Raw genomic sequence first — 57671 nt, 5'->3', positions numbered from 1 at the left:
CGCAGCGACAGGCCGAGCGCCGTCGCGAGCGCGACGGGCTCCACGCCGGGCACGCGGACCGTCGCCGCCTGCGCGCAGCGGGCGCGCACCTCGGCGTCGAGGTCGTCGGCCGCGGTGTCGACGTACTCGAGGATCTCGTGCACGAGCGTGCCGAACGCGGCGCCGCCCGGCTGCCCCTCGTACGGGGACGGCACGTCCGCGCCGGGGCGCGGGGTCGAGGCCGAGGGCGCGGCGGTGTCGTCGTCGGTGGTCTCCTCCGGCTCGTCCTGCACGCCCGGGTCCTCGGGCTCGCTCTCGATCCCGCCGACCGGGCCGTGGTGCGCGGCCGCGGTCAGGGCCGAGTACGAGGCCCGCCGCCAGTCGCGGTCCGGGAGGTGGGCGGCGGTCGCCAGCGCCAGGTCCGTGCTCGACCGGGTGCCGGGCGACCAGCGCTCGCCCTTCGGCCGCGCGTCGACCTGCTCGACGACGACCGTCCCGCCCGACCGCGCCGCGACGGCCTCGAACGCGGACCGGACGGCGTCGTCGCGCATCGCGTCGGGCCGCGCGTGGCGCCCGGGCTCGCCGCCGAGCATCCGGTCGGCGAGCAGCAGGCGGGTGAGCGGTCCCGATCCCGTGCTGCGCTTCGTGGGGGTCCAGTGCACGACGACCTGGTGCCGAGCCCGGGTGAGCGCCACGTACAGCAGGCGCAGGTCCTCGCCCAGCTCCTCGTCGCGCCAGCGCGCCTTGGCGTCCACGAACCCGGGGGAGCCGACCCCGCCGAGGTGCAGCACGCGCTGCCCGTGGTCGTCGTGGAACGCGAACAGCTCCTGGTCGTCGGGCTCGAACCGCTCCCACCCGAACGGGACGTAGACGACGCCGAACTCCAGACCCTTCGCGGCGTGCACGGTGACGACCTGCACGGCGGCGGCGTCGGTCTCGAGACGGCGGGTGCGCTCGTCGGTGAAGACCGTCCCGACCTCCGCGATCCGGGTCCGGAGCCAGGCCGTGAGCGCGGCCGTGCCGAGCCCCTCGGTCGTCGCGGCCTCGTGCAGCGCCTGCGTGACGTGGCGCAGGTCGGTGAGGTAGCGCTCGCCGTCGGCGCGCGCCATGACACGCGCCGTGGCCCCTCGCCGTGCGGCGACCTCCGCGACCGCGGCCACGCCCCGGTCGGCGAGCAGGTGCGCCCAGGCCCGGACCGTGTCGCCGAGCTCGTCGTGGTCCGCGTCGTCCGCCGTCGCGAGGCGCTGCGCGTCCCAGCCGACGAACGGGGTGAGGGCGAGCGCCGTCGCGCGCCGGTGGAGGCCCGGCTGCTCCAGCGCCGCGAGGAGCGTGAGCCAGTCCTGCGCCGCGGCCGAACCGAACACGCTCGACGGCCCCGAGACGACCGCGGGCACGCCCAGCGCGACGAGCGCCGAGCGCACCGCCTCGGCCTGCGCGTTCGTGCGCGTCAGCACGGCGACGTCGCGCGGCTCGAGCGGGCGCCAGCGCGCCGCGTCGCCCGCCGCCCCGCCGACGTCGCGCACGCGGTCGCCCCCGCCGGACGCGGTGCCGAGGCGGCTCGCGACGTCGGCCGCGACGTCCTTCGCGAGCAGGCCGCGCGCGTCCGGGGCCGACGGCGCCGACGAGGCGCCCAGCCGGTAGGCGCGACGCGTCACCTGCCGCAGCCGCACCGGCGCGCCGCCGGAGAACCGCGCCTCGGGGTGCGCCGCGTCGACCGGCCGCACGACGATGCGCGGGTCGCCGAGCGCCGTCTCGCCGAGCAGCGCGTGCAGGCCTGCGAGGAGCGGGCCGTCGCTGCGCCAGCTCGTGCTGAGCGTCGCGGTGTCCGTCGCGTCCTCGACGGCCTGCAGGTACGTCACGACGTCCGCGCCGCGGAACGCGTAGATCGCCTGCTTGGGGTCCCCGATGAGGACGAGCGCGCTGTTCTCGTCGGGCCGCCCGTGGAACGCGGTGCGCAGGATCGCCCACTGCTCGGGGTCCGTGTCCTGGAACTCGTCCACCATGACGACGCGGAACCTCGACCGGACGCGCTGCGTCGCCGTCGCACCGTGCTCCGGGTCGGTGAGGGCGCGTCGCAGCAGGACGAGGAGGTCGTCGTAGTCGAGCAGGTGCATCGCGCGCTTGCGCGCCTCCACCTCGCGGCGGGCGGCGACGGCGACCTCGTACCGCGCCGCGGCCACCGAGCCCTCGGCCGCGTCCGACGGCGCGACCACCGCCCCGTGGTCGCTCACCGCCGCGCGGGCGACCGCGCGCACGTCGCGCGGCGAGAGGATCGGCTCGCTCTGGTCGGCGAACCGCCGCACGTACAGGTCGTCCGTGACCTCCTCGACGAGGTCGGCCACGTCGGGCAGGAAGCTCGTCGCGAGGTCGACGTCGGCCGCCGTCCCGAGCGCGGTGAGCATCTGCTGGCAGAACCCGTGCGTCGTCGTGATGGTCGCGGCGTCGAGCTGGGACAGCGCGACGCGCAAGCGCTCGCGACGGCGGGCGAGCTCGTCGGCGTCGACCGCGGCGAGGAACCGGACGAACTCGTCGGTGCTGTGTGCCGGGTCGGGGCCGCGCAGCGTGCGCTCGGTCGCGACGAGGCGCTCGCGCACGCGGTCGCGCAGCTCCGACGTCGCGGCCCGGCCGAACGTCACGAGCATGATCTCGGGCAGCGCCGCCACGCCCTCGGCGACGTAGCGCGTCGTGAGGGTCGCGATGGTGTGCGTCTTGCCCGTGCCGGCGCTCGCCTCGAGCACGACCGTCCCGCGCGGCAGGTCGCCGAACGGGTCGAAGCGCCGCGGGCTCCCCGCGACGGGTCCGGGCACCGCGGGTCCGGACGCCGCGGCGGGCGTGGCGGGTGCGGACGTCGGGCCGCTCATCGCGCACCTCGCAGCTCGTGCTCCAGCAGGGGGTCCCACACGCGGCGCGCGAGCGCGCCGAGGCGGGTCGGGTCGTCGGGGAAGCGGCCCAGGTCGGCCGTCGTCGCGTGGCCCGCGAGGTCGGGGAGCGCCGGGTCCTGGCCCCACGCGAGCACGACGTACGGGTCCTTGCGCTCGAAGCCCTTGTTCCACGCCCACCCGGCGCGCATCAGGGCGTCGCGCGCGTCGGTGGTGCGCCGCTCCTCGGCGTAGCGGAGCGCGACCTCGGGGAGCAGCGGCAGGGGCTCGCGGGCGGCCTCGTCGCGCAGGGCCACGAGGTCGGCCAGCACGGCGGCCGCCGTGTCGCGGTCGGGCGGCGTGAGCGTCGACCACGCGACCCCCGGCCCGCGGGGGGACCGGCCGATCGCGACGGCGTCCCACGGGCGGTCCGGGGCGCTCACGCGCAGCGCGAGCGCCTGCACCCAGGCGCGCAGCCGGTGCTTCGGCCCGAGCCGCGAGTACTCCGTGCGCACCACGCGCGCGCCGTGCACGCCCGGCACGCTGCCGACGAGCGTGCCGCCGTCCGGGAGGGTCGCTCGCACGTCGACCGTCTCGGCAGAGCTCAGCACGTCCTGGCTCACGGGACGACCGGCCGCGACGTCGGCCTCGCGCGCGGCCTCGACGGCCGCGACCCGGAGCGGCCCCACAGCCCGGACGACCTCCTGGAGCGCCGACCGGCCGAGCTCGCGCGGCGGGACCTGGCCGCGGCGCCACTCGGCCTGCATCGCGCGGTTCGGGTCGACGCCCGCGAGCGCGGCCCGCAGCACGCGGTCGCCCACGCCCCAGCCCGCCAGCCCCGTGAGGGAGAGGGGCAGCCGGTCCTCGACGTCCTCCTCCTCCAGCACGAGACCCACGTCGAGCGTGTGCTGCGCGAACCAGCGGGGTGCGTTCTCGAGCAGGCGGACCAGGTCGTCGAGCTCGACGTCCGCGCGGCCCCCGGTCGCCATGGGCGACCCCGGTCCTTCTACGGAGCCGACGGCGGCACCGGTCGGCAGCGAGAGCGGTGCGCCGACGAGGGCCCCGACCGGCTCACGCTTCTGGCGCGCCTGGCGGGCCCCGGCGAACGCGGCGTCGTCGTGGCTGAACGGTCCGGGGACGCCGAGCGCGCCCGGCGTGAAGTTCCGCTCGTCGACCGTCTGGAGCGGGTGCTGCACGACGACGTGCTCGCGCGCGGGGCGCCCGTCGGCCGTGGTGGCCACCCGGTCCAGCGCGTCGAGCAGCTCCGCCACGGGGACCGCGGGCGGGCGCGGCGCCCCGGTGCGCTCGTCGGCCCCCGTGTGCACGACGACGAGGTGGTCGCCCGCCGCGGCGACGGCGTCGAGGAAGATCTGCCGGTCCTCGCTGCGCGCGTCGCGCTCGCCGATCTCGGGGTGCCGGGCGAGCAGGTCGTCGCCCGCGGGCGCGGCGGTGCGGGGGAACACGCCGTCGTCGAGCCCGAGGAGGCACACGACCCGGTGCGGCACCGAGCGCATCGGCTCGAGCGAGCACACGGTGAGCGCGCCCGTGCGGAACCCGGCGCGCGTCGGGCGCCCGGCCAGGCGGTCGTCGAGCAGCGCCCGCACGTCCGCGAGCCGCAGCGCGACGCCGCCGTGCGCGGCACCCGCCGCCCGCACGTCGCCCAGCACGCGGCGTGCGGAGCCGATCTGCCACGCCTCCGTCGGCGGCGCCTCCGCCAGGAGCGTGAGCGCGCGGTCGAGGGTGTCGAGCCAGTGCGCGAGCGGGTGCACGCCGTCGAGGCCGCGCAGGATCTCCGTGAGCCGCGCGACGAGCTCCGCGAGCCGGCCCGCGAGGTCCACGTCCGTCGAGCCGACGTCGTCCAGCGGGAGCGCGGGCCCGACGAACCGGGCGTCCTCGTCGGCCATCGCGGCCCCGAGCAGGATGCGGTCGAGCGCCGCGTCCCACGTGCCCTGCCGCACGTGTCCGTCGATCCCGAAGCGGGCACGCCGCTCGCCGTCCTCGCCCCAGTGCACCCCCGCCTCGACGGCCCACTGCCGCAGGCGGTCGACGTCGTCGTCGGAGAAGCGGAACCGGCGGCGGACCGGGCCGCTCGCCGCGAGGTCGAGCACCTCGGACGCCGTGACGCGGCCGTCGGCGAGGCGCAGCAGAGTGGCCAGCAGCGCGAGCACGGGGTTGGTGGTCCCGGCGCCGCGGTCCGCGAGGCTGACCCGCAGCCGCTGGCCCGGGTGCGCGTCGTCGCCGAGCTCGGGGACGGCGCCGAAGGTCGCGGTGACGAGCGGCGCGAACGTCTCGACGTCGGGGCACAGGACGATCACGTCGCGCGCCTGGAGCGTCGGGTCGGCGGAGAACAGACCGACGAGCGTCTCGCGCAGCACCTCGACCTGCCGGGCGCGCCCGTGGCACGCGAGCACCTGCACGGAGCGGTCCGCCGGGTCCAGTACGTGGGCGCCGTCCGGTGCGTCGGCCCGCAGCGCGGACTGCAGCGCGCCGAGCAGGGTCGGTGGCGGGGGCGCGGCCGCGTGGTGGGTCTCGCGCGCCTCGCCCGCGGCCAGCCGGAGCTGCAGCTCGACCGTGTCCCGGCCTGTGGACGCGAGGAACGGGTGGCGCGCGAACGTCGGCAGGTCCGCGCGACGCCGGACGGGCGCGCCCGCGTGGTCCGAGCCCGGCTCTGCGCCGCTCGTGGAGGGGTCGCCGGCGGACGCGGCGACCGTCGCCCACAGCGCCGGCGAGGGGTGCACGAGCCACAGGTGGACGTCGCGGTGCTCGGCGAGCGCGCGCAGGACCCGGAGCTCGTCCTCGGGGAGCCGCGTGGGCCCGAACACGGACAACCGCGGCGGCAGGTCGACGGCCGCCGGGTCCGCACGCAGCGCCGCGACCGCCTCGGTCACGCGCCGCGCCGGGTCCGTCGCCGGGACGCGCTCCACCAGGCGGCGCCACAGCTCGGGCTGCCACGCGAGGTCCTCCGGGGCGACCTCGGTCCGCGTGACCGGGGCCGACCACGCGAGCACGACCTCGGGCCGCTGCCGGGCGTAGTCGACCAGGAGGTCCGCGAGCCGCCGCGCGAGCGTGAGCCGCCGGCCCCGCCGCACCTCGTCGCCCGGGTCGCCGACGTAGCGCGCGAGCGGCGCCGCCCACGGTTCGGCGAGGTGCGCGTCGAGCACCTCGAGCACCGACCACGCGAGCCGCTCGGGCCGCCACAGGTCGTCGTCGGGGTCGAGGTCCGTGAGGTCGGCCACGACCTGCTCGACGAGCCGCCGCGGGCCCCGGAAGTCCACGTTCGCGCAGATCCCCGCCGTCTCGCCCGCGCCCAGGTGGTGCGAGAGCCGCTGCGCGAGCCACCGCTCCACCCCGCGCGTCGGGACCGCCACGACGTCCGGTGTGAACGGGTCCGCCGGGACCTCCGCGAGCACGGCGGCGAGCGGCGCCACGAGCGCCTCGGCACGCTCGGAGCGGTGCACGTGCAGCAAGAGGACCCCTGTCGGTGGTGGTGGCGTGATCATGTGCCCGGCCCGTGGCCGTGCGCTACGAGGAATCTACGAGGTGCGACCCACACCGTCGAACCGCCGTCCACAGGCGGCCCGGGGACTACGTTGTCCGCACCGCACGCGCGCGGAGGCCGCGGCGGAACCTGCACCCGAGGGAGGCCCGATGCGGCAGCCGAGGACGACGGCCGTGCTGTGCACGATCGCCGACGGCGCCGCGGCGGGCACCGTCGCGGCCGCGTGCCGCGGCGCGCTCCTGGCGCTGCGCGACCGGGTGGCACGGCTCCAGGTTGACGTGTACTCCGACGAGCCGTGGCCACCGGACGCGACGGACGCGGTGCACGCCTTGGACGAGCTGCGCCGCGCACGACGCGGACGCCTCGCCCGGCGCTTCGGGTGGGAGCCCCCGATCTCGCTCGAGCTCGACCCGCGCGACGACCGCGAGCTCGACCTCGCCCTCGCCGTCGCCCCCTTCACGATCTGCGGCTCGGGCTTCGACGAGGACGGGACGCTGCTCTGGGACGTGAACGACACCGGGACGTCGGTGAGCTTCCTCCTGCTGCCGCACGAGCTGGACGCGGTCCGGTCGCACACCGCACGGTCGGGCGGCCGCCCGGAGGACGTCGTCGTGCTGGGCGACCGTCGCGGTTGACGCGAGAGCGCTTCGCGCGGCTCAGCCGCGCCGTGCCACGAAGACCCACTCGCGACCCGTGCGGTCGGGTGCGTCCCGGACGTCCACGACCTCGAACCCGCACGCCACGAGCGACGTCTCGACCTCCTCGCACTCCCGGAAGCGCAGCGTCGAGTCGGAGTGGAGCGTGGTGCCGTCGGGCAGCACGGTCGTGTCGTGGAAGGACACGAAGGGGAGCGACACGTCGGTGAGGTCGGTCCAGGACTCGACCGGGCCGACGTCGGGCACCTCCACGCGCGTGACCGTCGCCTCGCGGACCCACCCCTCCCAGGCCCGACGGGCGGGGACACGGGTCTCGAGCACCAGCCACCCGCCCGGCACGAGCGCGTCGTGGACGCCCCGCAGCGTCGCGGCCCACGCGTCGTCGGTGAGGAACACCTGGGCGACGTTCGCCGTCATCGTCGCGAGGTCGACCTGGAGCGGGGGGAGGGTCGTCGCGTCGCCGTGCAGCCAGCGCACGCGCTCGGCGCCCGGCTTCGTGCGGGCGACGTCGAGCGACGCACCCGCCGGGTCGAGGCCCACCACCTCGACGCCGCGCTGCGCGAGCAGGCACGCGAACGTCCCGGTGCCGCACCCGACGTCGAGCACTCGGCGCGCGCCCAGCTCGTCGACGATCGCGACGTAGGCGTCGAGGTCGGACCGGTCCGGGGCGAGCGGGTCGTAGAGAGCGGCGAGGCGGGGGTCGTCGAAGACGGCGTCGGGCACCCGACGACCGTAGGCCGCACCCCGGGCGACGAGCCACGTCTTTCGATCAGGCGCGCCCGGCCGCCGAGCGCGCGGTGGCGGCCCGTTCCGGTCCCCGGACGACGCGAGTCCGCCTTCGCGGCGCGAGGGTTTCAGTCCGCGGCGGGCCAGGGCTGCCAGAGCCCGCCCGGCAGGGTGGCGAGGCGCCGTCTTGCCTGCTGCCCGACGCCGCGCGCCAGCCGGGTGCGGCCCTCGCCCGCGGAGTACCCGCCGTCGGGCTCGTCGAGGCGGTGCGCCACCCACCACTCGTGACGACCGGGGAGCGCCCGCCGCACAGCCTCCGAGAACCGGCCCGCCGCCACCCCCAGCACGAGGTCCTCGAGCGCCTCTGCTGCGCCCGCCGCCGTGTCGTCGCACGCGTCGCACCCGCACGACGGGAACGTGTCCTCGTGCAGCACCCCGGCGCGCACCACGACTCCCGGGTAGTCCGTCACGACGAGGGCCAGCGCCGCGGCGTCGTCGGACGCGGGCGTGACGCGCACCGCCCGCACGGCGTCCGGACCGACGTTCCGGACCCCCGCGAGCACGGGGTGCGCGGGCCCGACCGCGGTGTGCGACGCCAGGTCGACGCCGCGCAGGTCGACGTCCTCGACCGTGACGGCGTACGTCGCCGCGAGGTGCCGCACGAGCGCGTCGGCGACGCCGGCGAGCGGCGCGAACCGCTCCGGGTGGGAGTCCACGGAGTACGTGTCCTCGGGCGGCCCGTCGAGATGGTCCCAGCGCCTGCCGTACTCGAACGGCACCCCGTCGGCGTCGTGGAACACCTGGCGGAGGATCGGCGGGCGGACGTAGGCGGTCACCCGGGTCAGGCTAGAGCGACTTACCCGGGTCGACCACGCCCCTTCTGCCCGCCGAGCAGGCGGTCGTGGTTCGTCCCGGCGCCGGGACGAACCGATACCGCCTGCTCGGCGGGAGGCGGGGGTCAGGAGTTCAGCGCCTGGGCGACGTCCTCGATGATGTCTTGCGGGTCTTCCAGGCCCACCGACAGGCGCACGGTCGTCTCCGCGATCCCGACGGCGGCGCGGCCCTCGGGGCCGAGCTTGCGGTGGGTCGTGGTGGCCGGGTGCGTGACGAGGGACTTCGCGTCGCCGAGGTTGTTCGAGATGTCGACGACCTGGAGCGCGTCGAGGAATGTGAACGCACGCTTCTTCGCCGTCTCGGGGTCGGTGCCCTCGGGCACGGCGAGGTCGAACGTCACGACGGTCCCGCCGCCGCTCTGCTGCGACCGCGCGAGCTCGCGCTGCGGGTGCGACGCGAGGAACGGGTAGCGCACGCGGCCGATCCCGGGGAGCTGCTCCAGCGCCTCCGCGACCTGTGCCGCGGCGGCGTTCTGCGCGGCGACGCGCACGGGCAGCGTCTCGAGGCCCTTGAGCAGCACCCACGCGTTGAACGCCGAGAGCGACGGCCCGGTGTTGCGGATGAACGTCTGCACCGGGCCGGTGACGTACTCCTCCGTCCCGAGGATCGCGCCGCCGAGCACGCGGCCCTGCCCGTCGATGTGCTTGGTCGCCGAGTAGACGACGACGTCGGCCCCGAGCTCGAGCGGCCGCTGCAGCAGCGGCGTCGCGAACACGTTGTCGAGCACGACGACCGCGCCGGCGGCGTGCGCGAGCTCGCTCACGCGCCGCGCGTCGACGATGTCCTGCATGGGGTTGGACGGCGTCTCGAAGAACACGACGTCCGCGGGGGTGGACAGCGCCTCCTCCCACTGCGACAGCACGTGGCCGTCGACGTAGTCCGTCCGCACTCCCCACTTCGCGAAGATCTCGTCGAAGATGACGAGGCTCGACCCGAACAGCGCGCGCGCCGCGACGATGCGCGACCCGGACCGCACCAGCGCGGCGAGCGCCGTGAACACGGCGGACATGCCGGACGCCGTCGCGTAGCACGCCTCCGCGCCCTCCAGGAGGCGCAGGCGCTCCTCGAACGTGTGCACGGTCGGGTTGCCGTAGCGCGAGTAGACGAACCGGTCGAGCTCTCCCTTGAACGCGGCCTCGGCGTCGGCCGCACGGTCGTACGTGTAGCCCTGCGTGAGGAACAGCGCCTCGGACGTCTCCTGGAACTCGGTGCGCGCGTGGCCGCCGCGCACGGCGAGCGTCGCGGGGCGGGCGCTCGCGGGCAGGGGCTTGCGGCCGGAGCCGCCGGGCACGCTCCCGGGCACGACCGCGCTCACCGGGTGGCCTCGTCGAACGTCGTGGTGGGCAGCCCGCGGACCTTCCAGCCCTCGACGTCCCGCAGGCCCGAGAACCCCTGGGCGCCCTCGAAGCCCTCGAGCACGTTGTACGACGGCCCGAGCCCGGCAGCCGTGGCCGCGCGCGCCGCGCCGATCGACCGCTGGCCCGAGCGGCACAGGAACACGACGGGACGCTCGTCGCCGGGCGTCAGACCTGCCTCGACGAGCCGGTCGAGGAACCGCGGGTTGGGGCCCGCCGGGGTCACCCACTCGTCGAACAGGACGTCGCGGCCGAGCTCCGTGGCGTCGGGCACGCCGATGGTGCGCCACTCGCCCTCGGTGCGGACGTCCACGAGCACGGCGCGCTCGTCGTGGGCGAGCAGGTCCCACGCCTGCTGCGGGGTGAGGTCGCCGGCGTAGCCGACGGCGGGACGTGCCTCGGGGGGTGCCGGCCGGGGTGCCGACGCCTGCTGGGACTGGTCGCTCATGAGAGTCCTCCTCCATCGATCGTGGCAGTAGCACCCTGCGCCCGGCCGCCGAGGCGGTCCGGGGGGTTGCTGCGGCGTCGACGTGCCACGTCACTCGGCCGCTCCGGATGGTTGGCTCGGATCGTACGCCACGCGTCCGACGTGCGGAACGCCCGTCTCGGGGAGCGGCCCGGGGTGGAGGTGCCCGACGCCGCGTGGCTCCGACGCGCGGGCTTATGACGCGGAGCGCCGCGTCCCGCCATCCGAGACGCCGTGACCACCGGTTGACACGTCACCGTCCGCGCGGACATCCTGGTCCGCAGGTCATGAGTGCCAGCGCGAAACCCCGGTTTGCTGGCCGGCAACCCTCCTCTCGCGGCGGGGTGCCCCGGGTGACGACCAGGCCGCACGCCGACCGGCGGGCGGCAAGCGCGGGGAGGTTCTCCCCGGACGACCCTGGAGGACTGTGCCATGACTGCTCTCGCGGACGTCTCGTGTCCCACCGACGCCCCGGCCCCTGACCTCGCGGCGCTCGCCGACGCGCCCGCGCTCCTGCCCGTCGTCGGCGGGGACACGCTCGTCCCGCTCGTCGACGGCCGCAGCGTGCCGTACGCGAACCTCGACGTCGCGGCGTCGGCCCCGGCGCTGCGCTCGGTGGCCGACCGCGTGACCGAGGTGCTGCCGCTCTACGCGAGCGTGCACCGCGGCGCGGGCTACCTGTCGCAGGTCTCCACGGCGCTCTACGAGGCGTCGCGCCGGACGATCGGCGCGTTCGTCGGCGCACGCGAGGACGACGTCACGGTTGTCACGCGCAACACGACCGACTCGCTCAACCTGCTCGCGGGCTGCGTCCCGGCGAACCCGGACGGCACGCCCGGGCGCGTGCTCGTCCTCGACGTCGAGCACCACGCGAACCTGCTGCCGTGGCAGCGCGCCGGCGGCGCGACGGTCCTCGCGGGCGGCGCGTCCGTCGCGGAGACGCTCTCGGGCCTGCGCACCGAGCTCGCGCGCTTCCCGTACGCGGTCGTCGCCGTGACCGGCGCCTCCAACGTCACGGGCGAGTCCCTGCCCGTCGCCGAGGTCGTCCGCGCCGCGCACGACGCCGGGGCGCGGGTCGTGCTCGACGGCGCGCAGCTCGTCCCGCACCGCGGGTTCTCGCTCGCCGCGTCGGGCGTCGACTACGTCGCGTTCTCCGGGCACAAGACCTACGCGCCGTTCGGCGCGGGGGCGCTCGTCGGGCGGCGCGACTGGCTCGACGCGGGCACCCCCTACCTCGCGGGCGGCGGCGCCGTGCGCCAGGTCGCGGTGACCGGGACGGAGTGGCAGACGGCGCCCGCGCGCCACGAGGCCGGCTCGCCGAACGTGGTGGGCGCCGCGGCGCTCGCGGCGGCGTGCGACGCGCTCGCCGCGCTCGACCCGGCCGACCTGCACGCGCACGAGGCGGCGCTCCGCGCGGCCCTCGTCGCGGGCCTGGAGGCCGTCCCGGGCGTCCGGGTGGTGCGCGTGTGGGACGACGCCGTCGACCCGGTCGGCGTCGTGACGTTCGCCGTCGAGGGCCACGACCCGGGCCTCGTCGCCGCCTACCTCTCGGCCGAGCACGGCATCGGCGTGCGCGACGGCCGGTTCTGCGCGCACCCGCTGCTCGCGCGCCTCGGCTACGACGCGGGCGCGATCCGCGCCTCGGTGGGCGTCGGGACGACGGGCGCGGACGTCGTGCGCCTCGTCGAGGCCGTGCGCGCGTACGTCGAGCAGGGACCGACCACCCGGTACGAGGTCGTCGACGGCTGCTGGGCCGTCGTGGACGACCCCCGCCCGGTCCCCGCGGGGTCCGGCCTGGAGGGGCTCTTCGCGACCGCGGCGGCGGGCTTCCTCGCCGACGCGGCGGGCTGCGGGCCGGCCGTCTGACCGGCGTCGGCGGCCGACGGCGGAGCCCGTTCACCGGACCGTCGCCGAGCGTTGTCCACCGCGTCGCCGGACCCTCTTGGCGCGGTGTTCCGCGTGTGCTCTGATATGCGCTGTGCTGCACGACGTCGTCCTCTCGGGGCACGGTTTCCGGCTGGAACCGTTGGCCCTGGAGCACGCTGAGACGCTGGCCGGCCTCGTCGACGAGGCGATGTGGTCAGGGATGAGCATCCCCCTGCCCTACGGGGTCGCGGGGATGGCCGATCTCGTGGCCGCGACCCGCGCGGCCCCGGACCTCACCGGCTTCGTCGTGCGCGCCGTCGACCCCGACGGCGCGCCCGGCGCCGTGCTCGGCAGCACCGCGTTCCGGGACCTGTCGCTCGTCGACCGCCGCGTCGAGGTGGGCCGCACGTTCTACGCGCGCACCACGTGGGGGAGCCTCGTCAACCCCGTGACGAAGTGGCTCCTGCTGCGCCACGCGTTCGAGACGTGGGACGTGCACCGGGTCGGCTTCCGCGTCGACACGCGCAACGCGCGCTCGCTCGGGGCCATGCGCCGTCTCGGCGCCCACGAGGAGGGCGTCATGCGCGGCCACCGCACCGCGCCCGACGGGACGCGCGCCGACTCCGTGCTGTTCTCGATCCTCGCGCCCGAGTGGCCCGGGGTCGAGGTGGGCCTCCTCGCGCGGATCACCGCCCCACGCGTCGTGCCGGTGCTCGCCCCGGCGCCGTCGGCCGACGTCCGGCCGCTCGCCGCATCCTGACCGTCGCGGCTCCCGGTCGTCGTGTCCTGGTCGTCGCATCCCGGTCGTCGCGTCCCGGTCGAACGGTCCCGGAGACGCCACGAGGGCCCCGCCGGAGCGGAGCCCTCGTGAGCAGAACGGGAGCACGTCAGCGGTCGAACGCGTCCTTGACGTCGTCGCCCGCCTGCTTGACGTTGGCCTTGGCCTGGTCAGCCTGGCCCTCGGCCTCGAGCCGCTCGTTGTCCGTGAGCTTGCCCGCGCCTTCCTTGAGCTTGCCACCCGCCTCTTCGGCGGCGTGCTTGGCCTTGTCTCCGAGTCCCATGGGTGCTCCTCTCGTCGGTACCTCTCGACCGTAACCACGGTCGGCCGGCTTCGCACGCGGTCGGGGCACCGGTGGTGTGGTGGGATGTTCGGGTGCAGCACGACACCGTCCTCGAAGGCTTCGGCGTCCGCCTCGAACCGCTCGCCGCGACCCACGCGCCGGCGCTCGGCGCCCTCGTCGACGACGGCATCTGGGCGGGCATGTCCAGCGCCGTCCCGCGCGGCACGGAGGCGATGGAGGGCTACGTGCGCGACGCGGTCGCCGCGCCGGGCCGGCTCGCGTTCGCGGTCCTCGGTGCTCCCAGCGCTCCCGGTGCACCCGGTGCGGACGGCGCGACCGCCGACGCCGTGGTCCGTGGCTCGACGTCGCTCTACGAGTGGGTCCCGTCCCAGGGCCGGGTCGAGCTCGGGTCCACGTTCTACGCGCGCAAGTGGTGGGGCGGTACGACGAACCCGGCGTGCAAGTACCTCCTGCTGCAGCACGCGTTCGAGGACCTCGGGGTCGCGCGCGTCGCGCTCCGCGCCGACGCCCGCAACAGCCGGTCCATCGGGGCGATCCGGCGCCTGGGCGCGGTGCCGGAGGGCGTCCTGCGCAGCCACCGCGTGGCGCCCGACGGCTCCCGCCAGGACACCGCCTACTTCTCGGTCCTCCGCGACGAGTGGCCGACCGTCCGCGACGGCCTGCTCGCCCGCCTGCCCTGACGGACCGGCACGCCGAGCACGAGCCTGCGTGGCGTCGAGCACGGGGTAGGTGTCGTCATGCGCTCGAGAACGACATCGACCCCGTGCTCGGCGGCGAGGGTCAGGGGCGGGGGGTGACGCGGCCCGCGAGGTGGAGGCGGCCCTTGCCGTCCCACGCCTGGTAGGTGACGCCCGTGCCCGGGTCGCCCGCGCCGTCGGGCACGGCCGCCGCGACCTGCCCGACGGCGTCCCGCACCTCGGCGGGCACGTCGCCCGCCGGGCGCAGCGCGACGTCGACCGTGCCGGGCAGCAGCACCGGCTTGGCGAACGCGACGGTCCAGTCGTAGGCGTCGCCGCGACCGGGGCCCGCCTCGGCGAGCGCCCGCGCCGCGGTGTACATGCCGTGCGCGATGGCCCGCGGGAACCCGAACGCCTTGGCGCCCAGCGCCGAGGTGTGGATCGGGTTGCGGTCGCCGGACACCGCCGCGTACGCGCGGCCGGTCCCCGCCCCGAGCCTCCACCGCGCGGTGGGCAGGGGTGGGACGAACGCGGCCGGGCCGTCGGCGTCGGCCGGGGCGGGGCCGCCCGGGAGGGAGGCGCCCTTCGCGAGGTACGTCGAGACGCCCCGGTAGGCGAGCGTCGTCGCGGCCAGCCCGCTGCCGGCGGCGCGCTCGTCGTCCGTGCGCAGCACCGAGACCTCCGTGACGAGGTCCACCTGGACTCCGCGACGGTGCGGGCGCAGGTCCTGCGCCCACGCGCGGACCTCGAGCGCGTCCCCGAGCCGCACCGGGCGCAGCACGGACACCGAGTTCGCGAGGTGCACCATGCCGAGCAGCGGGAGCGGGAAGTCGGCCCGCACCATGACGGCCGTCGCGAGCGGGAACCCCAGCACGTGCAGGTACCCGGCGGGCAGGACGTCCGACGGCGCCTCGCCCACGAGCCGCGCGTACCGCGCGAGGTGTGCGGCGCTGCCGACGTGGCCCGGCGCCGCGTCGTCGCCCGTCGGGACGGCCGCGGCCCGGTAGGTGACGTCCGGGAGCGTCAGCTCCGTCCGGCCGCCCCGGACGGGCAGCCGGTGCGCCGCCGCGATCCGGCCCGACGCCGCGAGCCCGCGCACGTACAGGCCGCCCAGACCCGGGACGGCGGGCAGCGTCTCGACGCGCGCCGGGGCGCCCGCGGGCGCCGTCACCGGCCCACCACGTTCTGGCCGCACACGCGCAGCACCTGCCCGTTGACGCCCCCGGCCGCGGGCGACGCGAGGAACGCGATCGCCTCGGCGACGTCCACGGGCTGGCCGCCCTGCTGGAGCGACGCGACGCGGCGCGCGACCTCGCGCTGCACGAACGGGATCGACGCCGTCATGTCCGTCTCGATGAAGCCCGGCGCGACGGCGTTCGCCGTCCCGCCCGGACCGCCCGGCGCCGCGAGCAGGCGGGCGAACGCGCGCGTGTGCCCGATGACGCCCGCCTTGGAGAACGCGTAGTTCGCCTGGCCCCGGTTGCCCGCGATCCCGCTCGTCGAGGCGAGCGACACGACGCGCGGCGCGGAGGAGAACCCGTTCGCGCCGAGCAGGTACTCCGTGATCCGCAGCTGCGCGGCGAGGTTCACCGCGACCACCGCGTCCCACTTGTCGGGCGACATGTTGGCGAGCAGCTTGTCGCGGAGGATGCCGGCGTTGTGCACGAGGACGTCGAGCCCGCCGTGCCGTGCGCGCGCGTGCTCGAGGATCCGGGCGCCCGCGTCGTCGGCGGTCACGTCGAGCTGCAGCGCCGTGCCCTTGATCTCGTTCGCCACCCGGGCGAGCGCCTCGCCCGCCGCGGGCACGTCGACCACGACGACCTTCGCGCCGTCGCGCGCGAGCGTCCGGGCGACCTGCGCCCCGATGCCGCGGGCCGCGCCCGTGACGACAGCGACCTTGCCGGCGAGCGGCTGGTCGAGGTCGGTGGAGGTGCTGCCGGCGGCGCCCTCGGTCGCGCTCGGGCCCACCCGGAGGAGCTGGCCGTCGACGAACGCGGACTTGGCGGACAGGAAGAAGCGGAGGGTCGCGAGGACGCTCGGGCTGTCGACAGGGGCGTCGTCGGTCACCTGGATGCCGTTGGCGGTCGCGCCGTAGCGCAGCTCCTTGGCGACGGACCGCAGGAACCCGTCGACGCCCTCGCGGGCGGCGGCGAGCTCGGGGGAGTCGGTGTCGGCGGGCGCGCGCGAGATCGTCACGACGCGGCCGTTGGGCGCGAGGCGGCGGAGCGTCGCCGAGAGCGCCATGACGGGCGCGGACGCGTCCTGCGGCCGCTCGATCCCGCTGAGCACGACGACGACCGCGCCCCAGCGGGTCGTGTCGTCCGGGGTCTGGCGGACGTCGAGGTCCCAGCCGAGCAGGGCCTCGGCGACGAGGTCGGCGTCGTCGCGCACGCCCGGCGTGCCGCCGAGCACGAGCACGGGCCCGACGGTGAGCGGGTCGCCCGCGCGGAAGCGGCGCAGGACCGCGGGGCGCGGGAGGCCGAGCTTCTTGGCGAGCGTCTTCGTGAAGCCGGAGTTGACGGCCTGGACGTAGGAGTCGGTCACGGGGGTTCCTCTCGGTCGTCGGGGCGTCAGGCGGCGTCGGTCGCGGGGACGGACTCGAGGATCGCGGCGACGCCGAGGCCCCCCGCGGCGCACACGGAGATCAGCGCACGCGCGGGCGCCCCGGTCTCGGCGGTGCGCTGCGCGAGGAGCTTGGCCGCCGTCGCGACGATGCGCCCGCCGGTCGCGGCGAACGGGTGGCCCGCGGCGAGCGAGGAGCCGTTGACGTTGAGCCGCGAGCGGTCGATCGAGCCGAGCGCGCCGTCGAGCCCGAGCTCGGTGCGGCAGTACTCGTCGTCCTCCCAGGCCCTGAGCGTCGTGAGCACGGTCGACGCGAACGCCTCGTGAATCTCGTAGAGGTCGAAGTCGCCGAGCGCGAGCCCGTTGCGGGCGAGCAGGCGGGGGACCGCGTGCGCGGGGGCCATGAGCAGGCCCTCGTGGCCGTGCACGAAGTCGACGGCGGCGGTCTCCGCGTCGACGACGCGCGCGAGGAGCGGCAGGTCGCGCTCGCGCGCCCACTCGGCCGAGGCGAGGAGGACGGTCGACGCGCCGTCGGTGAGCGGGGTCGAGTTGCCCGCCGTCATGGTCGGGGTGACGCCTTCCAGACGCTTGCCGTACACCGGCTTGAGCGCGGCGAGCTTCTCGAGCGACGAGTCGGCGCGCAGGTTGTCGTCGCGCACGAGCCCGCGGAACGGGGTGACGAGGTCGTCGAAGAACCCGGCGTCCCACGCGGCCGCGAGGTGCTCGTGGCTCGCGAGCGCGAGCTCGTCCTGCGCCTCGCGCGAGATGTCCCAGCGGGCCGTCGTGATCGCCTGGTGCTCGCCCATCGACAGGCCGGTGCGCGGCTCGTCGGTGGCGGGCGTGAGGGGCGCGAGGTCGGCGGGGCGGACCTTCGCGAACGCCTTGACGCGCTGGCCGAAGGTCTTGGCGTGGCTCGCCTCGAGCAGCGCCCGACGCAGGCCCTCGCTCACGGCGATGGGGGCGTCGGACACGGTGTCTGAGCCGCCCGCGACGCCCGACTCGACCTGGCCGAGACGGATCTTGTTCGCGACGGCGATGGTCGCCTCCAGGCCGGTCGCGCACGCCTGCTGGAGGTCGTAGGCCGGGGTCTGCGGGGAGAGCGACGACCCGAGCACCGACTCGCGCACGAGGTTGAAGTCGCGGGAGTGCTTGAGCACGGCGCCGCCGACGACCTCCCCGAGCCGCTCGCCCTGGAGGCCGAAGCGCGCGACGAGCCCCTCGAGCGCGGCGGTGAACATCTCCTGGTTGCTCGCGGACGCGTACTTCTTGCCGGCGCGGGCGAACGGGATGCGGTTCCCGCCCACGACCCACGCGTCGCGGGGAGCGCCCGCGGGGGCGTCTTCCCGGGGGGACTGCTCGGGGGTCGGGCGGGGGCTGGTGCTGGTGGCCACTGTGCCTCACTTCCTGTCCGTGCTCGCTGCGCTGCGTTCGGTGCCGACCCGGGAGAGCGCCTCGGCACGGCGTGCGCGAGGCGGGGGAGAGGGCCGGTTGGTGTCCAATACCAAGAGTACCTGATACTCTCGGTTTCGTGAGTCGGGTCACAGGGCTGTGCCCTGCCCCGGCACGGCACCCGTGACGAGGTGCCGACGACATCGAGGTCGGGCGCAACGGAGGACGACGTGAACGCAGGTGCCGACGCGCGACCGGTCACCCGAGGGCGGGTGCAGCCGGCCGCCGTGGTCGACGGCCGGTCGACCCGCTGGGACGAGCACCGGGCGGCGCGCCGCGCGGAGCTCATCCGGGCGGCCAGCAAGGCGGTGCACCGGGGAGGCCCCGGGGTCTCCATGGACGAGATCGCGGCGGCGTCGGGCACGTCGAAGTCGATCATCTACCGCTACTTCGACGACAAGACCGGGCTCCAGGTCGCCCTGGGCTCCGCCGTCGTGGGGCAGATGCACGACGCCCTGACCCAGGCGGCCGAGGCCGCCGAGACGCCCAAGCGCGCGCTGCGCGCGATGGTCGGCGTGTACCTCGAGATGATCGAGAGCTCGCCCAACGTGTACTACTTCGTCACCCGGACGAGCGCCGTCGCGGGGACGGAGGAGCCCGCCGCCCAGCTCGCGGCGAGCGGCCTCACCCAGGGCGCGGGCGGCGCCGACCGCGCCCCGCTCGCCGCCTTCCTCGACTCGGTGATCGAGCTCGTCGCCGAGCCCTTCGCCCGGGTCACCGACGTCTCCCCGGCCGACGCCGCGGCGTGGGCCGCGGGCGCCGTCGGGTTCGTCCGGGGCGCCGGCGAGTGGTGGCTCGCCCACCGCGACCGCGCCGACGTCCCCGACCGCGAGCAGCTCACCGAGCGCGTCGCCGCGTGGCTGTGGGCCGGCCCCGTCGGCGTCCTCTCCCACAACCCGGGCACGACCCGCCCCGACGCCGTCCGCCCTCCGCACCCGGCGACCGCCTCAGACCCCAAGGAGAAGCCATGACCGCCACGTCCGACCGTCCCGCGCTCGCACCGCGCACGACGAGCGCCGGCGACGCGGGCCCGACGTCGCAGGGCGACGCCCGCGTCGACGTCGCCGCGCTCGAGAAGATCCTGCTCGGCCGCTGGGCCGACCTGCGCGCGGCGGCGCGCGCGACCGCGGGCGAGGAGGCGTTCCAGCGCATCGAGGGCCTGAGCCTGCGGGAGCACCGCGAGCGCGTGCTGGAGCAGATGCACCTGCTCGTGGGCAAGGGCCAGGTGTGGCGCGGGTACCCGGAGCGCCTCGGCGGCGCGGACGACGCGGGCGGCAACCTCGCCGGGTTCGAGGAGCTCGTCGCGGCCGACCCGTCGCTGCAGATCAAGGCGGGCGTGCAGTGGGGGCTGTTCGGCTCGGCGATCCTGCACCTGGGCACGCCCGAGCAGCAGGACCGCCTCCTGCCGGGCGCCATGGACCTCTCGGTGCCGGGTGCGTTCGCCATGACGGAGATCGGCCACGGGTCCGACGTCGCGAGCATCGCCACCACGGCGACGTACGACCCGGAGACCGAGGAGTTCGTCATCCACACCCCGTTCCGCGGGGCGTGGAAGGACTACCTCGGGAACGCGGGCGTGCACGGCGTCGCCGCCGTCGTGTTCGCACAGCTGATCACGAAGAACGTCAACCACGGCGTGCACGCGTTCTACGTGCCCATCCGCGACACCGCGGGCGAGCGCGACGAGCTCGGCCGGCTGCCCTTCCTGCCCGGCGTGGGCGGCGAGGACGACGGCCAGAAGGGCGGGCTCAACGGCATCGACAACGGGCGCCTGCACTTCGACCACGTGCGGGTCCCGCGCACCGACCTGCTCGCCCGCTACGGCTCGGTGGACGCCGACGGCACGTACTCCAGCCCCATCGACAGCCCCGGACGCCGCTTCTTCACGATGCTCGGCTCGCTCGTCCAGGGTCGCGTGTCGCTCGACGGCGCCGCGGTGACCGCGGCGAAGCTCGGCCTCGCGATCGCGGTGCGGTACGCGAACGAGCGCCGCCAGTTCACGGGCGCGACGCCGACGGAGGAGGTCGTGCTCCTCGACTACGGCACGCACAAGCGTCGCCTCATCGTCCCCATCGCGGAGACCTACGCGGCCCACTTCGCGCACGACCGCCTGCTCGACCTGTTCCACTCGGTGTTCTCCGGCGAGGAGGACACCCCGGAGCAGCGCGAGGACCTCGAGACGACGGCGGCCGCGCTCAAGGCGACGAGCACGCGGTTCGCGCTCGACGTGCTCCAGGAGACGCGCGAGGCGTGCGGCGGGGCCGGGTTCCTCACGACCAACCGCATCACGAGCCTGCGCGCGGACCTCGACGTGTACGCGACGTTCGAGGGCGACAACACCGTGCTGCTCCAGCTCGTCGCGAAGCGCCTGCTCGCCGACTACGGCAAGCAGTTCAAGGGCATCACCCCGGGCCAGATGGCGCGCGTCGTCGTCGAGCGCGCGGGCGACATGGCGCTGCACCGCACGCCGCTCAAGCGGGCCGCGCAGGCGCTCGCGGACGTCGGCGACCCGCGCCGTGCGGCCGGCCACCTGCGCGACCCCGAGACGCAGCGCGCGCTGCTCACCGACCGGGTCGAGACGATGGTCGCGGACGTCGCGCAGGCGCTGCGCCCGGCGCAGAAGGCCGACCCGGAGACGGCGACGAACCTGTTCAACGCCCACCAGGTCGAGCTCGTCGAGGCGGCCCGCGCCCACGCGGAGCTGCTGCGCTGGGAGGCGTTCACGCAGGCGCTCGGCACGATCGAGGACGCGGGCACGCGCGAGGTCCTCACCACGGTGCGCGACCTGTTCGGCCTGAGCCTCGTCGAGCGGCACCTGGCCTGGTACCTGCTCAACGGGCGCCTCTCGACGCAGCGCGCGCGCACGGTGACGAGCTACCTGGACCGCCTCATCGACCGGCTGCGCCCGCACGCGCAGGACCTCGTGGACGCCTGGGGCTACGGCCCCGAGCACCTGCGCGCGACGATCGCGACGGGCATCGAGAAGGAGCGCCAGGACGAGGCGCGCGACTACTACCGGCGCCTGCGCGCGAGCGGCGACGAGCCGCGGAGCGAGAAGTCGCTGCGCAAGGCCGCGAAGGGCGGCCCGCAGGCCCGCTGACCACCCCGGCGCCGTCCTCGGCGCCACCCCGGAACGTCCTCGGCGTCGCAGGCGGAGCGGTACCGCTGCCGAGGGTCAGGCCCGGGCGGCACGACGTCCACCAGCCGTCGCGCCGCCCGGGCCGTTGCCGTCTCGGTCTCCGTCCCGGTCGCCGAGCACGAGGTTCGTGTCGTTCCGAGGCGCGTGCCGACAGGAACCTCGTGCTCGACGGGGAGGGGCGTCGTGCTCGGCGGCCGAGCCGGTGCACGGGCCGCAGTCGGGTCGACGGCGGCGGTCAGGCGGGGTTGCAGCGCGCGGACATCGTGGCGAGCAGCCCGACGTCGGGCCGCCAGGGCTCGAGGTTCCACGTCGCCTTGTCCGGGGCGCCGACGGCGTGGCACACGAGCTGGTCGTGCATCGTCGGGGTGTCGGCCTCCGGCTCGGCGGCGACGACCTGCGCCCACACGAGCTCACGGCCCGCCTGCCCGGCGGCGCGGGCCCACGCCGTCGGGTCGACGGCGAGCGATCGGCCGCCCTCGCGTTCGCCCCAGCCGGTGCTCCGCACAGCGCGCGTGCCGAGCGGGACGACGACGTCCCACGCCGCGGCGGCGTCCGGCGTCGCGGTCCCGTCCGCGTCCCCGGCGGGAGCGCCCGCCGCGTCGTCCGCGTCCGACGTCGTCCCCGCGGTCCCCACGAGCGTCACCTCCGCGCGGTGGGCGTCGACGAGCGCGACCCGGACGCGCGGGGTCCCGGGCGCGGGGGTGCTCGCCGCGGGGCCGGCGTCCGCGCCGTCGGCCGTCCCGCTCGCCGCCCCGCTTGCGCCGTCCGCGCCGTCCGCGCCGGGCGTGCCCGGCGCTCCGTGCCGGCCCGCGACGCGCGGGGCGCCGAGCCCGCCGACGGGTGTGCCGCCGTCGTCCAGGACGGTGAGCGTGCCGTCCGGGTGGCGCACGAGCGAGCCGCCCTCCACCGAGACCACGGCAGGGGCGCCCGCGAGGGTGAGCGTGACGTCGGACGCGCCCTCGGCGTCGGCCGTGACGCGGGGAGGCGTCGCCCCGCCCGACGTCGGCGGGGGCACGGCGATCTCGACCGTCGCCGTCCCGACGGGGACGCGCACGGCCGTCGGCTCGGCGCCGCCGCTCCGGTCGCCGTTCGGGTCGTCCGCGGCGCCGCCGTCCTCCGTGGTGGCGCCGGGATCGGGGGACGGGGCCTGCGCCGGTGCGGACGTCACCGCGTCCGGGTCCGGCGGCGGGGTGCCGGGCGTGCACGCGGCGAGCGCGACCGGGACGAGGACGGCGACGGCGAGCGCGCCCAGCACCGTCGTCCCGGGCCGCCCGCCGGCCACCCGGCGCGGGCGGGTCACGACGGCACGGGGAGCAGGCCGGCCCACCGGCGGGCCACGTCGACGAGGCCGACACGATCCAGCGCGTCGACCTCGTCGGGCGTGAACCAGCCGACGTCGTCGGTCGACTCGTCCTCCTCGACGCGCAGCTCGCCGCCCACCACGTGGGCCCGGTAGACGATGCGGATCGCGTGCAGCGACCGGTCGCGGTCCTCGGGCCGGATCCGGTCGGCGGCGTCGATCACGAGGCTGTCGACGCCGAGCAGGCCGTCGAGCTCGACGTCGTAGCCGGTCTCCTCGCGCACCTCGCGGACGGCCGCGGCGGCGGGGTCCTCGCCCGGGTCGATGCCGCCGCCGGGCAGCGTCCAGCCGCCGCGGTCCCCCTCGCTCCAGTGGGGGAGGAGCATCCGGCCGTCCTCGCGGACGACCACGGCGTAGGCGGCGACGCGGATCTGCATGGGCCCATCATGCGCGACGGCGGTCACCGCCCCGGGCCGTCGTCGTCGACGTCGTCCTCCAGGCGCGACACGTCGGAGAACGCGATCCGGCGGTGGCGCACCGAGCGGTTGTAGAGCCACGTGACGAACGAGAGCACGACCCCGAGGGCCACGAGCGCGCCCGCGATGACGTACTGCTCCTGCTGCTCGGCGCTGCGGGCCCACGGCCCGGCGAGGTACGCGCACGTGAGGGCGCCGAGCACCGCGAGCGAGGTGCGGGTGCGGAAGTGCTCGTGGTCGACGCGGTCACGACGCAGCACGAGGAGGGCGACGTTGACGATCGTGAAGACGACGAGCAGGAGCAGCGACGTCGTCCCGCCCAGGAGGGCGATCGCGTTGGTTCCCGCCGCGGTCCCGGACTGCCGCACGACGTACACGATGAGCGCGAACGCGATGGCCGTCGTCACGAGGATCGCGACCCACGGCGTGCGGCCGAACGGGTGCACCTGGCCGAACGCGCGCGGCAGCACGCCCTGGTTCGCCATGCCGTAGAGCAGGCGGGACGCCATGAGCATGTTGATGAGCGCGGAGTTAGCGACGGCGAACATCCCGATGAACGGGAAGATCGTGTCGAACGGCAGGTTCGGCGCGCCCGCCGCGACGACCTGCGTGAGCGCGGACCCCTTGGCGTCGTCCGTGAGGTCGCCCACGGGGACGAGCGCGACGGCGGTGATCGCGACGAGCACGTAGATCGCGCCCGTGATCGAGAGCCCGGTGAGCATCATGCGCGGGAAGTCCCGCACGGGGTTCTTGCACTCCTCGGCCATGTTCACGGAGTCCTCGAACCCGACCATCGCGAAGAACGCGAGCGTCGTCGCGGCGGTGACGGCGAGGAACACGCTCTTGTCGTCGGCGCTCTCGAACACGACGACGCGCGAGAAGTCGGCGCGGCCCTGCGTCGTCGCCCACAGCCCCACGAAGATGACGAGCAGGAGGCCGGACAGTTCGACGAGCGACAGCACGACGTTCGCCTTGACGCTCTCCCCGACCCCGCGCAGGTTGACGAGCGCGACGAGGGCCATGAAGGCGAGGGCGATGAGCAGGCGCCCGTCCCCGCCCGTCGGCAGCTCGAGCCCGAACCCGTCGGAGACGAACCCCGCGAACGCGTTGGACGCCGTGGAGGCCGACGTGATCCCGGAGCTCATGACCATGAACGCGACGACGAACGTCAGCAGGTGGATGCCGAACGCCTTGTGCGTGTAGAGCGCGGCGCCCGCGGCGCTCGGGTACTTCGTGACGAGCTCGAGGTAGGAGAACGCGGTGATCGTCGCGACGACGAACGCGAGCAGGAACGGCAGCCACGCCGCCCCGCCGACCTCGCCCGCGACCTGGCCGGTGAGCGCGTACACGCCTGTGCCCAGGATGTCCCCGACGATGAACAGCAGGAGCAGCTTGGGCCCCATGACGCGCTTGAGCTCCGGTTGCTGCCGTTCCTGCGTGCGGCCCGCGGTCTCGCTCATGAGAGGCTCCCTCGCGTCTCGGACGTCCCGGACTCCCATGGAACCCCCGCGCGGGCGTCCTGTCAGCGCGAACGCGCGCGTGTCCCGGTCGGACCGTCGGTCGCGGTCGCGTCGGGGCGCCCGGGAGCGGAGGGCGGGTCGGTCGCGACGAAGGACGCCGCCGCGTCGGGCGCGACTGCCGTGCCGGGCGAGCGCCGCCCGAGGACGCCCGTCGTCGTCGCGACGCCGAGGAGCAGCACGACGCCGCCCACCACCTCGGCCGCGTTCGGCACCTCGTCGAGCACGAGCCACGCGGCGAGCATCCCGACCGGCGGCACGAGCATCGTGAACGGCACGACCGCCGACGCCGGGTACCGCGCGAGGAGCGTGTTCCAGATCCCGTAGCCCACGAGGCTCGCGAGCCAGGCGGTGTAGAGGGTCGACAGGACCGGCGCGAGCGTGAGGTGGGTGAGCGCGTGCCCGACGACGTCCGGCCCGTCGAGCGCGAGCGACAGCCCGAGCATGGGGACCGGCACCACGAGCGCCGACCACACCGTCATCGACAGCCCCTCCAGCCCGGGCCGCGAGGGAGATCCCTGGTCGCCCGAGGTAGAGCCCTGGTCGCGCGGGGTAGAGCCCTGGTCGCGCGGGGTAGAGCCCTGGTCGCGCGAGGGAGAGGCCAGGTCGCGGCGGCTCCCGGCGCGTCGGGCGACGACGTTCCCCACCGCCCACGACGCCGCGGCGGCGAGCGTCACGACGAACGCGAGGGCCGGCGTCGAGGCGCTGCGGCCCACGCCGACGACGACCAGCCCGGCCGCCCCGACCAGCACGCCCACGAGCTGCGCGCGCGTCGGGACCTCGCGCAGCGCCGCGGCGGCGAACAGCACGGTGAGCCCGACCTGGGCCTGGAGCACGAGCGACGCGAGCCCGGCGGGCATGCCGAGCGCGAGCGCGGTGTACAGCAGGCCGAACTGGCCGAGGCTCATGAACGTGCCGACGAGCAGCACGTCCCGCCACCGCGCGCGGGGCCGCGGCACGAGGAACACCGCCGGGACCAGGACGACGAGGAAGCGCAGGGCGACGAACAGCGTCGGCGGCACGTCGCCGAGCCCGAGGTCGATGACGACGAAGTTCACGCCCCAGACGACGGCGACGAGGACGGCGAGGAGGGACGGGCGCAGCGGCATGGCATCGAGGGTGCGCCCGCGGCATCGTGCACGTCCAGCGCACAGTCGTGCACGGTTCCCGGTAGCGAGGCTTCCGGATAGCATCGGTCGCATGATCGACCTCGCCGCCGTCGACGCGCTGCTCGCCGTCGAGCGCACCGGCACCGTGCACGCCGCGGCGCGCGACCTCGGGTACACGCCGTCCGCCGTCTCGCAGCAGGTGAAGCGCCTGGAGCGCGACCTCGGCGCGCGCCTGCTCGACCGCGAGGGGCGGGGCGTCGTCCTCACGGCCGCGGGGCGGCGCGTCGTCGAGGAGGGCCGCGCGCTGCGCGAGCAGGTCGAGTCGCTCCGGGCTCGCCTGCACGACGCCGGGGCGCGCCCCACGGGGACGGTGCGCCTCGGCTCGTTCTCGACGGCGGTGCGCGGCGTCGTCGCCCCGCTCCTCGCGCGGGTGCGCGACGACGTGCCGGACCTGCGCCTCGTCGTCGAGGAGGCCGAGCCGTGGGACGCCGTCGCGGCCGTCGCGGCGGGCACGCTCGACCTCGCGCTCGTGCACCACTGGGAGGGCGTCGGCCTCGCGCTCCCGCCGAGCCTGCGCGCCGAGGAGCTGTTCCGCGACGAGGCCGACGTGCTCGTGCACGCGTCGAGCCCGCTCGCGGGGCGGGCCGCGCTCACGCCGTCCGACCTGCTCGACGAGACCTGGGTCTGCACGCCCGACGGCACCATCTGCTACGAGTGGTTCTGCCACATGTTCGCGCGCGAGCCGCGCGTCCCGCGCATCGACTTCCGGTGCCTCGAGTTCGCGTCGCAGGTCGAGGTCGTGGCCCAGGACCTCGCCGTCGCGCTCGTGCCGCGCCTCGGGCGCGGCCCGCTGCCGGCCGACGTCGTCGCGGTGCCCGTGCGCGAGCCCGTCCCGACCCGCCCGGTCACGGTCGTGTGGCGCGCGACCATGACCGACGCCCCCGCGGTGCGCTACCTGCGCGAACGCCTGCGCGCCGCAGGAACCCGGCACGGCCGCGAGCCGTTAGGCCCCGTGAGCACACCTGCCGACGAAGGGACATGATGACCGAGCACGCGCCGACCCGACGGGCCGCCGACCCGCGCACCGTGGCGATCGCGGGGCTGTCCACCGTGGCGTGGTACGCCGTGCCCGACGCCGTGCGCCCGCGCTGGGCGCGCGCGCTCGCCAAGACCGCCGTCGCGACGGCCGCCGTCGCGCTGACGTTCACCTCGACGACCGAGGGGACCGAGGCGCGCGAGGGCCTGCGCTCCCTGCGCGACGCCGCCCGCGAGGCGGACGCGGGCGGGACGGACGCGACGCCCGGGACCGCGACCGCCGACGGCGCCCCGCGGGAGGACAACACCTGGGCGACGACCGACGACGACACCACGCCGGTGCCCGCGGTCGTCGCCGTCGCGGGCGCGGCGGCCGGGTTCGCGCTCGCGACGACCCTCGTCGTCGCGGGCGAGAAGTGGGTCTACCGGCGCGGGGAGCGGCTGCGCGACCGCGGCGTGCGGCTGCCGCACACGCGCGTCGGGCTCGTGGTCGGCGCGCTGGCCGTGGCGCTCGCGGCAGCCGAGCCGCTCCTGTGGAACGCTGAGGAGCGCTGAGGCAGCGACACCCGGTCGGTATGCCGGGGTCCGCGCACCGTGCGGCCTCGCGGACCGGGAGGGACCGACGATGATCGGGTTCGGGCTGGCGCTCGCGGGGGTCGCCGCGGCGATCCACGTGTACATCTTCGTCATGGAGTCGCTCACGTGGACGAGCGACCGCACCCGCGCCACGTTCGGCACGTCGCCGCAGGAGGCGGCGGCCACGCGCGAGATGGCCTTCAACCAGGGGTTCTACAACCTGTTCCTCGCGGTGCTCGTCGTGCTCGGCATCGTCCTGTACGCGGCGGACCGGCAGGACGTCGGCCTGACGCTCGTGGTCGCGGGGGCCGGGTCGATGGTCGCGGCGGGGCTCGTGCTGATCCTGTCGTCGCCGTCGAAGGCGCGGGCGGCGCTCGTCCAGCTCGTGCCGCCCGCGCTCGGCGTGCTGGGGATCGTGCTGGGGCTGACGCTCTGAGCCGTCCTGCGCCCCACGGTGGCCGCGCTCGGAGTCGCGGTCGCGGTCGTGGTCAGCAGGACGCGGCGACGCGCATGGCGCTGAGCATCTCGAGGCGCGACAGGATGCGCTCGCGCTCGGCCTCGAGCTCGTCCCGGTAGCGGCCCTCCGCCGGCTCGACGGTCTCGACGGCCCCGCGGCCCACGTAGGAGCCCGTGCGCCGGGAGTAGCCGTTGAGCTGGCGCTCGACGAGCGTGAGCTCGTGGCCGAGCCGCTCCAGGTGCGGGTCGAGGAGGTCGCTGGTCCTGCTGCGGGCGGTGCCGGACGTCGGTTCGAGAAGGGTGGTCACCCCTCCATCGGAACCCGGAAACCCGGTTTCCGCACGGCGAGACGCTCGTCTCACTTCTCGGTCGCCCGCGACGCGAGACGCCCGGACGGCCTCTCCCCGGGCGCCGGTAGACTGGCCGCGCGCCGTCGTGCGCTCCCCGCTCAGCGCCCACCCGAGGGAAACGATGACCGCCCCCGCACCCCAGGCTTCCGCACGCTCCGAGGCTCGTCCCGCCGCGCCGACGCTCGACACCGTCGAGCACGCCGCCGCCACGCCCGACGAGGTCCAGCCGTTCGCCGAGCTCGGCCTCAAGCCGGACGAGTACCAGCGCATCCGCGACATCCTGGGGCGCCGCCCCACGGCCGCGGAGCTCGCGATGTACTCCGTCATGTGGTCCGAGCACTGCTCGTACAAGTCGTCCAAGGTCCACCTGTCGAAGTTCGGCGCGGCGACCACGGACGAGATGAAGAAGCACCTGCTCGTCGGCATCGGCGAGAACGCGGGCGTCGTCGACATCGGTGACGGCTGGGCCGTGACGTTCAAGGTCGAGTCGCACAACCACCCGTCGTTCGTCGAGCCCTACCAGGGCGCCGCAACGGGTGTCGGCGGCATCGTGCGCGACATCATCTCCATGGGCGCTCGCCCCGTCGCCGTCATGGACCAGCTCCGCTTCGGCGCCGTCGACCACCCGGACACGGCGCGCGTCGTGCACGGCGTCGTGAGCGGCGTCGGCGGGTACGGCAACAGCCTCGGCCTGCCGAACATCGGCGGCGAGCTCGTCTTCGACTCCTCGTACCAGGGCAACCCCCTCGTCAACGCGCTGTGCCTCGGCGTGCTGCGCCACGAGGACATCCACCTCGCCAACGCCTCGGGCGTCGGCAACAAGGTCGTGCTGTTCGGCGCCCGCACGGGCGGCGACGGCATCGGCGGCGCCTCGATCCTCGCCTCGGAGACGTTCGAGGACGGCGTGCCCGCCAAGCGCCCGAGCGTCCAGGTGGGCGACCCCTTCATGGAGAAGGTCCTCATCGAGTGCTGCCTCGAGCTCTACGCGGCGCAGGTCGTGGAGGGCATCCAGGACCTCGGTGCCGCCGGCATCTCGTGCGCGACGTCGGAGCTCGCCTCGAACGGCGACGGCGGCATGCACGTGTGGCTCGACGACGTCCTGCTGCGCGACCCGACGCTCAACGCGGGCGAGATCCTCATGTCCGAGTCGCAGGAGCGCATGATGGCGGTCGTCGCGCCGGAGAAGCTCGACGAGTTCCTCGCCATCACCGCCAAGTGGGACGTCGAGACCGCCGTGATCGGCGAGGTCAACGACTCCGGGCGCCTGACGATCGACCACCACGGCGAGCGCATCGTCGACGTCGACCCGCGGACCGTCGCGCACGAGGGCCCGGTGTACCACCGCCCGTATGCGCGCCCGTCGTGGCAGGACGGGCTCAACGCCCGCACCGTGGACGCCGACGCGCTCGCCCGCCCCGAGAGCGGCGACGAGCTCCGCGCGACGGCCCTGCGCCTCCTCGCGTCGCCGAACCTCGCGTCCAAGGAGTGGGTGACGAATCAGTACGACCGGTTCGTCCAGGGCAACACCGCGCTCGCGCAGCCTGACGACTCGGGCGTGGTCCGCGTCGACGAGAGCACGGGCCTCGGCGTCGCGCTCGCGACGGACGCGAACGGCCGCTACGGCAAGCTCGACCCGCGCACGGGCGCCCGCCTCGCGCTCGCCGAGGCGTACCGCAACGTCGCGACGACGGGCGCCCGCCCGCTCGCCGTGACCGACTGCCTCAACTTCGGCTCGCCCGAGGACCCCGACTCGATGTGGCAGCTCGTCGAGGCGATCGAGGGCCTCGCGGACGCGTGCCGCGAGCTCGGCGTCCCCGTGACGGGCGGCAACGTGTCGCTCTACAACGGGACCGGCGAGCCGGGGCAGATCGACTCCTCGATCCACCCGACCCCGGTCGTGGGCGTGCTCGGCGTGCTCGACGACGTCGCCCACGCCACGCCGTCGGGCTGGCGCGAGACGGGGGAGAGCATCTACCTCCTCGGCACCACGCGCGCGGAGCTCGACGGCTCGGCGTGGGCCGACGTCGAGCACGGCCACCTGGGCGGCGTGCCCCCGCGGGTCGACCTCGCGGCCGAGAAGGCGCTCGCCGGCGTGCTCGTCAACGCGAGCCGCGACGACCTCGTGTCGGCCGCGCACGACCTCTCCGAGGGCGGGCTCGCGCAGGGGCTCCTCGAGGCGTCGCTGCGCTTCGGCGTCGGGGCCACCGTGTCGCTCGACGCGCTGACCGAGCGCGACGGCGTCACGCCGTTCGAGGCGCTGTTCTCCGAGTCGACGGCCCGCGCGCTCGTCGCGGTGCCCCGCGGCGAGGAGTCCAAGCTCGTCGACGCGTGCGTCGCGCGCGGCGTCCCCGTCCTGAAGATCGGCGAGACGGGCACCGAGCCCGGCGCCGTCGCCGAGTCGGGCGAGGCGCTCGAGGTCGCGGGCCTGTTCACCGTCCCGCTCAGCGAGGCGGACGCGGCCTTCCGCGGCACGCTGCCGGCCATCTTCGGCTGACACCCGCTCCACCGACGCCCCGGTCACCACGTGGTGACCGGGGCGTCGTCGTCCGGTCCCGGTCCAGCCCTCGGTCGAGCACGAGGTTGGCGTCGGGACGGACCCCGGAACGACGGCAACCTCGTGCTCGGCGGACGGAGGGGACGGGCGGGTGGGCGGGTTCCGTGGAGATCGCCGGGCGGGCCGGTGGGGCGGGTCGCGGCGGCGGGGCCGGCGCTGCGAGAGTCCGGGCATGACCTCGGCCACCACGCGCCTCCCGCCCGCGCGCGTCACGACGCGGCGCCGACCGGGCGGCCGACCCCTCACGGTCGTGCTCGCCACGGGCGTCGTCGCCGTGCTCCTCCTCACGCTCGTGCGCATGCTGCCCGACGACGCGTGGACGCCCGTCGCGCAGCTCGTCGGGTTCACGCCGTTCGTCGCCCTGGGCGCCGCCGTCGGGCTCGTGCTCACGCTGCTCGCGCGCCGGTGGCTGCTCGCGGCGCTGCTCGCCGTCTGCGTCACCGTGCAGGCGGTGTGGCTCGTGCCCGCGTTCGTGCCCGGCCCCGCGCCGCCCGACGACGCGGTGACGCTGCGCGTCATGGGTGCCAACACCTGGTACGGCGCGGCGGACGCGGAGGCGCTCGTCGATCTCGTCCGCACCGAGGACGTGCAGATGCTCGCCGTGCTGGAGCTCACGACGGACCTGCGCGAGCGGCTCGTCGCGGCGGGGATCGAGGACGTGCTGCCGTACACCGCCGACGGCAAGGTCGGGCGCGGCGCCATGGGCAGCGGGCTGTGGAGCGCGCTGCCGCTCCGCGACGTGGACGTCGAGCCGTTCTCGAACGACGCGATGCCGTCGGCAACGGTGGAGGTCGACGGCGTGCCGGTGCGGGTCACCGCGGTGCACCCGATCCCGCCGATCCCGGAGTACGTCGACATCTGGCACGAGGAGACGGACGCGCTCGCCGAGCGCGCGCACGGCGACGCGCTGCCCCAGGTGCTCGTCGGCGACTTCAACTCCACCCACGACCACGCGACGTTCCGCCGGCTGCTCGGCGACCGGTTCCACGACGCGACGCGTGCCTCGGGCGGCGGGCTCGACCTGTCGTGGTCGCCGCGCCCCGGCGTCGTGCCGCCGGTGCTCAACCTCGACCACGTGGTGACCGACCGTGAGAACGTCGTGACCGACGTCGGCTCCCTGCACGTCGTGGGCAGCGACCACCGCGCGATCGTCGCGACGGTGCACGTGCCCCGCCCCTGACGACGACGGACCCGGCACCACCGGCCGACGAGCGGGCTCGCTCGTCGACCGGTGGCACCGGGTCCGGTGCGGGGCTCCGCGGCCTCAGCCGCGCGCGGTCTCCGGCTCGGTCGCGTCCGGGCCGGTGGTGCCCGGCTCGGTGCCGGCGTCGGGCGCGCCGCCCTGGGCCGCCGGGTCGGTCGACCCGTCGAGGTGGTGCGGGTGCCGGCGCTCGAGCGCGGCGCCCTCCACGTCGACGTCGGGCAGGATGCGGTCGAGCCAGCGGGGGAGCCACCACGCCTTGTCGCCCACGAGGTGCATGAGCGCCGGGACGAGCAGCATCCGCACGACGAACGCGTCGACCAGCACGCCGAACGCGAGCGCGAACCCGATGGGTCGGATCATCGCGCTGTGCGAGAAGACGAACCCGCCGAAGACGGAGATCATGATGATCGCCGCGGCCGTCACCACGGCCCGGCCCGCGCGGACGCCCTGCACGATCGCGACGCGCGCGGGGGCGCCGTGCGCGTACGCCTCGCGCATCCCCGAGCCGAGGAAGAGCTGGTAGTCCATCGCGAGGCCGAACAGGATGCCGACGAGGATCGTGGGCAGGAAGTTGAGGATCGGGCCCGGCGTCTCGACGCCGAACACCCCCGCGAGCCAGCCCCACTGGTAGATCGCGACGACCCCGCCGAGCGCGGCGAAGTACGACAGGATGAACCCGAGCGTCGCGACGACAGGCACGAAGATCGACCGGAACACGAGCACGAGGATGACGAGCGACAGCCCGACGACGACCGCGAGGTAGATCGGCAGCGCCTGCGCGAGCTTCTCGGAGATGTCGATGTTGCCGCTGGCCGAGCCCGCGACGCCGAGCGTGACCTCGCCGTCGAGCGGCTCGAGGGCGCGCAGCGCGTGCACGAGCTCCTCGGTCGACTCGCTCGTCGGACCCTCGGCCGGGATCACCTGGAACGCCGCGACCGTGCGGTCCTCGGACGTCCCGATCGGGGCGACGGCCACGACGTCGTCCTGCGAGAACAGCTCCTCGGCCACGCCGACCTGGTACTCGAGCGCCTCGGCCTCGGTGGGCTCGCCGGGGAGGTCGGCGACGACGAGCAGGGGTCCGTTCGTGCCCTCGCCGAACTCCTCGGCGACGGTCGAGTACGCGCGGTACTGCGTGGAGTCGTGCGCCTCGGACGAGCCGTCGGGCAGGTTGGTCCGCAGGTCGAGCGCGGGCAGGGCGATCACGCCGAGCGCGACGACGGAGAGCAGCGCCGTCCCCACCGCGCGGACGGTCGACATGGGGCGCACGGGCTCCGCGGCGGGCAGGCCGCCCGCGGCGCCCGGCTCCGACGACGCGGTACCGGCCGACGCGCCGGCCGCCGCACCCGTCGACGCGCCCGTCGACGCGCCCGTCGTCGCGGCGGTCCCGGCGAGCGCGGCGCGCTCGCGGCGGCTGAGGATCCGCGGGCCGATCATGCCGAGCAGGGCCGGCGTGAGCGTGACGGCGATGAGCACCGCGATCGCGACGCACAGCGCACCGACCGTGCCCATGAGGCCGAGGAACGGGATGCCGGTGACGTTGAGCGCGAGCAGCGCGATGAGCACCGTCGCCCCGGCGAACACGACCGCGTTGCCCGACGTGCCGTTCGCGAGCGCGATCGACTCGTGCAGCTCGTCGCCCTGCTTGAGCTGGCGCCGGTGCCGGTTGACGATGAAGAGCGAGTAGTCGATCCCGACGGCGAGCCCCAGCATGAGGCCGAGCACCGGCGTCACCGACGACATCTCCACGACCCCGGACAGCGACATCGCGGCGAGCGCGCCGATCCCGACCCCGATGAGTGCCGTGAGGATCGGCAGGCCGGCGCCCACGAGCGTCCCCAGCATGACGACGAGCACGATCGCCGCGACGACGAGGCCGACGGCCTCGCCCACGCCGAACACCTGCGGCACGCCCTGGGCGATGTCGGACGAGAAGTCGGTCTGGACGCCGTCGACGGGGTCGTCGGCGAAGACGGCCACGAGGTCGTCCTTCGTCTGCTGGTCGATGCTCATGTTCGGCTCGGTGAACGTCACGTTCGCGACCGCCGCGCTCCCGTCCGTGGACACGAGGCGGATGTCGGACGCCATGTCGAGCAGGGGAGCGGAGAGCTCGAGCTGCGCGGACTGCTCCTCGAGCGTCGCGCTCTGGTCCTCCAGCGCGGCGACCTGCTGGTCGAGCGTCGTGGCCTGCGACTCGAGCGTGGCGCGGCCCGCGTCGATCTCGGCCTGCTGCGCGTCGAGCTGCGGCGCGGCCTGCTCCAGCGCGCCCGCAGCCTCCGCCTGGGCACGTGCGGTGTCGAGCTGGGCCTGGCCCGCGTCGAGCTGGGCGCGCGCGGCGTCGACCTGCTCCTGCGCGGCGGCGAGCTGCGCGCGGCCGTCCTCGATCTGCTCGCGTCCCGCGGCGATCTGGGTGCGGCCGTCGTCGATCTGCTTCCGCTGGTCGGCGAGCTCCTCCTGCGTCGCGAACGGGTCGACGACCGACGCGACGCCGTCGACCTCCTCCGCCGCGGCGAAGCGGTCCGCGATCGCCGCCTCCTGCTCGGGCGTGAACGGGGCGCCGTCGTCCGTCGCGAAGACGATCGTGCCGCTCCCGCCCGACGCCTCGGGCAGCGCGGTCTGGAGGCGCTCGGTGACGTCGGCGGTCGGGGTGCCGGGGATCGAGAAGCTGCTGGCGAGCGTGCCGCCGAACGCGACGAACGCCGCCCCGGCGAGCACGAGCACCGCGAGCCACGCGGCGAGGACGGTCCGCGCGCGGCGCGCGCACGCGCGGCCGAGGCGGTAGAGGAGTTCAGCCATGAGGGTCCTTCGGTGGGAGTCCGGTGGCGGGTGTGCCCGGGGTGGCGGGGGTGATGCTGCGGGAGAGGTGGTCGCGGGGAGGGTGCGGCTCGCGTCAGGCGGGGTCCGCCCAGCCGGCGCGGATCCGTTCGACGAGGCGGTCAAGCAGGCCCGACCACACCGCGCGCGAGGCGTCGTCGTCGGCGGCGCCGGTCTCGGCCCACCAGCGCCGCTGGATGACGAGGACCCCGGCCATGAGCGCGCCCACGAGCATCTCGATCTCGAGCGGGTCGACGTCCGGGTGCCGGCGCGTGGTCGCCGCGACGAGGCGCTCGGCGAGGTGGGTGAAGGTGCGCACGACCATCGTCGTGACGCGCGGCGTGGGCTCGGTCGCGGTACCGCCGAGGGCGCGCGTGAGGTAGGCCATGGGGCCGACGAGGTCCGTGCCGCGCAGCGCCGCGGTGACGTCGTCGAGGGGCGTGGGGCGGTCGGTGCCCGGCTCGGCCGCGCTCGCCCCGAGCGTCTCGACGACGGTGCCCAGCACGTCCTCGCAGACCTCGACGACGACGTCGTCGAGCGACGCGAAGTGGTTGAAGATCGTGCGGCGCGCGACGTCGGCGCGGGCCGCGAGCTCGTCGACGGTGAAGCGCGCGCCGCCCTTCTCCTCCATGAGCGTCGCGGCGGCGGCGACGATCGCACGGCGGTGGCGGGCACGCAGGGCCGCGCGACGGTCGGGAGCCGCGGCGTCCGGGCCGGGGACGTCCGCGCTCGGCGCGTCCGGGGTCACGGCGCCCGTCGCGGGCGCGGTCGGGCGCTCGGGTCCGGGGAGGAGAGGCACCTCTTGACACTAGGTGCATCGATGCACTCGGTGCAAACGGCGGCCTCCGCTGCTCAAAGTTGACCGATCGAGTCCAGTATGTGGGAAGGTCCCGGCGGTGCGTTGACACCCTCTCCGACCGCTCGTAGGTTCCCGGCAACCGAGGTCCACGGACCCCGGCACAGGACACGGTCATGAGCTCCGACGCGAAGCCCCGGCTCGTCGGACGGCAACCCTCCCGCGCGGCGGGGTGCCCCGGGTGAGGACCAGGTCCCGCGTCGCGCGGCCTGCGCGGTGCGGGGCAACACGCGGCGCCCGGAGACGGGCACGAAGGAGACGGACGATGGACCGGCGAGAGTCGAGCACCGCGGTGAGCACCCCGCACGCGCCGACGTGCCCCTGTCCGGTCGGCCCTGCGGCCGCCGTCTCCTGTCCGGTCGGCGCCCCCGCGCGCGTCACCTGTTGTCGCTGACGACGCCCCGCTCCTGACGCTGCGCGCCCTCGCGCGCACGCCCTGACGGGCCTCCCTCCGGCCTCCCCGGCCCCGCCCTGCCGTCCCGCGGCGGGACGACCCTGCCCACCCTCGGCACCCCGCCGCGCCCTGAGCGCGCCGCCGGCGCCTGTCCCAGAACGGATCCTCGCGATGCCCGACCCCCGCCCCGCCCGCACCGTCCACCTGGGCGTCGACCTCACCGACGCCGGTGCGCACCCCGCCGCCTGGCGGACCGTGGGCTCCCAGGCCCAGCGCCTGTTCGACGCCAAGCGCCTCGTCGAGCTCGTGGCCACGGCCCAGCGCGGCCTGCTCGACCTCGTCACGCTCGACGACGCCTTCACCCTCCAGCCGGGCCGCAACGGGTCCGTGCGCGGCCGTCTCGACGCCGCGCTCGTCGCGTCCCGGCTCGCGCCGCGCAGCGCGGGCATCGGCCTCGTCCCGACCGTCACCACCACGCACGCCGAGCCGTTCCACGTCTCCAAGGCGGTCGCGACGATCGACCATGTGAGCTCCGGCCGCGCGGGATGGCAGGTCGGGTGGTCCACGACCCCGGCCGAGGCCGCGGCCTTCGGGCGCAAGGGCGCCCAGGACGAGCCCGACGCCGTGGCCGAGGCGGACGAGGCGGTCGAGGTCGTCACGCGGCTGTGGGACTCGTGGGAGGACGACGCCGAGATCCGCGACGTCGCGACGGGCCGGTTCGTGGACCGCGAGAAGCTGCACTACGTCGACCACGAGGGCATCCGGTTCGCGGTGAAGGGGCCGTCGATCACGCCGCGCCCGCCGCAGGGCCAGCCGCCCGTCGTCGTGCGGGCGAGCACGCCGGCGTCGCTCGACCTCGCGGCCCGGCGGGCCGACGTCGTGCGGGTCCGGGCGGCGACGCGGGACGAGGCGGTCGCGCTGCGGGCGCAGGTGCGCGACACCGCCGCGGAGGCCGGGCGCGACCCCGACACGCTCCGGGTCCTCGTGGACGCCTACGTCGTCGTCGGCGACACGCGAGCGAGCGCGCAGGCCCGCCTCGACCTGCTCGAGGACCTCGAGGGCGTCTCGTGGGACACCGACTCGCTGACGCACGTCGGCACGGCGCGCGACCTCGCGGCGACGGTCGAGGAGTGGGCGCACGCCGGTGCCGCCGACGGCTTCCTGCTGCGGCCGTCGTCGCTGAGCACGGACCTCGACGCGATCGTCGACGGGGTCGTGCCGCTGCTCCAGGGCGTGGGCCTGTTCCGCACCGCGTACCCGGGCACGACGCTGCGCGACACGCTCGGCCTCCCGCACCCCGCGAACCGCTACGCGGCGATCGCCTGAGCCCGGACGGACGCGACATGAGCACCCGACCCCGCAAGCAGATCCACCTCGGCGCCCACTTCCCGGGCGTCAACAACACCACCGTGTGGAGCGACCCCCGCTCGCGCAGCCAGATCGACTTCGCGTCGTTCGAGCACCTCGCGCGCCGCGCCGAGGAGGCGAGGCTCGACTTCTTCTTCCTCGCCGAGGGCCTGCGCCTGCGCGAGCACAAGGGCCGCATCCACGACCTCGACGTCGTCGGCCGCCCCGACACGCTGCCCGTCCTCGCCGCGCTCGCCGCCGTCACCGAGCGGCTCGGCCTCGCGGGCACGATCAACACGACGTTCAACGAGCCGTGGGAGCTCGCGAAGCAGTTCGCGACGCTCGACCTGCTCTCCGAGGGCCGCGCGGCGTGGAACCTCGTGACGAGCCCCGACGCCTTCACGGGCGCCAACTTCCGCCGCGGCGGGTACCTGCCCTACCCCGAGCGGTACGCGCGGGCGGCCGAGGTCGTCGAGGTCGCGCGCGCCCTGTGGGACTCGTGGGACGACGACGCCGTGCTGGCCGACCGGATCGCGGGCGAGTTCCTGCGGCCCGGCGCGGTGCGGCCGGTCGCGCACCACGGGACGTACGCGGACGTCGTCGGGCTGTTCGAGACGCCGCGCGGCCCGCAGGGCCACCCCGTCCTGTTCCAGGCGGGCGACTCGGCCGACGGGCGCGACTTCGCCGCCGCGACCGCCGACGTCGTGTTCTCCGCGCACTCGACGTTCGACGCCGGGCGCGCGTTCTACGAGGACGTCAAGGGGCGGCTCGCGGCGCACGGGCGCGAGCGCGACTCCCTGAAGATCCTGCCCGCGACCGTCGTCGTGCTGGGCGACACGCCCGCCGAGGCGGAGGAGCGCGCCCGGGAGATCCGGCTCCAGCAGGTCTCGGGCCCGACGGCGATCGCGTTCCTCGAGCAGGTCTGGGGCCGCGACCTCGAGGCGTACGACCCCGAGGGCCCGCTGCCCGACGTCGACCCCGACACCGAGAACCTGTCGATCACGCGCGGCCGGGTGCGGCACGCGAAGGACCCGGCGGCGGTCGCCGCGGCGTGGCGCGAGCAGGCCGAGGCGAACGGCTGGTCGATCCGCGAGCTCGTCATCCAGGTGACGTCGCGCGGCGGGTTCGTCGGCACGCCGCAGCAGGTCGCGGACGACATCGACCGCCACGTGCAGGAGGACGCCTCCGACGGCTTCATCCTCGTGCCCCACCTCACGCCGGGCGGGCTCGACGACGTCTTCGACCAGGTCGTCCCGCTGCTCCAGGAGCGCGGCTCGTTCCGCACGGAGTACGCGGGCACGACCCTGCGCGAGCACCTCGGCCTCGCCCGCCCCGGCGCGACGCGCGGCGACGGCGAGCCCACGACGGCGCACCCCGCCGAGCTCGTCGGCTGACCGCCGCCGGCACCGCGGCGACCACCGCACCGACCACCCGCACCGACCTCGGAGGACCCATGAGCACGAGCACGCCGACCGCCACGGGCGCCGTGGCCACCGCACCCGCCGACCCCGTCGCGTCCGCGTCGCCCGACGCCGCCGCGTGGGCCGCCTGGCACGCCGACCGCGAGGACGGGCTGCGCCCGCCGCACGGCTGGCTGAGCCTCGTCGCGTACCACGCGCTCCCGGCCGAGCCCGCCGCCCTCCCGGGTGTCCCGGGGCTCTGGTGGGCCGACGCCGACGGCGCGCACCACCGCGCGGACGAGGGCGGCGCCGTCCGGACGACGGGCAGCGCCGTCGGGACCGTCGTCGTCGCGGAGGGCGGGTCGACGCTCGCGGGCACGTTCCTCCCGGACGGCCGGGACGCGGGCGACCCGTCCGACGGCGGCGAGACGCGCGAGGTCGCGGTGGAGGTCGTGCGCCGCACGGGCCGCTACGCCGTCCGCGTGCGCGACCCGCTCGCCCCGGCCCGGACGGCGTTCGACGGCGTCCCGACGTTCGCCTACGAGCCCGCCTGGGTCGTCGACGCGCCGGTGCGCTGGTACGACGCGCCGCGGCCCGTCGTCGTCGGCGCCGCCCGGCCCGGCCTCGTGCACCACGTGCGCACGGTCGGCGAGGTCGACCTCGTCGTCGAGCGCGACGGCACCCGGCGCGGCGCGACGCTCGCCCTCACCGGCGCGCCGGGCGGTGCGGTGACGCTGCTCTTCAGCGACGAGGCGGACGGCGTCGCCCCCTGGCGGGTCCTGCGCGTGGACGCCGACGCGGTGCCCGGCACCGCGGGGAGCGTGCGCCTCGACCTCAACCGGGCCGTCAACCTGCCGTACGCGTTCAGCGACTTCGGGACGTGCCCGGCGCCGGTCGAGGGCAACCACGTGCCGTTCGCCGTCACCGCGGGCGAGAGGGCACCCCGGTGACCGCGGTCGCCGCGCGCCCCGCCGGGCGGGGGACGCGCGAGGTCCGGTCCGTCGCGATGCACGACCCCCTCGTGCGGCCGCTGCTCGACGAGCTCTCCCACGAGTACTGGACGCGGTACCAGCGCGTGCTCAGCGCCGAGGAGCTCCGCGCCGAGATGGAGCACTACCCCGCGCAGGACTTCGCGGCGCCGCACGGCGAGCTCGTGCTGGTGCTGGAGGACGGCGAGCCCGTCGCGGGCGGCGCGTTCCGCCGTCGGGCCGAGCCGGAGCTCGGCGACCCGGCGCGCCTCGCCCGGCCGGCCGCGCGCCGCGCCGACGGGACGCCCGCCGTGCGCACCGCCGAGCTCAAGCGGATCTGGACGCACTCGGCGCACCGGCGCCGCGGGCTGGCGCGCCTCGTGCTCGCCGAGCTCGAGCGCCGGGCCGTCGAGCGCGGCTACCGGCGCGTGTACCTCACGACGGGCCCGCGCCAGCCCGAGGCCGCCGGTCTGTACCTCGCGACCGGCTACACGCCCCTGTTCGACACCGGGACCGATCCCGAGGAGATCGGCCCGCTCGCCTTCGAGAAGTGGTTGGAGGTCGCGCCATGAGCACCGTGTCGCTCCCGCAGGACGAGTCCCGGCAGCTCGCGCCGCCGTCGGGCCGGCACCCCGCCGACCCGCGCGGCGGTGTCGAGGACGCGCTGCCGCTCGAGAGCCTGCGCATCGTCCCCGCCCGGCACCCGGGCCGCTGGGTCGCGACGGCCGGCGTGGCCGTGCTCCTCGCCATGGTCGTCAGCTCGCTCGTGACGAACGACCGCTGGGAGTGGGGCGTCGTCGCGCAGTACCTCACCTGGCCCTCGATCCTCGAGGGCGCGTGGGCGACGATCCGGCTCACGCTCGTCGCGTCGGTCGTCGGGTTCGCGCTCGGCACCGTGCTCGCGCTCATGCGCCTGTCGCGCTCGCCGCTCCTGCAGTCGGTCTCGTGGACGTACACGTGGGTGTTCCGGTCCGTGCCGCTGCTGCTGCAGCTGTTGCTCTGGTACAACCTCGCCTACCTGTACCCGTACCTGAGCGTCGGCATCCCCTTCGGGCCGGAGTTCCTCTACTTCGACACGCTGTCCGTGATCGACAAGTTCTGGGCCGCGATCCTCGGGCTCGGGCTCTCGCAGGCCGCGTACTCGGCCGAGATCGTGCGGGCCGGGATCCTCTCGGTCGACCAGGGGCAGCAGGAGGCCGCCGCGTCGCTCGGCATCCCCAAGCGCCGCCAGGTGAGCCGCATCATCCTGCCGCAGGCGATGCGCTCCATCATCCCGACGGCCGTCAACGAGGTGATCGGGCTGCTTAAGGGCACGTCGATCGTCTACGTGCTGGCGTACGGCGAGCTGTTCTACATCGTCAGCGTCATCTACGGCCGCAACGGCCGCGTCGTGCCGCTGCTCATCGTCGCGTCGATCTGGTACCTCGTGCTCACCACGCTCATCACCGTCGTGCAGTACTACGTCGAGCGGCACTACGCGAAGGGCGCGGTGCGCACGCTGCCCCCGACCCCGCTGCAGAAGGCGCGGTGGACCGTGCTCGTCTGGGCGTCGCGGCTCTCCGGCCGCCCCGTGCCCGACGCCGTCCCGCCCGCGTACGCGGCCCGCGCCCGGGTGGGCGTGCTGACCCGCACCGCGCGCACGTCGGGAGGTGCGGCATGAGCGCCGACGTCGCGACCGCCGGGCTCGTCGAGATCCACGGCGTCCACAAGAGCTTCGGCACCCTCGAGGTGCTGCGCGACGTGTCGCTCACCGTGCCGCCCGGGTCCGTGACGGTCGTGCTCGGCCCGTCCGGCTCCGGGAAGTCGACGCTGCTGCGCGCGATCAACCACCTGGAGAAGGTCGACAAGGGGTTCATCTCGCTCGACGGCGAGCTCATCGGGTACCGCCGCAAGGGCAGCACCCTGCGCGAGCTCAAGGAGCGCGAGATCCTCGGCCAGCGCACCCAGATCGGGTTCGTCTTCCAGAGCTTCAACCTCTTCCCGCACCTCACCGCGCTCGAGAACGTCGTCGAGGCGCCGGTCTCCGCGCAGCGTCGGCGCCGCGAGGACGTCGAGCCCGAGGCCCGCGCGCTGCTGGAGCGCGTCGGGCTCGCGGACAAGGCCGACGCGCGACCCCGCCAGCTCTCCGGCGGGCAGCAGCAGCGCGTCGCCATCGCCCGTGCGCTCGCGCTGCGGCCCAAGGTGCTCCTGTTCGACGAGCCCACCTCGGCGCTCGACCCCGAGCTCGTCGGGGAGGTGCTCGAGGTCATCAAGGACGTCGCGAGCACCGGCACGACGCTCGTCGTCGTGACGCACGAGATCGGCTTCGCCCGCGAGGTCGCCGACACCGTCGTGTTCATGGACGACGGCGTCGTCGTGGAGCAGGGCACGCCCGCCGAGGTGCTCGACCACCCGCGCCACGACCGCACCCGGGCCTTCCTCCAGAAAGTCCTCTGAAACCCACCCGACGTCCACCGACGCCCGCCGTCGTGACCCGCGACCGGCCGCCCGGCCGTCCCGCACACCCGCACTCCCTGCGTCACCCCGACGCACCACCCGAGAGGTAGGACTCACGTGACCGCAACGACCACCCGCGCCCGCGCCCCCCGCGCGCTCGCCGCCCTCGCCGTCGTGCCCCTGCTGGCGCTCGCGGCCTGCTCCGGGGTGAGCACCGAGGCCCCGGCCGCGGCGGACGAGGGCGCGGCGACCGACGAGAGCACGACGTCCGTCTCGGACGCCCTCGACGTGAGCACGAGCCCGGACCAGGACCGCATCCGCACCACCGAGTCGGCCGAGGCCGTCGCGCTCCTCCCGGACGCCTGGAAGGACAAGGACGAGCTCGTCGTCGCGATCTCCGCGGGCGCGGCGCCGCCGCTCGGCTTCCTCGCCGACGACGACGAGACGCCCATCGGCAACGAGACCGACATCGCGCAGCTCGTCGCCGACGCGCTCGGCAAGGACCTGCGCCTCGAGGTCAAGGCCTGGGCCGACTGGCCGCTCGCGCTCGGCTCGGGCGACGTCGACGCCGTGATCTCCAACGTCACGGTGACCGAGGAGCGCAAGGAGACCATCGACTTCTCCACGTACCGCAACGACGAGCTCGGCTGGCTCGTGGGCGCCGACTCCGACATCACGTCGATCACGAAGCGCGAGGACATCGCGGGCAAGGTCGTCGCCGTCGGCTCCGGGACGAACCAGGAGAAGATCGTGCTCGAGTGGGACCGCCTCAACCAGGAGGACGGCCTCGAGCCCATCCAGGGCCCCGAGTACTACGAGCAGTTCTCCGACGTCCTGCTCGCGCTCCAGTCCGGGCGCATCGAGACGTACGTCGGCCCCAACGCGTCGCTCGCGTACCAGGCGGCGATCTCCCCGCAGGACTTCAAGGTCGTGGGCACTCTCAACGGCGGCTGGCCCGACACGGCGCAGATCGCCGTCGCCACGAAGAAGGGCAACGAGGCGGCCCCGGCCATCACCGCCGCGATCAACCACGCCATCGAGGACGGCACCTACCTCGAGGTGCTCCAGCGGTGGGGCCTGGAGTCCGAGGCCGTCGAGGAGTCGCAGACCAACCCGCCCGGCCTGCCGAAGACGGAGTGACCCGCGCATGACCACCAGCACCCAGCACGTCGACCACCTCGTGGTCGGGGGCGGCGTCATGGGCTCGGCCGCGGCGTGGCAGCTCGCCCGGCGTGGGCGCGACGTCGTGCTGCTCGAGCGCTTCGCACCCGGGCACGCGCACGGCGCCTCGCACGGGACGTCGCGCATCTACCGCACGACGTACGCCGAGCCCGAGTACCTCGACCTCGCGCAGGAGGCGCTGCGCCTGTGGCGCGAGGTCGAGGACGAGACCGGGACCGAGCTCCTCGACGTGACCGGCGGCGTGAGCCACGGGCGTCGCGACGGCGCGGCCGAGCGCCGCGTCGACGCGATCGGCGCCGCGTTCGCGGCCCGCGGGATCGAGCACGAGTGGCTCGACCCCGCGGCCGCGGCCGAGCGCTGGCCGGGGCTGCGGTTCGAGGGCCGGGTGCTGCACGAGGTCGCGACGGCCGGCCGGCTCCACGCCGACCGGGCCGTCGCGGCCCTCCAGGGGGCCGCGGCCGCGCGGGGCGCCGACGTGCGGCACGAGGTCGCCGTCCGGCACGTCGAGCGCGTCCCCGAGGGCGTGCGCGTCGTCACCGACGGCGCCGACGTCGTCGCGCGGGTCGTCGTCGTGACCGTCGGGGCGTGGAGCGCGGGTCTGCTGGGTTTCCCGGCGGGCGGCCTGCTCGGGCAGGAGCTCCCGCTCGTCGTCACGCAGGAGCAGCCCGCCCACTTCGCGCTCGCCCCCGGCACGTCGCCCGCGGGGTGGCCCGCGTTCACGCACGACGTCGGTCCCGGCACCGCGTGGCCGAGCGGCGTCTACGGGCTCGCGACCCCGGGCGAGGGCGTCAAGGTCGGCTTCCACGGCGTCGGCCCCGTCGTCGACCCCGACCGGCGCTCCTACCGGCCGGAGCCGGGCCAGCTCGCCGCGCTGCGCGACTACGTGCGGACCTGGCTGCCCGGCCTCGACCCCGACGCCTACGTCCCCGTGAGCTGCACGTACACCACGACGCCGGACCACGACTTCGTGCTCGACCGGCGCGGCCCGGTCGTCGTCGGCGCCGGGTTCTCCGGCCACGGCTTCAAGTTCGCCCCGGCCGTCGGGCGCGTGCTCGCCGACCTCGCGACCGCCCCCGGCGCCCTGCCCGACGGCGGCACCGCCGCCGAGCGGTTCGCGCTCGCCCGCCTCGCCGCACTCCCCGAGAGGACCGCCTCGTGACGATCGCTCCCGCACCCACCGCCGGGGACGCTGCGGCTCCGGCCGCGGACCCCGGGACGCTCCCCACGCCGCCCCACGACACCGACGGCGCCCGCGCCGCGCTCGCGGCGCGGTACGGCGTCGACCCCGCCGGGGTCGAGGACGTCGCGCCCGGCGCGGCCGCGGGCCTGGCACCCGCCGCGGACCGTCCCGGCACCGTCCTCGCGACGCAGCTGGGCCACCGGACGGTGCGCCGCTACCGCACCGACCCGCTGGCCCACCACGTCGTGCCGACGCTCGTCGCCGCCGCGCAGTCCGCCCCGACGTCGTCGAACCTCCAGCTCTGGAGCGTCGTCGCCGTCACCGACCCCGCGCGCAAGGCGCGGCTCGCCGCGCTCGCGGGCGACCAGGAGCACGTGCGCACCGCGCCGCTGCTGCTCGTCTGGCTCGCCGACGTCGCGCGGGCCCGCGCTCTCGGCGAGCGCGAGGGCGTCCGGCTCGAGGCGACCGACTACCTCGAGACGACGGTCGTCGCGTTCCTCGACGCCGCGCTCGCCGCGCAGAACGCCGTCGTGGCGGCGGAGTCGCTCGGTCTCGGCACCGTGTACATCGGCGCGCTGCGCAACCACCCCGCCCAGGTCGCGGCCGAGCTCGGCCTGCCCGAGGGCGTCGTCGCGGTCGTGGGGCTCGTCGTCGGGCACCCCGACCCCGCGGGCGGGGAACGGGTCAAGCCGCGGCTGCCGCAGGCGGCCGTCCTGCACGCCGAGCGCTACCGCGCCGTCGGGCAGGACCAGCACGTCGCGGCGTACGAGGAGCGCATCGCGCCCTTCTACCGCGAGGAGGGGCTCGACGGCGGCTGGCGCGACCGCGTCGTCGACCGCCTGCGTGTCCCTGGCGCCCTGCGCGGGCGCGCCCACCTGCGCACCACGCTCGCCGCGCTCGGGTTCCCGTCCAAGTAGCCCGGCGACCGCGTCGCCCCGAGCCACCGCACCCCACCAGAGGAAGCCATGTCCCACCAGCACCCGCACCCGACCGCAACCCCCGGCGGGCCGCGACCGGCGTCCGGCCGCGTCCCGCTGTCCGTGCTCGATCTCGCGATCGTCCCCGAGGGGGCGACGGGCCAGGACGCGGTGCGCCGCGCCGTCGGGCTCGCGCGCGACCTCGACCGGCTCGGCTACCACCGCGTCTGGTACGCCGAGCACCACCTGTCGCCCGGCGTCGGCTCGGCGTCGCCCGCCGTGCTCGCCGCCGCCGTCGCGGCCCGGACCGAGCGCATCCGCGTCGGCAGCGGTGCCGTGCTGCTCAGCACGACGAGCCCGCTCGTCGCCGCCGAGCAGTTCGGGACGATCGCCGCGCTCCACCCGGGCCGCGTCGACCTCGGGCTCGGCCGCGCGTTCACGCCGCCGACGGGGGAGAAGGGGGCCGGGGCGCCGCGGCGGGCCCGGCCCGCCACCGGGCCGCGGGTCGTCGACGGGCTGTACGTGCCCGGCGCGCCGCCCGCCGACGTGAACGACTCCGTGCTGCGCGAGCGCATCCTCGCGCAGAAGCGGATCGTCGGGGCGTCGCGCACCCCGGCGAGCTTCCGCGACGAGCTCGAGCTCGTGCTCGGCCTGCGCGCGGGGACCTACCGCGACGAGCGCGGGACGTCGTACGTGAGCCCGCCCGTCGAGGGCGCCGACTGGGACCTGTGGGTCCTCGCGTCGAGCGCGGGCGAGAGCGCGCGCGTCGCGGGCGAGCTCGGGCTGCCGCTCGCCGCGAACTACCACGTGGCGCCGTCGGCGACGCTCGACACCGTCGCCGCGTACCGCGAGGCGTTCCGGCCGGGCGTGCTCGACGAGCCCTACGTCGTCGTGTCCGCCGACGTGCTCGTCGCCGACACCGTCGAGCGGGCCCGCGAGCTCGCGACGCCGTTCGCGGACTGGGTGCTCTCCATCCGCAGCGGCGCCGACGGCGCGATCGCCTACCCGGAGCCGGGCACGTCGCCCGCGTGGGAGGAGCGTCCGGAGGCGGAGCGCGCGCTCGTCGCCGACCGCGTCGACACGCGCATCGTCGGCGACCCCGAGACCGTCGTGCGGCGGCTCGAGACCCTGCGCCGCGCGACCGGCGCGGACGAGCTCCTCGTCACCACCGCGACCCACGACGCCGACGACGCCCGACGCTCGTTCGCGCTGCTCGCCGAGCACTGGTTCGCAGACGCCTCGGGCAGCGGCGACACCACGACCGCCACCCCCGACGTCGCACCCGCGCTCGCCGCCACCCGCTGACACCACCACCCCGCGAAGGAGACACCGATGACCACGACCCCGCCCCTGCGGGCCGCGACCGACGCCGCCGCCCAGGTCGCCGACGGCGCGCTGCTGATCGACGTGCGCTCGGCCGGCGGTCGCGCCGCGCACGGCGAGATCCCCGGCGCCACGCTCGCCGACCGCGACGACCTCGACGCCCTGTTCGGCCCCGCCGACGCCCCGGTGATCTCGCTCGACACGCCCGTCGTCGTCGTGTGCGGGTCGCCGAACGGCTCCGGGCCGGTGGCCGAGGCGCTCGCGCGCCGGGGGTACACGCACGTGTCCCACGTCGACGGCGGCTTCCCCGCGTGGAAGGAGGCCGGCCTCCCGGCGTCCGACCCGGTCGGGGCGGCCTCGGAGCCCGCGCCCGCGGGGCCCGCGGCGTCGCCGGACCCGACGGCGCCCGCCCGGCCCTGAGCCGGCGGCCGGACCGTGCCCTGCACGTCCGGTCCACGCACCACCGCACGACGCACCACCCGCACCGACACCACGGAGACCCTCATGCCCGTCGAGTTCCTCGGCATCGCCACGACCAACGACGCGTCGGAGACCGCCGACCGCACGACCGCCGCGTTCGACCCCGCCTACCTCGAGCGTCTCGTGCGCGCGCACGAGGACAACGGCTGGACGCGCGTCCTCTTCGCGTACGGCTCCTCCGGCCCCGAGCCCGCCGCGCTCGCCGCCTACACCGCCGCGCGCCTGCAGTCGATCGAGCTGCTGCTCGCGCACCGGCCCAACGTGTCCTACCCGACGTACGCCGCCAAGACGTTCGCGACGCTCGACCAGCTCTCCGGCGGGCGGCTCTCCGTGCACTTCATCACCGGCGGCAACGACCACGAGCAGGGCCGCGAGGGCGACACGCTGACCAAGGACGAGCGGTACGCGCGCACCCACGAGTACATCCAGATCGTCAAGCAGGCCTGGTCGAGCGCCGAGCCGTTCGACCACCACGGGCCGTTCTACGACTTCGACGACTTCGTGCTCGACGCCAAGCCGTTCGAGGGCCGCACCCCGACCATCTCGTTCGGCGGGTCGTCGGACGCCGCGTTCCGCGTCGGCGCGGCCGAGGCCGACATCTACGCCGTCTGGGGCGAGCCGCTCGACCGCACCGCGGAGCAGATCGCGCGCGTGCACGCCGAGGCCGCCGCCGCGGGCCGCACGACGCCGCCGCGCATCCACGCCGCGTTCCGGCCGATCGTCGCGCCGACCGAGGAGCTCGCCTGGGAGAAGGCGCACCGCATCCTCGACCGGATCGAGGCGCGCAAGGCCGCCGCGGGGGGCCAGCTCAGCCGTCGGCACCCGATCGACAAGCCCGAGAACGCGGGTTCCCAGCGCCTGCTCGAGATCGCCGCCCAGGGCGAGCGCTTCGACACCGCGCTGTGGACCGCGACCGCGAAGGCCACCGGCGGCGCCGGCAACTCCAACGCGCTCGTCGGCACGCCCGAGCAGGTCGCCGAGGCGCTGCTCGCGTACTACGACCTCGGCGTCCGCGTCATCTCCGCGCGCGGCTACGACCTGCTGGACGACGCGGTCGACTTCGGTCGCTACGTCATCCCGCTCGTTCGCGAGGAGGTCGCGAAGCGCGACGCCGCCGCCGCCGAGGCCGCCGCGGCCTGACAGATCGGCAACCCCGCCCCGGGTCGGCAGCTCCGGTCGGGTTCGGCACCTGCGCGTGCCGATCACGACCGGAGCTGCCGAACGCGCCGGTACCGGCCCCCCGAACGACGACACCGACAGCAAGGAGCAGGACCGTGCGGTTCCAGGTACTCGACATCGTGTTCAACCCGCCCCACCCCGTGACCGGGGAGGCGGTCGCGCCGTCCGACCGGTTGAACCGGGTCGTGGACACGGCGGTGCTGGCGGAGAAGCTCGGGTTCGACTCGTTCGCGGTGGGGGAGCGGCACGCGGGAGAGGTGCTGTCGTCGGCGCCGACGGTGATCCTCGGCGCGGTCGCGGCGCGGACGTCGCGCATCCTGCTGAGCACGGGCGTCACGGTGCTGTCCCTGCTCGACCCGATCCGCGTCGCCGAGGACCTCGCGACGGTCGACCAACTGAGCCGCGGGCGGCTGGAGATCGTCATCGGCAAGGGCAACGAGGTGCTGCAGTACCCGCTGCTCGGGCTGGACCTCGACAAGCAGTACGAGTACCTCCAGGAGAACTACGAGCTGCTGCGCCTGCTGCTGTCGGAGGAGGACGTCAGCTGGAGCGGGCGGCACCGCCACGCGCTGGAGCACGCGACGACGCTGCCGCGGCCGTTCGCCGGGCCGTTCCGGATCTGGCACGGGTCGGCGACGTCGCGCTTCGCGGTCGACCTCGCGGCCCGGTACGGGGACCCGATCGTCAGCGCCAACGCGTTGCAGCCGCGCGAGAACTACCAGGTGCTCATCGACCGCTACCGCGAGCAGTACGCGGCGCACGGGCACGACCCGGCGTACGGGTTCGTCGGGTCGGGCTCGGGCGGGCTGTTCCTCGCGGACACGACGGAGGAGGCGATCGAGCAGTACCGCCCGATCTACGAGGGCCAGGTCGCGGCGGCGGCGCGCCGGGGGTACGGGCCGGACGCCGTCGGGAAGGCACCGAGCTTCCGGACGGTCGAGGACGCCGTCGAGCGCGGGCCCGCGCTCGTGGGGTCGCCGGAGCGCGTGGCGGAGAAGATCCTCGACTACCACGCCTCGTACCGGCACGACCTGCAGTCCGTCTCGGTGAACCACCTGATCCCCGCGGCGCAGCAGGAGGACGTGCTGCGCCGGTTCGCGGAGGAGGTCGTGCCCGTCGTGCAGGCCGAGGTGAAGACGGACCTGTGGAGCCCGGCCGACACCCGCCGCGCGGCGGGGTTCACCGCGGCCTGAGCGATCGCCGGACCGGAGGGAGGGGCCCGTCTCGCCCGGCGAGGCGGGCCCTCGCCGTGCTCGTGGCAGCCCCGGCGACGGGTCACGACGACGCGGAGCAGGAAACAACCGTCCGTCTGGCGGGACGGCCGTCTCGATACTTGACTCACCTGGTCGAGATTGTCTTTCCTGCTCCCAGGTGACGAGCGTCAGCACGCAGGCCCGGCTCGCTGACCAGCAACCCTTCGACGTGACGGGGTGCTCCGGGAACGACCTGACCGCGTGGCTCCCGCCGCGCGGTAAGCACGGCACCCCGGTGGGTCCCCCGCCGCGCCGGCCCTGGGCCCGGCACGGTCGACCACCGGCGCCGGACGACCGCCGGTCCTCAGCCGGCACACGAGGAGAGCAGCACGACATGATCCCCACACCTCACCGACGCCGGTCCCTGACCGTCGCCGCGGCGGCCGCCGCGACGGGCCTCCTGCTCAGCGCGTGCGCGGGCGGCGGCTCCGGCGCGTCCGACGGCGACGGGTCGCCCAGCCCGTCCGGCGAGCCCGTGACGGGCGGCGACCTGACGTTCGCCCTCACGGTCGACTCGCACTGCATCGACCCGCAGCAGGTCGGCAACAACGACGCCATCGCGGCGGCCCGCCAGACCGTCGCGTCGCTCACGGCGCAGGACCCGGAGTCGGGCGAGATCCTGCCGTGGCTCGCGGAGAGCTGGGAGGTGAACGACGACGCGTCGAGCTACACGTTCCACCTGCGCGACGACGCGACGTACGCCGACGGCACGCCGATCGACGCCGAGTCGGTGAAGACGAACTTCGACGCGATCGTCGCGCTCGGTGCGACGGCGTCGCTCGGGTCGCAGTACCTCGTCGGCTACGAGGGCACGACCGTCACCGACCCGCAGACCCTCACGGTGGACTTCGCGGAGCCGAGCGCGCAGTTCCTCCAGGCGACGTCGACGTTCTCGCTCGGCCTCCTCGCCCCGTCCTCGGCCGACCTGAGCGTCGAGGACCGCTGCGCCGGGAAGTTCGTCGGCTCCGGCCCGTTCTCCGTGAAGTCGTACACGCAGGACCAGGAGATCGTGCTCGAGAAGGTCGCGGGCTACGCGTGGGGCTCGGAGGCGAGCGACCACCAGGGCGAGGCCTACCTCGACACGGTGACGTTCAAGGTCATCCCCGAGGCGAGCGTGCGCAGCGGCAGCCTGCAGTCGGGGCAGATCGACGCCACGGCCGCGATCTCGACCGTCGACCTCCCGCAGTTCGACGGGAACGGGTTCTGGCTCGAGTACCGCGCCAACCCGGGCGTCGTGTTCAACCTCTTCCCCAACGAGTCGAGCCCGCTCGCGGGCGACGAGGCCGTGCGGACGGCGATCCTCCAGGGCATCGACCGCGAGCAGATCGCGGACACCGTGCTCAGCGCGCAGGACGAGCCGGCCACGAGCGTCCTGTCGCACTCGACGCCGCTCTACGAGAGCGTCGCGGACGAGCTCGCCTACGACCCCGAGGGCGCGAAGAAGATCCTCGACGACGCGGGCTGGGTCGAGGGCGCCGACGGCGTGCGGGAGAAGGACGGCCAGAAGCTCTCCACGACCGTGACGTTCTGGCAGGTGCCGGAGCCGCTCGAGCTGGTCCAGCAGCAGCTCGCGCAGATCGGCGTGGACCTCCAGCTCCAGCACGTGACCGTCGCCGAGTCGCAGGCGATCAAGGAGAGCGGCGACTTCGACTTCGACTACTACAACCTCACGCGCTCCGACCCGGACGTGCTGCGGACGATCTTCTCGGCGAACGCGCGCAACATCAACCAGCGTGACGCGGAAGAGGTCGACGACCTGCTCGACGCGTCGGCCGCGGCGACCGACCCGGCCGAGCGGCAGGAGCTCGTCACGGAGGCGTCGCGCCTGCTCGTGCAGAAGGGGCACGCGATCCCGGTCTACGAGCTCTCGACGACCATCGCGGCCGCCGACACGGTCCACGGCCTGACGTTCGAGGCGTCGTCGCGCCTCGACTTCTACGACGCCTGGGTCACCCAGGGCTGACCCGCCGGGCCCGCCTGCCCGACGCCGCGGCGTCGGGCAGGCAGGCATCCCCCAACGAAGGAGGCCGACCATGGGCCGGTACGTCCTGCGTCGCGCCGGGCAGGGCCTGTTCGTGCTCTGGGCGGCGTTCACCATCTCGTTCTTCGTCCTCTACCTGCTGCCCAGCGACCCGGCCGCGCTCATGGCGAGCGGCGGAGGCGAGGCGGACCAGGTGGACCCCGCGCTGCTCGACGCCCTGCGCGCCCAGTACGGCCTCGACCGGCCCGTGCTCGTGCAGTACGCCGACGCGCTGTGGCACGCACTGCGGCTCGACTTCGGGACGTCGTACGCGTCCGGGGCGCCCGCGACGCAGCTCGTGCTCCAGGCGCTCCCGGAGACGCTCCGGCTCACGGCCGCGGCGCTCGTCCTCGCCGTCGTGGCGGGCGTCGGCATCGCGATCGCGAGCACGTTCCCGCGCGCGGCCTGGCTGCGCCACGCGCTCGCGTCGCTCCCTCCGCTCGGCGTCGCCCTGCCGCCGTTCTGGCTGGGCCTCCTCCTGCTGCAGTGGTTCTCCTTCCAGCTCCCGCTGTTCCCCGCGATCGGCAACCAGGGCGCGATCAGCCTCGTGCTGCCGGCGATCACGCTCGCCGTGCCGGCGAGCGCCGCGCTCGCCCAGGTGCTCGCGCGGAGCCTGCGCGGGACGCTCGGCGAGCCGTACGTGGAGACGGCGCGCGCCAAGGGCGCGAGCCGCGCGCGCGTGCACTTCCGTCACGCGCTGCGCAACGCCGCGATCCCCGCGCTGACCGTGCTGGGGGTCGTCGTGGGCGGGCTGCTCGGCGGCACGGTCGTCACCGAGACGGTGTTCTCGCGCGCGGGCCTGGGACGGCTCACGGTGACGTCGGTGGACGCGCAGGACATCCCCGTGGTGCAGGCGGTCGTCGTCCTCTCGGCGCTCGTGTTCGTGGTCGTCACGCTCGTGGTCGACCTGCTCTACCCCCTGCTCGACCCCCGGATCGACGCTCGACAGAAGGCGGTGGCCGCATGAGCACCAGGCCGGGAGTGCGCATCGTGCTCCGGGACGAGGCCCGGGTCGCGGACCGTGCCGCGGTGGCGGACGTGCCGCCGTCGGGCGCGCTCGCCCCCGACGCCCCGCCCGCCGACGCGCCCGAGGGACGCACGCCCGCGGAGATCGAGGTCGAGGACCGCGAGGACGCGCGCGCGATCCTCCGGCACGGCCGCGTGCGGACCCGGGGCACGGCGGGCCGGTGGCGGCGCGGGGCGCGGTACGCCGTGCGGCGTCCCGGGCTGGTCGTCGCGGTGCTCGTCGTCCTGCTCGTCACGGCGTGGGCGGTCGTCCCGCAGCTCTTCACGTCGTACGACCCGCTGACGGGCGTGCCCGCGGACCGGCTGCAGCCGCCGTCGGGCGCGCACCTGTTCGGCACCGACCACCTGGGGCGGGACGTGTACGCGCGCGTCGTCCACGGCGCGTCGGCCTCGCTCGGCGCGACCGTCATCGCGGTCGCGGTCGGGCTCGTCGCCGGGTCGCTGCTCGGCCTGCTCGCGGGATTCTTGCGCGGGTGGGTGGACGACGTCGTCGGCCGGTTCGTCGACGTGCTGCTCGCGATCCCCAGCATCCTGCTCTCGCTCGCGATCATCACGGCGCTCGGGTTCGGGACGGTCAAGGTCGCGATCGCCGTCGGCATCACGAGCGTCGCGACGTTCGCCCGGGTCATGCGGGCCGAGGTCCTGCGCACCTCGACGTCGGTGTACGTCGAGGCGGCCCGCGCGTCGGGGGTGCGCTGGTACGGCGTGCTGGGGCGGCACGTGCTGCCTAACTCGACGGGACCGGTGCTCGCGCTCGTCGCGCTCGAGCTCGGCACGGCCGTGCTCGCCATCTCGGCCCTGAGCTTCCTCGGCTACGGGACGCCGCCGCCCGCGCCGGAGTGGGGGTCGCTCGTCTCGGGCGGGCGCGACTACCTGGCCACCGCGTGGTGGCTTACGACCATGCCGGGCCTCGTGATCGTCGCCGTCGTGCTGTCGGCGAACCGCATCGCGCGGGCCCTGGAACGGACCGGAGGGGACGCATGACCGCCACGACGCCGACCACCCAGGAGCGTCCCGGCCCGACGTCGGGCGAGGCGCCCGCGCTCGAGATCCGCGGTCTGGAGGTCGCCTACCGCACGCGCGACGGCGGCTCGTACGCCGCCGTGCGCGGCGTCGACCTCACGGTCGGGCCGGGCGAGGTCGTCGCGCTGGTGGGCGAGTCCGGGTCGGGCAAGAGCACGACGGCGCACGCGGCCCTGCACCTGCTCGCGCGCGGGGGCGAGGTGACGGCAGGGACCATCCGCCTCGGCGGCCGCGACGTCGGACGGCTCTCCGAGAAGGAGTGGCAGCAGGTGCGGGGCCGCGACGTCGGGCTCGTGCCGCAGGACCCGACGGTCTCGCTCAACCCCGTCACGCGCGTGGGCGACCAGGTCGCGGAGGTGCTCGTCATCCACGGGCTCGCGCGGCGCAAGGAGGCGCGCGAGCGTGCGGTCGAGCTGCTGCGCCAGGCCGGGATCGACGACCCGGAGGCCCGCGCGCGGCAGTACCCGTCGCAGCTCTCCGGCGGGATGCGCCAGCGCGTGCTCATCGCGATCGCCGTCGCGGCCCGGCCGCGCCTCGTCGTCGCGGACGAGCCCACGAGCGCGCTCGACGTGACGGTCCAGCGCCGCATCCTCGACCACCTCGACGGACTCGTGCGCGACCTCGGCACCGCCGTCCTGCTCATCACGCACGACCTCGGCGTCGCGGCGGACCGCGCCGACCGCATCGTCGTCCTGGAGCACGGGGTCGTCGTCGAGGAGGGCACGGCCGACCAGGTGCTGCACGACCCCCGCCACCCGTACACCCAGCAGCTCATCGCGGCGGCGCCGAGCCTCGCGAGCTCGCGCCTCGTCGCAGGCGGCACCCCGGAGACGGCGCCGAACGACGGCGTCGTCCCGCGCGCCGACGCGAGCCGCGCCGCGGTCGCGAGCCGCGCCGTCGACCAGGGGATCGCGGTGCCCGACGCCGCCGGCCCGGACACCGCGAGCGCGCCCGTCCTCGCGGTGCGGGACCTGCGCAAGGAGTTCACGCTGCCGCGCGGGTCGGCGCACCGGACGCTCGTCGCGGTGGACGGCGTGAGCCTCGCGGTCGGGCGCGGCGAGACGTACGCGCTCGTGGGGGAGTCCGGCTCCGGCAAGAGCACGACGGCGCGCCTCGCTCTCCGGCTCGAGCGGCCCACCGCGGGCACGGTGGAGTTCGCCGGCGAGGACATCACGACGGCGCGCGGCGAGCGGCTGCGGTCGCTGCGCCGCGGCTTCCAGGTGGTCTACCAGTCCCCGTACGCGTCGCTCGACCCGCGGTTCACCGTCGAGCAGATCGTCACCGAGCCGCTCCGGGCGTACCGGGTCGGGTCGCCGTCCGAGCGGGCGGACCGGGCGCGTGCGCTCGTCGAGGACGTCGCGCTCCCGCCCGACGTGCTCCGCCGGGGACCGCGCGAGCTCTCGGGCGGGCAGCGCCAGCGCGTCGCCATCGCGCGGGCGCTCGCCCTGAACCCGGCGCTCGTCGTGCTCGACGAGCCCGTCTCGGCGCTCGACGTGTCCGTGCAGGCGCAGATCCTCGAGCTGCTCGTGCGGCTCCAGGCCGAGCACGGGCTCGCGTACCTGTTCATCTCGCACGACCTCGCCGTCGTGCGGCAGGTGTCCGACCACGTCGGCGTCATGCACCGCGGGCGCGTCGTCGAGCAGGGGGCGGCCGAGCAGATCCTGCTCGACCCGCAGGAGGAGTACACGCGTGAGCTCGTCGCGGCCATCCCCGGCCGCCGCGCGCGCCAGGGGCGCACGGCGAGGTAGAACGGCCCGTCGCGAGGTAGCACACGGCGTGCTCTACCTCGCGACGGGCCGTTCTACCTCGCGGCGGCGGGCCGGGTCAGGCCTCGCGGTTCTCCGAGGAGAGGAACCAGGCCTGCTTCTCCAGGTCCGCGATGATCTCGTGCAGGATGTCGGCGCTCGTCGGGTCCTCCGCGTCGACGTCGTCGTGCACGGCGCGGACGACCTCGACCGTCTGCGCGATGCGCTCGACGACCGCGTCGACCGTGTCGCCGACCGACACGAGGCCGGCCGGGTACGGCGAGAGGTCCGTCGTCGTCGCGACGGTCTCGGTGCGGCCGTCGGGCACGACCTGGAGCGCGCGCATGCGCTCGGCGACGGTGTCGCTGTGCTCGCGCGCGGCGTCCACGACGTCGTCGAGCTGGAGGTGCAGGTCGCGGAACCCGCGGCCCGTGACGTTCCAGTGGGCCTGCTTGCCCTGGACGTGCAGGTCGACGAGCGCGACGAGCACGCGCTGCAGGTGGGCGCGGAGCTTCTCCGACGCCTCGAAGCGGGCCGTCGTGCGGTGGATGGTGGGTGCGGACATGGTGCTCCTCGCTCTCTCGGGGGTCGCCCGGAATCGTGCGGCGGTCACCCGGCTTCCGTCGGTGCCGTTCACTTGAACGATTCCAGACTAGGTCGCATTCCGCGCGCCCGCCAGCAAGGAGAGGCGTGCCTGACCTGCGGCGGGGCTCGTCCCGCGGCACGGCGCGTCACGTCCTCTCGCCAGGTGAGAGGACGGCGTCCGCCCTTGCCCCCGGCGGCGCGCGGTGGTCCGCTGGGGCCATGACCGACACCTCCCGGACCCCCGCCCCCGGCACCCTCCCGTCGCGCACGCTCGGCACCGGCGAGGCGGCGCTCGCCGTCTCCGCCGTCGGGTTCGGCGGCATGTCCGTCACCGACGCCTACGGCCCCGCGGACGCCGCGGAGGCGGAGGCCGTGCTGCGCCGCGCGCTCGAGCTCGGTGTGACGCTCTTCGACACGGCCGACGTCTACGGTCACGGCCGCAACGAGGAGCTGTTCGGCCGGGTCCTCGGGCCGCACCGGGACGAGATCGTCCTCGCGTCGAAGTTCGGGCTCCCGCCCGCGGGCGGCCACCCCGACGGGCGTCCGGTCGACGGCCGCCCCGAGTACGTCCGTGCCGCGGTCGACGCGAGCCTGCGCCGCCTCGGCACCGACCGCCTCGACCTGTACTACCTGCACCGTGTCGACCCCCAGGTGCCGATCGAGGACACGGTCGGCGCGCTCGCCGGCCTCGTGGAGGCCGGGAAGGTCCGCGGCATCGGTCTCTCGGAGCCGTCCGCCGCGACCGTGCGCCGCGCGCACGCCGTGCACCCCGTGACGGCCGTGCAGAGCGAGTACTCGCTGTGGACGCGCGACCCGGAGGACGAGGTGCTGCCGACGCTGCGCGAGCTCGGGGTCGGCTTCGTGCCCTTCTCGCCGCTCGGCCGGGGCATCCTCACCGGGACCGTGGACGCCACCGACGGCTTCGCGGAGGACGACGTGCGCCGCGCCCACGCCCGGTACGCCGGCGAGGCGTTCGAGCACAACCGCGGCCTCGTGCGCTCCCTGGAGCAGCTCGCCGCGGAGCACGGCGTCACGACGGCGCAGCTCGCGCTCGCGTGGCTCCTCGCGCAGGGCGACGACGTCGTCCCGATCCCGGGGACGAAGCGCGTCGCATACCTGGAGCAGAACGTCGCGGCGGCCGCGGTCGAGCTCACGCCGGACGACGTCGCGACGATCGGCGCGGCGATCCCGCGCGCGGCCGTCCAGGGCGTGCGGCACCCGCAGCCGGACCTCCTCGACGGCTGACCTGCCGCGCGGGCCGGCGGCGAGGGCAGGGGGCCGCCCACCCTGCCTCGCGGGGCCGGGGAGACCTAGACTGGAGAGGTCCTGTGGGTCTCCCCGCGCAGAGGTCGGCTCCGATGTCGTGGCTGCTCATGATCTGGTGCGCGACGGCGTGCACGGCCGCCGCCGCGTGGTGGGTGCTGCGCCGGGCCGGGCGACCTCCGAGCCACCGGGCGGGCGGGCGCCGTCGTGCCGCCGCGGCCCCGGACCCGCTCACGACGCTCGCGCTCCAGGTGCGGCTCACCGCGCTCGCCGCGGAGCTCCGGCGCATCGAGGCCGACCCGGACGTCTACGCGCGCGCCCACCACTACCTCGCGGTCCAGGGCGCCTACGACGCGCTGCTGCGCGAGGCCTGCCGGCTCACGGGGCTCCCGGTCGCGGACGCGCCCCTGCGCGCGGGCTTCCGCACCGGCGACGACGAGCGGTTCCGCGAGGAGCTCGAGCTCAGCGCGCGCGGCTGGAGCTGGTGACGGACCACCC

Annotated in this window: 48 protein-coding genes and 3 riboswitches (1 of these 51 running past the window's edge); of the genes, 30 read left to right on the top strand and 18 right to left on the bottom strand. The window is 75.5% G+C overall.

The window, feature by feature from the left end; genetic code table 11:
- Both ACPCUX_RS10485 and recC read right to left on the bottom strand, forming a co-directional pair.
- A protein-coding gene (locus ACPCUX_RS10485) for a UvrD-helicase domain-containing protein (protein WP_423388708.1) crosses the window boundary here: on the bottom strand, positions 1-2840 show its 5' portion. The gene continues 703 nt to the left of window position 1, outside the view; only the first 2840 of its 3543 coding nucleotides appear in the window; the start codon lies at positions 2838-2840; its stop codon lies beyond the left edge, outside the window.
- Positions 2837-6295: an exodeoxyribonuclease V subunit gamma gene (recC, locus tag ACPCUX_RS10480; protein ID WP_423388740.1), complete on the bottom strand. Its 3459-nt coding sequence runs from the start codon at positions 6293-6295 to the stop codon at positions 2837-2839. Before recC ends, ACPCUX_RS10485 begins: the two co-directional genes overlap by 4 nt.
- Positions 6296-6485: 190 nt before the next feature.
- On the opposite strand from recC, the gene ACPCUX_RS10475 reads away from it, so the two are divergent.
- On the top strand, positions 6486-6971 hold the full coding sequence (locus ACPCUX_RS10475; RefSeq protein ID WP_137279766.1) for a hypothetical protein: 486 nt from the start codon (positions 6486-6488) through the stop codon (positions 6969-6971).
- 21 nt (positions 6972-6992) lie between these two features.
- Here ACPCUX_RS10475 and ACPCUX_RS10470 read toward each other — a convergent pair whose 3' ends face one another.
- From ACPCUX_RS10470 to ACPCUX_RS10455, 4 genes are all read right to left on the bottom strand, one after another.
- Complete coding sequence (locus ACPCUX_RS10470) at positions 6993-7715, bottom strand: class I SAM-dependent methyltransferase (RefSeq protein WP_423388707.1); 723 nt, start codon at positions 7713-7715, stop codon at positions 6993-6995.
- Between the two features lie 131 nt (positions 7716-7846).
- A complete protein-coding gene (locus ACPCUX_RS10465) occupies positions 7847-8554 on the bottom strand; it encodes a DUF6226 family protein (RefSeq protein WP_043654506.1) in 708 nt (235 codons plus the stop codon).
- A 122-nt stretch (positions 8555-8676) separates the two neighbouring features.
- Positions 8677-9927, bottom strand: a complete 1251-nt coding sequence (locus ACPCUX_RS10460; RefSeq protein WP_144682003.1) for an O-succinylhomoserine sulfhydrylase — start codon at positions 9925-9927, stop codon at positions 8677-8679.
- On the bottom strand, positions 9924-10415 hold the full coding sequence (locus ACPCUX_RS10455; protein ID WP_423388706.1) for a rhodanese-like domain-containing protein: 492 nt from the start codon (positions 10413-10415) through the stop codon (positions 9924-9926). Before ACPCUX_RS10455 ends, ACPCUX_RS10460 begins: the two co-directional genes overlap by 4 nt.
- A gap of 301 nt (positions 10416-10716) precedes the next feature.
- A riboswitch (SAM riboswitch) is annotated at positions 10717-10832 on the top strand.
- 33 nt (positions 10833-10865) lie between these two features.
- Between ACPCUX_RS10455 and ACPCUX_RS10450 the strand changes: the two genes are divergently transcribed.
- Positions 10866-12299, top strand: a complete 1434-nt coding sequence (locus ACPCUX_RS10450; RefSeq protein ID WP_423388705.1) for an aminotransferase class V-fold PLP-dependent enzyme — start codon at positions 10866-10868, stop codon at positions 12297-12299.
- 112 nt (positions 12300-12411) lie between these two features.
- Positions 12412-13059 (top strand): GNAT family N-acetyltransferase, encoded by a 648-nt coding sequence (locus tag ACPCUX_RS10445; protein WP_423388704.1) that lies wholly within the window; start codon positions 12412-12414, stop codon positions 13057-13059.
- A 127-nt stretch (positions 13060-13186) separates the two neighbouring features.
- Here ACPCUX_RS10445 and ACPCUX_RS10440 read toward each other — a convergent pair whose 3' ends face one another.
- Positions 13187-13360: a CsbD family protein gene (locus ACPCUX_RS10440; RefSeq protein ID WP_009866995.1), complete on the bottom strand. Its 174-nt coding sequence runs from the start codon at positions 13358-13360 to the stop codon at positions 13187-13189.
- A gap of 92 nt (positions 13361-13452) precedes the next feature.
- Here ACPCUX_RS10440 and ACPCUX_RS10435 point away from each other — a divergent pair, with 92 nt between their 5' ends.
- Positions 13453-14061, top strand: a complete 609-nt coding sequence (locus ACPCUX_RS10435) for a GNAT family N-acetyltransferase (protein WP_423388703.1) — start codon at positions 13453-13455, stop codon at positions 14059-14061.
- A gap of 100 nt (positions 14062-14161) precedes the next feature.
- Here ACPCUX_RS10435 and ACPCUX_RS10430 read toward each other — a convergent pair whose 3' ends face one another.
- The 3 genes from ACPCUX_RS10430 to ACPCUX_RS10420 are packed head-to-tail and all read right to left on the bottom strand — an operon-like array spanning position 14162 to position 18011.
- Positions 14162-15229, bottom strand: coding sequence for a MaoC/PaaZ C-terminal domain-containing protein (locus tag ACPCUX_RS10430; protein ID WP_423388702.1), 1068 nt, complete (start codon positions 15227-15229; stop codon positions 14162-14164).
- Positions 15226-16602: a 3-oxoacyl-ACP reductase gene (locus ACPCUX_RS10425; protein ID WP_423388701.1), complete on the bottom strand. Its 1377-nt coding sequence runs from the start codon at positions 16600-16602 to the stop codon at positions 15226-15228. Before ACPCUX_RS10425 ends, ACPCUX_RS10430 begins: the two co-directional genes overlap by 4 nt.
- A 26-nt stretch (positions 16603-16628) precedes the next feature.
- Complete coding sequence (locus tag ACPCUX_RS10420; protein ID WP_423388700.1) at positions 16629-18011, bottom strand: acetyl-CoA C-acetyltransferase; 1383 nt, start codon at positions 18009-18011, stop codon at positions 16629-16631.
- A gap of 228 nt (positions 18012-18239) precedes the next feature.
- On the opposite strand from ACPCUX_RS10420, the gene ACPCUX_RS10415 reads away from it, so the two are divergent.
- Positions 18240-19040: a TetR/AcrR family transcriptional regulator gene (locus ACPCUX_RS10415; RefSeq protein WP_228485206.1), complete on the top strand. Its 801-nt coding sequence runs from the start codon at positions 18240-18242 to the stop codon at positions 19038-19040.
- The gene (locus ACPCUX_RS10410) at positions 19037-21169 is read left to right on the top strand and encodes an acyl-CoA dehydrogenase (protein WP_144721466.1); all 2133 of its coding nucleotides are present in this window, start codon (positions 19037-19039) and stop codon (positions 21167-21169) included. Before ACPCUX_RS10415 ends, ACPCUX_RS10410 begins: the two co-directional genes overlap by 4 nt.
- A 274-nt stretch (positions 21170-21443) precedes the next feature.
- Here the strand turns inward: ACPCUX_RS10410 and ACPCUX_RS10405 are convergent, their stop codons facing one another.
- From ACPCUX_RS10405 to ACPCUX_RS10390, 4 genes are all read right to left on the bottom strand, one after another.
- A complete protein-coding gene (locus ACPCUX_RS10405; RefSeq protein ID WP_423388699.1) occupies positions 21444-22508 on the bottom strand; it encodes a DUF2599 domain-containing protein in 1065 nt (354 codons plus the stop codon).
- On the bottom strand, positions 22505-22945 hold the full coding sequence (locus tag ACPCUX_RS10400; protein WP_061267120.1) for an NUDIX hydrolase: 441 nt from the start codon (positions 22943-22945) through the stop codon (positions 22505-22507). Before ACPCUX_RS10400 ends, ACPCUX_RS10405 begins: the two co-directional genes overlap by 4 nt.
- 23 nt (positions 22946-22968) lie before the next feature.
- Entirely contained in the window at positions 22969-24444 is a 1476-nt protein-coding gene (locus ACPCUX_RS10395; RefSeq protein ID WP_423388698.1) for an APC family permease, read from the bottom strand.
- Positions 24445-24506: 62 nt separating this feature from the next.
- Complete coding sequence (locus tag ACPCUX_RS10390; RefSeq protein WP_423388697.1) at positions 24507-25610, bottom strand: EamA family transporter; 1104 nt, start codon at positions 25608-25610, stop codon at positions 24507-24509.
- Positions 25611-25701: 91 nt separating this feature from the next.
- Here ACPCUX_RS10390 and ACPCUX_RS10385 point away from each other — a divergent pair, with 91 nt between their 5' ends.
- The 3 genes from ACPCUX_RS10385 (at position 25702) to ACPCUX_RS10375 (ending at position 27657) form a co-directional block, all read left to right on the top strand.
- A complete protein-coding gene (locus ACPCUX_RS10385; RefSeq protein ID WP_186325200.1) occupies positions 25702-26652 on the top strand; it encodes a LysR family transcriptional regulator in 951 nt (316 codons plus the stop codon).
- A complete protein-coding gene (locus tag ACPCUX_RS10380) occupies positions 26652-27200 on the top strand; it encodes a hypothetical protein (protein WP_423388696.1) in 549 nt (182 codons plus the stop codon). Before ACPCUX_RS10385 ends, ACPCUX_RS10380 begins: the two co-directional genes overlap by 1 nt.
- Before the next feature lie 70 nt (positions 27201-27270).
- A complete protein-coding gene (locus ACPCUX_RS10375) occupies positions 27271-27657 on the top strand; it encodes a DUF1304 domain-containing protein (protein ID WP_423388695.1) in 387 nt (128 codons plus the stop codon).
- A gap of 52 nt (positions 27658-27709) precedes the next feature.
- Here ACPCUX_RS10375 and ACPCUX_RS10370 read toward each other — a convergent pair whose 3' ends face one another.
- Positions 27710-27985, bottom strand: a complete 276-nt coding sequence (locus ACPCUX_RS10370; protein WP_034651373.1) for a hypothetical protein — start codon at positions 27983-27985, stop codon at positions 27710-27712.
- Positions 27986-28148: 163 nt separating this feature from the next.
- Here ACPCUX_RS10370 and purL point away from each other — a divergent pair, with 163 nt between their 5' ends.
- Complete coding sequence (gene purL, locus ACPCUX_RS10365) at positions 28149-30521, top strand: phosphoribosylformylglycinamidine synthase subunit PurL (RefSeq protein WP_340696979.1); 2373 nt, start codon at positions 28149-28151, stop codon at positions 30519-30521.
- A 232-nt stretch (positions 30522-30753) separates the two neighbouring features.
- Positions 30754-31761: an endonuclease/exonuclease/phosphatase family protein gene (locus ACPCUX_RS10360; protein WP_423388694.1), complete on the top strand. Its 1008-nt coding sequence runs from the start codon at positions 30754-30756 to the stop codon at positions 31759-31761.
- 84 nt (positions 31762-31845) lie between these two features.
- Here ACPCUX_RS10360 and ACPCUX_RS10355 read toward each other — a convergent pair whose 3' ends face one another.
- Together ACPCUX_RS10355 and ACPCUX_RS10350 are read right to left on the bottom strand one after the other, a co-directional pair.
- A complete protein-coding gene (locus ACPCUX_RS10355) occupies positions 31846-34578 on the bottom strand; it encodes an MMPL family transporter (protein ID WP_423388693.1) in 2733 nt (910 codons plus the stop codon).
- Positions 34579-34672: 94 nt separating this feature from the next.
- On the bottom strand, positions 34673-35395 hold the full coding sequence (locus tag ACPCUX_RS10350) for a TetR/AcrR family transcriptional regulator (protein ID WP_354805762.1): 723 nt from the start codon (positions 35393-35395) through the stop codon (positions 34673-34675).
- Between the two features lie 169 nt (positions 35396-35564).
- Positions 35565-35672, top strand: a riboswitch (SAM riboswitch).
- Between the two features lie 345 nt (positions 35673-36017).
- Here ACPCUX_RS10350 and ACPCUX_RS10345 point away from each other — a divergent pair.
- The 17 genes from ACPCUX_RS10345 (at position 36018) to ACPCUX_RS10265 (ending at position 55328) form a co-directional block, all read left to right on the top strand.
- Entirely contained in the window at positions 36018-37172 is a 1155-nt protein-coding gene (locus ACPCUX_RS10345) for an LLM class flavin-dependent oxidoreductase (RefSeq protein ID WP_423388692.1), read from the top strand.
- 17 nt (positions 37173-37189) lie between these two features.
- Positions 37190-38587 (top strand): NtaA/DmoA family FMN-dependent monooxygenase, encoded by a 1398-nt coding sequence (locus ACPCUX_RS10340; protein ID WP_163186184.1) that lies wholly within the window; start codon positions 37190-37192, stop codon positions 38585-38587.
- 59 nt (positions 38588-38646) lie between these two features.
- Positions 38647-39543 (top strand): DUF1684 domain-containing protein, encoded by an 897-nt coding sequence (locus ACPCUX_RS10335; RefSeq protein WP_423388691.1) that lies wholly within the window; start codon positions 38647-38649, stop codon positions 39541-39543.
- Positions 39540-40133: a GNAT family N-acetyltransferase gene (locus tag ACPCUX_RS10330; RefSeq protein ID WP_423388690.1), complete on the top strand. Its 594-nt coding sequence runs from the start codon at positions 39540-39542 to the stop codon at positions 40131-40133. Before ACPCUX_RS10335 ends, ACPCUX_RS10330 begins: the two co-directional genes overlap by 4 nt.
- Positions 40130-41221, top strand: coding sequence for an amino acid ABC transporter permease (locus ACPCUX_RS10325; RefSeq protein WP_076403581.1), 1092 nt, complete (start codon positions 40130-40132; stop codon positions 41219-41221). The genes ACPCUX_RS10330 and ACPCUX_RS10325 overlap by 4 nt, the downstream gene beginning before the upstream one ends.
- Positions 41218-41997 carry an amino acid ABC transporter ATP-binding protein gene (locus tag ACPCUX_RS10320; RefSeq protein ID WP_021482208.1) on the top strand — a complete coding sequence of 260 codons (780 nt, stop codon included), beginning with the start codon at positions 41218-41220 and terminating at the stop codon, positions 41995-41997. Before ACPCUX_RS10325 ends, ACPCUX_RS10320 begins: the two co-directional genes overlap by 4 nt.
- Positions 41998-42114: 117 nt before the next feature.
- A complete protein-coding gene (locus ACPCUX_RS10315; protein WP_211932177.1) occupies positions 42115-43137 on the top strand; it encodes an ABC transporter substrate-binding protein in 1023 nt (340 codons plus the stop codon).
- A 7-nt stretch (positions 43138-43144) separates the two neighbouring features.
- Entirely contained in the window at positions 43145-44338 is a 1194-nt protein-coding gene (locus ACPCUX_RS10310) for an FAD-dependent oxidoreductase (protein WP_423388689.1), read from the top strand.
- The gene (locus ACPCUX_RS10305; protein WP_423388688.1) at positions 44335-45276 is read left to right on the top strand and encodes a nitroreductase family protein; all 942 of its coding nucleotides are present in this window, start codon (positions 44335-44337) and stop codon (positions 45274-45276) included. The genes ACPCUX_RS10310 and ACPCUX_RS10305 overlap by 4 nt, the downstream gene beginning before the upstream one ends.
- 48 nt (positions 45277-45324) lie before the next feature.
- Positions 45325-46581: an LLM class flavin-dependent oxidoreductase gene (locus tag ACPCUX_RS10300; protein ID WP_423388687.1), complete on the top strand. Its 1257-nt coding sequence runs from the start codon at positions 45325-45327 to the stop codon at positions 46579-46581.
- Positions 46582-46608: 27 nt separating this feature from the next.
- Positions 46609-47019, top strand: a complete 411-nt coding sequence (locus ACPCUX_RS10295) for a rhodanese-like domain-containing protein (RefSeq protein WP_423388686.1) — start codon at positions 46609-46611, stop codon at positions 47017-47019.
- Positions 47020-47103: 84 nt separating this feature from the next.
- Positions 47104-48219, top strand: a complete 1116-nt coding sequence (locus ACPCUX_RS10290; RefSeq protein ID WP_114553324.1) for an LLM class flavin-dependent oxidoreductase — start codon at positions 47104-47106, stop codon at positions 48217-48219.
- Between the two features lie 134 nt (positions 48220-48353).
- A complete protein-coding gene (locus ACPCUX_RS10285) occupies positions 48354-49451 on the top strand; it encodes an LLM class flavin-dependent oxidoreductase (protein WP_423388685.1) in 1098 nt (365 codons plus the stop codon).
- A gap of 177 nt (positions 49452-49628) precedes the next feature.
- Positions 49629-49742, top strand: a riboswitch (SAM riboswitch).
- A 103-nt stretch (positions 49743-49845) separates the two neighbouring features.
- Entirely contained in the window at positions 49846-51474 is a 1629-nt protein-coding gene (locus ACPCUX_RS10280; protein WP_391513930.1) for an ABC transporter substrate-binding protein, read from the top strand.
- A gap of 70 nt (positions 51475-51544) precedes the next feature.
- Positions 51545-52498, top strand: a complete 954-nt coding sequence (locus ACPCUX_RS10275; protein WP_423388684.1) for an ABC transporter permease — start codon at positions 51545-51547, stop codon at positions 52496-52498.
- The gene (locus tag ACPCUX_RS10270; protein WP_423388683.1) at positions 52495-53541 is read left to right on the top strand and encodes an ABC transporter permease; all 1047 of its coding nucleotides are present in this window, start codon (positions 52495-52497) and stop codon (positions 53539-53541) included. Before ACPCUX_RS10275 ends, ACPCUX_RS10270 begins: the two co-directional genes overlap by 4 nt.
- Positions 53538-55328, top strand: a complete 1791-nt coding sequence (locus ACPCUX_RS10265; protein ID WP_423388682.1) for a dipeptide ABC transporter ATP-binding protein — start codon at positions 53538-53540, stop codon at positions 55326-55328. The genes ACPCUX_RS10270 and ACPCUX_RS10265 overlap by 4 nt, the downstream gene beginning before the upstream one ends.
- A 76-nt stretch (positions 55329-55404) precedes the next feature.
- On the opposite strand, the gene ACPCUX_RS10260 is transcribed toward ACPCUX_RS10265, so the two are convergent.
- Entirely contained in the window at positions 55405-55890 is a 486-nt protein-coding gene (locus ACPCUX_RS10260; protein WP_051028364.1) for a Dps family protein, read from the bottom strand.
- Positions 55891-56129: 239 nt separating this feature from the next.
- On the opposite strand from ACPCUX_RS10260, the gene ACPCUX_RS10255 reads away from it, so the two are divergent.
- Entirely contained in the window at positions 56130-57155 is a 1026-nt protein-coding gene (locus tag ACPCUX_RS10255) for an aldo/keto reductase (protein WP_423388681.1), read from the top strand.
- Positions 57156-57268: 113 nt separating this feature from the next.
- Positions 57269-57661, top strand: a complete 393-nt coding sequence (locus tag ACPCUX_RS10250) for a hypothetical protein (RefSeq protein WP_228074943.1) — start codon at positions 57269-57271, stop codon at positions 57659-57661.
- The last annotated feature ends 10 nt before the right edge of the window (positions 57662-57671 follow it).

The organism is Cellulosimicrobium sp. AB352, from assembly GCF_049538415.1.
GTDB lineage: Bacteria > Actinomycetota > Actinomycetes > Actinomycetales > Cellulomonadaceae > Cellulosimicrobium > Cellulosimicrobium funkei.
The sequence above is the reverse complement of the archived record's forward strand: the minus strand, read 5'-3'. Positions and strand labels throughout refer to the sequence as shown.

Bases quoted from the DNA above. Each gene is read 5' to 3' on its own strand.
- ACPCUX_RS10475 (WP_137279766.1), top strand. From the start codon at position 6,486: ATGCGGCAGCCGAGGACGACGGCCGTGCTGTGCACGATCGCCGACGGC.
- ACPCUX_RS10455 (WP_423388706.1), bottom strand. From the start codon at position 10,415: ATGAGCGACCAGTCCCAGCAGGCGTCGGCACCCCGGCCGGCACCCCCC.
- ACPCUX_RS10450 (WP_423388705.1), top strand. From the start codon at position 10,866: ATGACTGCTCTCGCGGACGTCTCGTGTCCCACCGACGCCCCGGCCCCT.
- ACPCUX_RS10440 (WP_009866995.1), bottom strand. From the start codon at position 13,360: ATGGGACTCGGAGACAAGGCCAAGCACGCCGCCGAAGAGGCGGGTGGC.
- ACPCUX_RS10410 (WP_144721466.1), top strand. From the start codon at position 19,037: ATGACCGCCACGTCCGACCGTCCCGCGCTCGCACCGCGCACGACGAGC.
- ACPCUX_RS10400 (WP_061267120.1), bottom strand. From the start codon at position 22,945: ATGCAGATCCGCGTCGCCGCCTACGCCGTGGTCGTCCGCGAGGACGGC.
- ACPCUX_RS10395 (WP_423388698.1), bottom strand. From the start codon at position 24,444: ATGAGCGAGACCGCGGGCCGCACGCAGGAACGGCAGCAACCGGAGCTC.
- ACPCUX_RS10390 (WP_423388697.1), bottom strand. From the start codon at position 25,610: ATGCCGCTGCGCCCGTCCCTCCTCGCCGTCCTCGTCGCCGTCGTCTGG.
- ACPCUX_RS10385 (WP_186325200.1), top strand. From the start codon at position 25,702: ATGATCGACCTCGCCGCCGTCGACGCGCTGCTCGCCGTCGAGCGCACC.
- ACPCUX_RS10380 (WP_423388696.1), top strand. From the start codon at position 26,652: ATGACCGAGCACGCGCCGACCCGACGGGCCGCCGACCCGCGCACCGTG.
- ACPCUX_RS10375 (WP_423388695.1), top strand. From the start codon at position 27,271: ATGATCGGGTTCGGGCTGGCGCTCGCGGGGGTCGCCGCGGCGATCCAC.
- purL (WP_340696979.1), top strand. From the start codon at position 28,149: ATGACCGCCCCCGCACCCCAGGCTTCCGCACGCTCCGAGGCTCGTCCC.
- ACPCUX_RS10360 (WP_423388694.1), top strand. From the start codon at position 30,754: ATGACCTCGGCCACCACGCGCCTCCCGCCCGCGCGCGTCACGACGCGG.
- ACPCUX_RS10355 (WP_423388693.1), bottom strand. From the start codon at position 34,578: ATGGCTGAACTCCTCTACCGCCTCGGCCGCGCGTGCGCGCGCCGCGCG.
- ACPCUX_RS10345 (WP_423388692.1), top strand. From the start codon at position 36,018: ATGCCCGACCCCCGCCCCGCCCGCACCGTCCACCTGGGCGTCGACCTC.
- ACPCUX_RS10340 (WP_163186184.1), top strand. From the start codon at position 37,190: ATGAGCACCCGACCCCGCAAGCAGATCCACCTCGGCGCCCACTTCCCG.
- ACPCUX_RS10335 (WP_423388691.1), top strand. From the start codon at position 38,647: ATGAGCACGAGCACGCCGACCGCCACGGGCGCCGTGGCCACCGCACCC.
- ACPCUX_RS10325 (WP_076403581.1), top strand. From the start codon at position 40,130: ATGAGCACCGTGTCGCTCCCGCAGGACGAGTCCCGGCAGCTCGCGCCG.
- ACPCUX_RS10320 (WP_021482208.1), top strand. From the start codon at position 41,218: ATGAGCGCCGACGTCGCGACCGCCGGGCTCGTCGAGATCCACGGCGTC.
- ACPCUX_RS10310 (WP_423388689.1), top strand. From the start codon at position 43,145: ATGACCACCAGCACCCAGCACGTCGACCACCTCGTGGTCGGGGGCGGC.
- ACPCUX_RS10300 (WP_423388687.1), top strand. From the start codon at position 45,325: ATGTCCCACCAGCACCCGCACCCGACCGCAACCCCCGGCGGGCCGCGA.
- ACPCUX_RS10295 (WP_423388686.1), top strand. From the start codon at position 46,609: ATGACCACGACCCCGCCCCTGCGGGCCGCGACCGACGCCGCCGCCCAG.
- ACPCUX_RS10290 (WP_114553324.1), top strand. From the start codon at position 47,104: ATGCCCGTCGAGTTCCTCGGCATCGCCACGACCAACGACGCGTCGGAG.
- ACPCUX_RS10280 (WP_391513930.1), top strand. From the start codon at position 49,846: ATGATCCCCACACCTCACCGACGCCGGTCCCTGACCGTCGCCGCGGCG.
- ACPCUX_RS10275 (WP_423388684.1), top strand. From the start codon at position 51,545: ATGGGCCGGTACGTCCTGCGTCGCGCCGGGCAGGGCCTGTTCGTGCTC.
- ACPCUX_RS10270 (WP_423388683.1), top strand. From the start codon at position 52,495: ATGAGCACCAGGCCGGGAGTGCGCATCGTGCTCCGGGACGAGGCCCGG.
- ACPCUX_RS10265 (WP_423388682.1), top strand. From the start codon at position 53,538: ATGACCGCCACGACGCCGACCACCCAGGAGCGTCCCGGCCCGACGTCG.
- ACPCUX_RS10260 (WP_051028364.1), bottom strand. From the start codon at position 55,890: ATGTCCGCACCCACCATCCACCGCACGACGGCCCGCTTCGAGGCGTCG.
- ACPCUX_RS10255 (WP_423388681.1), top strand. From the start codon at position 56,130: ATGACCGACACCTCCCGGACCCCCGCCCCCGGCACCCTCCCGTCGCGC.
- ACPCUX_RS10250 (WP_228074943.1), top strand. From the start codon at position 57,269: ATGTCGTGGCTGCTCATGATCTGGTGCGCGACGGCGTGCACGGCCGCC.